This window comes from Allobosea sp. BE125 (genome assembly GCF_031456075.1).
Classification (GTDB): domain Bacteria; phylum Pseudomonadota; class Alphaproteobacteria; order Rhizobiales; family Beijerinckiaceae; genus Allobosea.
In genome coordinates, this window is record NZ_JAVDTY010000010.1 from 167496 (window position 1) to 222470 (window position 54975).

A 54975-nucleotide genomic window follows, 5' to 3' on the forward strand; every position below is an offset into this window, starting at 1 on the left:
CGCCTATACGAATTACCAGGCGAGCAAGTGGGACGATGCGATCACCGCCTCGAAGCGCTTCATCGCGCAGAACCCGGCGAGCCCGGACGCTGCCTATGCGCAGTACCTGATGGCGATGTCCTATTATAATCAGATTCCGGACGCGACGCGCGACCAGGAGCGGACGGAGAAGGCGATCGCCGCCTTCGACGAGCTCATGCAGAAATATCCGAAGTCCGAATATGTCGTCGACGCCAAGGAGAAGGTCCTCGTCGCGCGCGACCAGCTCGCGGGTAAGGAGATGAATGTCGGGCGCTTCTATCTGGAAAAGCGCAACTACACCGGCGCCGTGAACCGCTTCCGCGACGTCATCACCAAGTACCAGACCACGCGCCATGTCGAGGAGGCGCTGATGCGCTTGACCGAGGCTTATATGGCGCTGGGCATCACCAATGAGGCGCAGACGGCGGCGGCCGTGCTCGGGCACAACTTCCCCGACAGCCCCTGGTACAAGGACGCCTATGTGCTGCTCGAGAGCGGCGGGCTGGCTCCGCGCGAAGATCGCGGCTCCTATATCAGCCGCGCCTTCCAGGGTTTCTCACGCGCGGTCGTCAGCCTGAATCCGTTCTAGGCGCGTTTCCGAGCGAAGTGGGTACCGGTTCGCGTGAAGATAGCGCGTCGAAACGAAAAGATAGGGCAATGTCCGGTCCAGTCAGATTGGAAATTGCCTAGACCGAACGCATGAGGGTTTTCCGCGCATGCCCCGCTTTCTGAGCCTGCGCTAAGCGCCATGCTGGCGCAGCTCTCGATACGCGACATCGTCCTGATCGACCGGCTCGATCTGAGCTTCGGCGAAGGCTTGAGCGTGCTGACCGGCGAGACCGGCGCCGGCAAATCGATCGTACTCGATGCCTTTGCGCTCGCTTTGGGCGGCCGCGGCGATGGCGGGCTCGTGCGCCATGGCGAGACGCAAGGACAGGTCGGAGCGGTTTTCGACTTGCCGATGCTGCACCCGGCGCGGCTCCTGGCGCAGGCGCAGGAAATCGACACCGATGGCGACCTGATCCTGCGGCGGGTGCAATATGCAGACGGGCGCACGCGCGCCTTCGTCAACGACCAGCCGGTCAGCGTCCAGATCCTGCGGATGATCGGCGCGGCGATCGTCGAGATCCACGGCCAGCATGACGACCGTGCCTTGACCGACCCGGCGCAGCACCGCCTCATCCTCGACGGGTTCGGCGAGCTGGAAAGCCAGTCCGCTGCGGTGACTGAGGCCAGCGAGACGCTGAAGCGTGCGCGCCAGGCCTTGCAGGCGCAGCGCATCCGCGTCGAGGCGGCGCGCAAGGAGGCGGACTTCCTGCGCCATGCGGTTCAGGAACTCGGCAAGCTCGCGCCACAGCCCGGCGAGGAAGACAGCCTCGCCGCAACCCGGCAAGGCATGATGCAGGCGGAGAAGGTTGCGCGCGACCTCATCGACGCGCATGAGGCCGTGGGCGGGCAGGGCTCTCCGGTGCCGGCGCTCGCCGCCGTGCTGCGCCGGCTGGAGCGCCGTGCCGCTCAGGCGCCGGGCCTGATCGATCCATCGCTCGCCGCGCTCAACACTGCGCTCGTCGCGCTGGAGGAGGCCTCGGAGACGCTGGCAGCGGCGATGCGTGCGGCCGAATACGACCCGCGCGAGCAGGAACGCGTCGAGGAGCGCCTGTTCGCCCTGCGCGCCGCTGCGCGCAAATACGATGTGCCCGTCGACGGCCTGGTCGTACTCGCCGAGAGCATGGCCGCCGATCTCGCGGCGCTCGACGAGAGCGAGACCTCGCTCGGCCGGCTCGAGACGGAATTGCGCGAGGCAGAGGCCGCCTTCGTCAAACTGGCGAAGGCCTTGTCGGCGCAACGCAAGCAGGCTGCGGCCAGGCTCGACGGCGCGGTCAAGGCGGAATTACCGCCATTGAAGCTGGAGCGGGCGCGCTTCATCACCCAGATCGACTCAGACGAGACGGCGCGCGGGCCCGAAGGCTTCGACCGCGTCGAGTTCTGGGTCGAGACCAATCCCGGCACGCGGCCGGGCCCGATGATGAAGGTCGCGTCCGGCGGCGAGCTCTCGCGCTTCATGCTGGCGCTGAAGGTGGTGCTGGCCGAGCGCGGCTCGGCCCCCACACTGGTCTTCGACGAGATCGACACCGGCGTCGGCGGCGCGGTCGCGGATGCGATCGGCGAGCGCCTGGCGCGATTGGCGCAAAAGGTCCAGGTCATCTCGGTGACCCATGCGCCGCAGGTCGCGGCCAAGGCCGGGCAGCATTTCCTGATCGCCAAATCGGCGCTCGACGGGGACAGCGCCTCGCGCACCGTCACCCGCGTCTCGGCGCTGGCCGATCAGGCGCGGCGCGAGGAGATCGCCCGCATGCTGGCAGGCGCGAGCATCACCGAAGAGGCGAGAGCGGCGGCCGGGCGCTTGCTGAACGCCGCGGTCGCTCGGGTCTGATCAGCTCCGCAGGCCCGGCGCCTCCTGGCCCGTGCGCGCGACATACTCCGTATAGCCGCCGCCATAGGCGTGCACGCCCTCGGGCGTCAGCTCGAGCAAACGGTTCGACAGCGCCGCCAGGAAGTGGCGGTCGTGGCTGACGAACAGCATGGTGCCCTCATATTGCGCGAGCGCCGTGATCAGCATCTCCTTGGTGGCGATGTCGAGATGGTTGGTCGGTTCGTCCAATACGAGGAAATTCGGCGGGTCATAGAGCATCTTGGCCATGACGAGGCGCGCCTTCTCGCCGCCCGAGAGCACCCGGCAGCGCTTCTCGACATCGTCGCCGGAGAAGCCGAAGCAGCCGGCGAGCGCCCTGAGCGAGCCCTGTCCGGCCTGGGGAAAGCTGTCCTCCAGCGATTCGAACACGGTCCGGTCGCCGTCCAGCACCTCCATGGCGTGCTGAGCGAAATAGCCCAGCTTGATGCTGCCGCCGAGCGCAACCGTGCCATTGTCCGGTGTGGTGGCGCCCGTCACCAGCTTCAACAGCGTCGATTTGCCGGCGCCGTTGACGCCCATCACACACCAGCGCTCCTTGCGGCGCACCTGGAAGTCGAGCCCCTCATAGATGCTGCGGCTGCCGTAAGCCTTGTGCACGTTCTTCAGGGTGACCACGTCCTCGCCGGAGCGCGGCGCCGGCTGGAACTCGAAGGACACGGTTTGGCGGCGCTTGGGCGGCTCGACCCGGTCGATCTTCTCGAGCTTCTTCACCCGGCTCTGGACCTGGGCCGCGTGCGAGGCGCGCGCCTTGAAGCGCTCGATGAAGTTGATCTCCTTGGCGAGCATCGCCTGCTGGCGCTCGAACTGGGCCTGCTGCTGCTTCTCGGCGAGCGCGCGCTGCTCCTGGTAGAACTCGTAATTGCCGGAATAGGCGGTCAGCGAACCGCCATCGATCTCCACCACCTTGTTGACGATCCGGTTCATGAATTCGCGATCATGCGAGGTCATCAGAAGCGCGCCGTCATAGCCCTTCAGGAATTCCTCCAGCCAGATCAGGCTCTCCAGGTCGAGATGGTTGCTCGGCTCGTCCAGCAGCATGGCGTCGGGCCGCATCAGCAGGATGCGGGCGAGCGCGACGCGCATCTTCCAGCCGCCCGAGAGCGCGCCGACATCGCCGTCCATCATCTCCTGGCTGAAGCCCAGCCCTGCAAGCACCTCGCGCGCCCGGCCGTCGAGCGCATAGCCGTCGAGTTCCTCGAAGCGGCCCTGGACCTCGCCATAGCGCATGATGATCTCGTCCATCTCGTCGACGCGGTCGGGATCGCCCATGGCGGCTTCCAGCTCGCGCAATTCGGCTGCGACGCTGCTCACCGGGCCCGCTCCGTCCATGACGGCGGAGACGGCACTGACGCCCTTCATGTCGCCGACATCCTGGCTGAAATAGCCGATTGTCACGCCGCGATCGACGCCGACCTGCCCCTCATCGGGCTGTTCCTGCCCGGTGATCATCCGGAACAAGGTGGTCTTACCCGCGCCATTGGGGCCGACGAGGCCGACCTTCTCCCCCTTCTGGAGCGCCGCCGAGGCCTCGATGAAGACGATCTGCTGACCGTTCTGCTTGCTGATGTTTTCGAGGCGGATCATGCGGTCATGGAACCTGGGAGTAGGGGGATTTCCCGCGCCCTTACGCCATGGGGGCCGTCTGCGGAAGAGCAGGGGGGCAAATCAGCTGGTGGTGGGCGCGTCATCAGCCCCCTCCATTCCCTTTTGCCGCGATCTGCTTTATGAGCCCATTTCAATCGATGGCTGCGGACTGGCTGCATTTGCGCGCCGCGCCGCTCATCGCCCGAATTCCTGCGCCGTTTCCTGATCTGCGCCGTAACCCTAGGCACGACACCTCATGTCCTTTCTTCCTACGAGCCCGCCGCTCGCGCGTGCGCTCGCTGAGCGCAACTATTCCGATCCGACGCCGGTGCAGAACGCCGTGCTCGAGGACAGCGCCGCCGGGCGCGACCTGCTGGTCTCGTCGCAGACCGGCTCCGGCAAGACGGTCGCCTATGGGCTCGCCATCGCCACGACCCTGCTCGGCGAGGCGGAAGCCTTCGGCCGCGCCGGCAAGCCGCTGGCGCTGATCATCGCGCCGACGCGCGAATTGGCGCTGCAGGTCCAGCGCGAGCTCGCCTGGCTCTACAAATACGCCAATGCCCGCGTCATCGCCTGCGTCGGCGGCATGGACCCGCGCCGCGAGGCCGCGCTGCTGGATGAAGGCGCCCATATCGTCGTCGGCACGCCCGGCCGCCTGCGCGACCATATCGAGCGGCACCGCCTCGACGTTTCCGCGCTCAAGGCCGTCGTGCTCGACGAGGCCGACGAGATGCTCGATCTCGGCTTCCGCGACGATCTCGAATTCATCCTGAAGACGACGCCGGCCGAGCGCCAGAGCCTGCTGTTCTCGGCGACGCTGCCCAAGGCGATCATCCAGCTCGCGACCAACTACCAGCGCAACGCGCTGCGCATCGAGGTCACCGGCGGCTCGCGCGGCCATGCCGATATCGAGTATCGCGCCATCCGGGTCTATCCGAAGGAGGCCGAGCTCGCTGTCGTCAACCTGCTGCGCTTCCATGATTCGCCGTGCTCGCTGGTGTTCTGCAACACCCGCAACGCTGTGCGCCATCTCGAGGCGATCCTGCTGGAGCGCGGCTTCTCGGCGGTGGCGCTCTCGGGTGAGCTCAGCCAGAGCGAGCGCAACTCGGCGCTGCAGGCGCTGCGCGACGGCCGGGCGCGGGTCTGCGTCGCGACCGACGTCGCGGCACGCGGAATCGATCTGCCCGGCCTGACGCTGGTCATCCATGCCGAACTGCCCAACGATCCCGAAGTCATGCAGCATCGCTCCGGCCGCACCGGCCGCGCCGGCAACAAGGGCACGAGCGTCCTGCTGGTGCCGGTGTCGCGCCGCCGCAAGGCCGAGATGCTGATCGCCGAGGCCAAGGTCGAGGCAGTCTGGGCCGGGCCGCCGACGGCTGAGGAAATCCGCGCGCTCGACCAGCAGCGGCTGTTGAGCGATCCGCTGTTGACCGGGGAGGCTGACGAGGACGATGCCGCCATGGTCGAGGCGCTGCTGGCGGGACGTTCGCCGCAGGAGATCGCGGCCGCGCTGGTGCGGGTCTACCGTTCGCGCCTGCCGGGTGCCGAAGAAGTCGGGGATCCGAACTTTCAACGCGATTCGCGGCCGATTCGTTCGCGCGAGGAGTATGCGCCGCGCGAGGGTGGCCGGTTCGGCGAAGGCCGTGAGGACAGTCCGCGCGGCGAGGGGCCGCGCAAGGCCGGCCCGCGCGGCAATACGGTCTGGTTCGTTCTAAATATCGGTCGCAAGGACGGCGCCGATCCGCGCCAATTGCTGCCGATGCTGTGCCGCCGTGGCAAGATCACGCGTGACGAGGTCGGTGCGATCCGGATCTTCGACAAGGAGACCAAGGTCGAGATCGACGCCGATGTCGCCGAGCGCTTCTACGAGCTGGCAAAGGCCGTCGATCGCGACAAGATCGTGATCCAGCCTGTCACCGGCGAGGAGGAACGGCGCCCCGCAAAGCCCTTCGCCGAAAAGGCAAGCCATGCGCCTTCGGCTTATGCGCGCCCTGAGCGCGATGCAGACCGCCCGCCTGCCAGGGCTTATGAGAAGAAGCCCTACGAGAAGAAGCCCTATGAGCGAAAGCCCTATGAGGGCGGCGAGAAGAAGCCCTATGAGGGCAAGAAGAAGGCCTATGAGGGCAAGGGCAAGCCGTTCGGCGCGGCCAAGCCCTATGATCCGGTTCGCAGTGACCGGGACGCGCTGTCCGACCCCAATGTCTCGTTCAGGTCGGGGCCGAAGCCCTATGCCGGCAAGCCTGGCGGAGCGAAGCCCTATGCCGGGAACAAGCCCGGCTTCGGCGGCAAGCCTGCGGGCAAGCCCTTCAAGGGCAAGAAGCCGGGCCGCGACGACCGCGGCTGATCGCTGCCCGGCCTGGCCTCCCCTGGTTTACCTCGGTCCTCAGCGCAGGCCGAGGAAGGACAGGATCGCCAGGACGATCACGATCAGGCCGACGATATAGATGATGTTGTTCATGGTAGCCCCGGTTCCGGGCGGGCTCTGACGGCCCGCGTGAATGGCACGTCACGATTTGCGTGACGCAAAGTGAACCGGGTTCGCTGGCAAAGGTTCCTGGATCTCGGCGCGCTTGCGAGCATCAGCCGCGCGCGCCGGCTTCAAACGCCGAGGGAGCCGGATCTCTCCGGCTCCCTGCATGGCGCGGCATGATCGTGATCAGCGGCAGCGGCTCACGGGCCGCTCGACATAGCCGAGGCCGGGGACGAAGCGGGTCCGCAGCACGGTGTAGCAGCCGCCATAATAGCCGCCGGCATAGATCGGCCGGCCCCAGCCGCGATGGCCCCAACGGCCGTGGCCTCCGCCGAAATGACCGAAATGGCCGTGATGGCCGTGGCCGCCATGCCAGCCGGGCGCGGCCTGGGCGGCGGAGGAGGTGGCGAGCGAGCCGCCGATCAGGGCGCCTGCGCCGAGAACGAAGGCGGTGGCGAGGCCGGCGACGGTGGTGCGAGTGGTCATGATCGTCTCCCTTGGAGTTTTGGAAGGAGCCGCACCATGCAGCTCCATGTCCGTTGGTCGCGGGAGAGGCCAGGCAGGTTCAAAGCGATCGCGGATTTCTTTTTCGGGCGGGCGAGGGTGCGCTTAGCTGGATCATTTTCCGCGCGGCTTGAACCGTCACTGCGTGTACATATACAGACGGTTCGTTTGTATATAGGAGTTGCGCGAAGCGAGAGGCGCATTCCGTGCGAAGAACCAAAGAGCAGGCTGCGGAGACGCGGCAGACGATCCTGCGGGCGGCCGAAGCGCTGTTCCTGCAGCGCGGTTTTGAGGCGTGCTCGCTCGACGAGATCGCCGTCGCCGCCGGCGTCTCGCGCGGAGCCGTCCACTTCCATTTCCACAACAAGCTCGGACTGCTCTTCGCGATGCGGGACGAGATCATCCAGCCGATGCAGCAGCTGGCCCGGAGCCTGACGGCGGATTCGGCGCTCGCGCCGCTCGAGGCGTTCGGCAATCTGGCCACGGCGACCTTCGCCGAGCTTCAAGGCGATGCCGCGAAAAAGCGCCTCCTCGCGCTGCTCAAGGTGATCGATGTCAACGGATCGCCGGACGATGTCGGCAACATGCGCTATTTTCGCCAGCAGATTCGCTCGTCCCTGATGGACATATGCGAGGCTGCGCAGCGCAGCGACGCCCTGGCGCGGCCCTGGACGGCGCGCTCGGCTGCGCTCGCGCTCTACGCGATGTTGGATGGTCTGATCACAGAGTGGTTGATCGACGAGGTCGAGCTCGCGCTCTTCCCGGAAGGAGCGGAGGTCATCCGCGCTTTCCTGACATCCTTGACCAAGCCGGGTCGGGACCTGTCGGCAGCAGAGCGAGCTGCATGATGATGGGCTCTTCCAACCGCCTGGCGCTCGCGCTCTGCCTGCTGCTGGGCGCCTGCGCGACGCAGCCGTCGAAAATCCTCGAGCCGGTCGCAACCTCCGCGCCTGGCGCGAGCCGGGTCGACATGCTCGTCGCCACGACGCGCAAGCCGGCGAGCGACCCGGGCGAGCTCTTCACCGGGGAACGGGCGACGGCGATCTCGTTGACGAATATCGTGGTCTCCATCCCGCCCGACAGCAACCGCAAGGTCGGGGAAATCCAGTGGCCCGGCAGGTCGCCGGGCAATCCGCAGACCGATTTCGTCACGCTCCAGGTCAAGCCGGTGCTGTCGACCAATGCCGCCATGGACTGGTACCGGCGCAATCGCGGCCCGAAGCGCCGGTTGCTCGTCTTCGTACATGGCTTCAACAACACCTATTCCGATGCCGTCTATCGCTTCGCCCAGATCTCCCATGATGCGGGCATCGACGCCACTCCGGTCCTGTTTACCTGGCCCTCGCGCGCCAGCGTATTCGACTATGTCTACGACAAGGAGAGCACGAACTATTCGCGCTTCGCGCTGGAGGAGATGTTGCGGGAGGCTGCCAAGAGCCCCGATGTCGGCGAGGTGACGATCCTGGCGCATTCGATGGGAAGCTGGCTCGCCACCGAAGCGCTGCGCGGCATGGCGCTGCGCGACAAGAGCATTTCGGCGAAGATCCGAAACGTCGTGCTCGCCTCGCCTGATATCGATATCGACGTGTTCCGCCGCCAGATCATCGAAATGGGCCCGAAGCGGCCGCATTTCACGATCTTCTCCTCCCGCAATGATCGCGCGCTGGCCCTGTCGCGTTGGCTCTCGGGAGATGTCGAGCGTGTTGGCGCTGCCGATATGCGGCCCTATACGGCCGAGCTCGCCACGCTCGGCATCTCGATCATCGATACGTCGGACGTGAAGGCCGGCGATCCGCTGGCGCACAACACCTTCGCCGACAGTCCCGAGATGGTGCGGGTGCTGGGGCAGCGCCTGTCCGGCCAGTCGCTGGCGGGCGGCGAGGCCAGCCTGGCCGACCAGGTCGGCATGGCGGCGCTGGGCGGCGCGCGCGTGGCCGGGGCGGCGGTCACCGCCCCTGTCGCCATCCTGGGCCAGGCCAATCGCAGCGAGTTCCTGCAGCGCATCGAGGCGGCCAGCGCGCCAGGTCGAAAGACGCTGGACTATTGAAGCGCGCTCCAGAGGCCGCTCGCGCTGGCAGGCATCGCTGTCAGCGCGCAGCCGGGACGGAAAGCTCGCCGCTCAAGCCTCCACGACCTTGCGGTAGAGGTGCCAGGTCGCGTGGCCGAGCACCGGCATGACCACGATCAGGCCGACGAGCACGGGCAGGCAGCCGAGCACCAGAAGACCGGTGATCATCAAGCCCCAATACATCATCACGCGCGGATTGGCCTCGACGGCGGCGATCGAGGTCTTGATCGCCGTCGGCGCGTCGACCCCCTTGTCGATGATCAGCGGGAAGGACACCACCGAAATCGAGAAGGCGAGGATGGCGAAGAGCAGGCCGAGCGAATTGCCGACGATCATCATCACCCAGCCGTCGAAGGTGGTGAAGACCGCGCGCAGGAAGTCCGGCGTCGAGACGTCGGGCGGCAGGCCGAGCAGGCCACGATAGATGAACCAGGCGGCAAACAGCCAGGCGATGAAGAGCCCGGTCAGCATAGCGCCGAGCAGGAGGATCTGGCCGATCGAGGGCGACCGCAGGATGCCGAAGGCGTGACTCCAGGAGGAATCCAGGCCGAGCTCGCGCCTGCGGCTGACCTCGTAGAGGCCGATCGCGGCGAAGGGGCCGAGCAAGGCGAAGCCGCCCAGCAGCGGGAAGAGCAGGGGGAAGATGTTGTAGGTCACGGTGAGCTGCGCGAGCATCACGCCGGCGATCGGGTAGATCAGCGCGATGAAGACGAGATGGCTCGGCTGCGCCTTGAAATCCTCCCAGCCGCGCAGGAGCGCGTCGCGGAGGTCGCGGGTGGTGATGACGTTGATCTTCGGTTCGGCGTGCTGCGCCGCGAGGCGCGTACCGGCATCGGATATCGTGCCGTCGAGGTTTGCCATGGCGTTTCTCCCGGTTCTGGCCCGGTTCGCCTGCGGCAATCGACGCCATCCTTGGGTCAACGGCCTGCAGGCGTCGAGCTTCCAATTCCCAGCCCTGGCATTATACGCGCGAACGGGCGTTTTGTCGCATGCATGCCGAACACGAAACCGGGACGCGGATGCTGCAGGGTTTTGATCTAGCATCGGCTTGTTCCGAAAACCGGTTCCCACTTTTCGGGCCGATGCTAGGTCGCGTCGGCTCCTGCCCTTTCTCGTCACAGGCATCTCGCTTAATGAAGGGCCATGAGCGAGTCCCAAGCCATTCCCGTCGCGGAGTTGACGCAGCGCCAGGCCCGGGCGGAGCACAAGCTGCTCGCCGCCGAGATCGCGGCTGCCGACAGCGCCTATTTCCAGGACGACCAGCCGATCCTCGACGATGCGAGCTATGACGCCAAGCGCCGCCGGCTCGTCGCACTGGAGGACGCGTTTCCGGTCCTGAAGGACGCCGGGTCCGTCAGCGACAAGGTCGGCGCCAAGCCCTCGGGGAAGTTCGCCAAGATCCGGCACCGCGTGCCGATGCTCTCGCTCGGCAACGCCTTCACCGACGAGGATGTCGCCGATTTCGTGCAGCGCGTGCGCAGCTTCCTTGGCATGAAGGAGGAGGGCGGCATCGCCTTCACGGCGGAGCCCAAGATCGACGGGCTTTCGCTCTCGCTGCGCTACGAGAAGGGCGCGCTGGTCTCCGCCGCGACGCGCGGCGATGGCGAAGAGGGCGAGGACGTCACGCTGAATGCCCGCACGATTTCCGAGATTCCACATGTGCTGTCGGGCGACGATGTGCCGGAGATCGCCGAGGTGCGCGGCGAGGTCTATCTCGGCCATGCCGATTTCGCCGGCATCAACGAACGCCAGCGCGATAAGGGACTCCCTGAATTCGCCAATCCGCGCAATGCGGCAGCAGGCTCGCTGCGCCAGCTCGATGTGTCGATCACCGCGGCGCGGCCCTTGCGCTTCTTCGCCTATGCCTGGGGCGAGATGCCGGTGATGCCGGCTGGAACACAGTTCGGCGTGGTCGAGGCCTTCAAGCGCTGGGGCTTTCGCACCAACCCCCTGATGAAACGCTGCGAGAGCGTCGCCGAATTGCTGGAGCGCTACCGGTTGATCGAGAGCCAGCGAGCCACGCTCGGCTACGATATCGACGGTGTCGTCTACAAGGTCGACGAGCTTGCCCTGCAGACGCGGCTCGGCTTCGTCGCGCGCGCGCCGCGTTGGGCAATCGCGCATAAATTTCCGGCCGAGCTCGCAACCACGGTGCTGGAGGCGATCGAGATCCAGGTCGGGCGCACCGGCGCGCTCAGCCCCGTCGCCAAGCTCAGGCCGGTTACGGTGGGCGGCGTCGTCGTCTCCAATGCGACGCTGCACAATGAGGATTATATCCGGGGCTTCGATTCCAAGGGCCTGCCGATCCGCGACGGCTCGGATATCCGCATCGGCGATACGGTGACGGTGAAGCGGGCGGGCGACGTGATCCCGCGCGTCCAGTCGGTCGATCTCGCCAAGCGGCTAGCGGATTCGCAGCCCTATACCTTCCCGACGCTATGTCCGGCCTGCGGCAGCCATGCGACCCGGGAGATGAACCCGCGCAGCGGCAAGGAGGATGCGGTGCGCCGCTGCACAGGCGGGTTGATCTGCCCGGCGCAGGCGGTGGAGCGCCTGAAGCACTTCGTCTCGCGCGACGCGCTCGACATTGACGGGCTCGGCGACAAGCAGATCGAGTTCTTCCATGCCGATCCCGATCTGCCGGTGAACGAGCCGGCCGACATCTTCACGCTGGCGCAGCGCGACACTGCAAATTTCAAGAAGCTCAAGGACAAGGAGGGCTTCGGCAGCCAGAGCGTCGCCAAGCTGTTCGCGGCGATCGAGGACCGACGCCAGCCACCGCTCAACCGCTTCATTTTCGGACTCGGCATCCGCCATATCGGCGAGACCAATGCCCGGCTTTTGGCGCGGCATTACGGTTCGTTCGGGGCTTTGCGCGCGGCCGGCATCGCGGCGGCCGATCCGGTTTCGCCCGAGCGCCAGGAACTCGACGCGATCGACGGCGTCGGGCCAACCGTGGTCGAGGCGCTGATGCAGTTCTTCGCGGAGGCGCATAATGAGGAGTTGCTTGACCGGCTTTTGGCGCAGGTCGTGCCGCAGCCGCTGGAGGCTGTCGCCTCGGTCAGCCCGGTCGCGGGCAAGATCGTCGTCTTCACCGGCGCGCTGGAGCAGATGACCCGTGACGAGGCCAAGGCGATGGCCGAGCGGCTCGGCGCCAAGGTCGCGGGGTCGGTCTCCTCGAAAACCGATCTTCTGGTCGCCGGGCCTGGCGCCGGCTCGAAGCTCAAGGACGCCGCAAAGCACGGCGTCCAGGTGATCGACGAGGCAGGTTGGTTCACCCTCGTCGGAGGCTAGAGCACGTCACGATCCAGTTGGATCGCGACGTGCTCCAGCTTTTTGTTTTAACGCGTTTTCTTCACGCGAACCGGCGACCACTTCGCTCGAAAATGCGCGAGACCGCCTTCAGTGGCGATGATGGCGCCTGTGGTGGTGGCGATGGCGATGTGAAACGCCGGTCCTTTGCGGAATGCCGACGACGCCCTTGACGCCACCGACCACGCCGCCGGCGACACCGCCAACGACCGCGCCCGCTGCGCCGCCGACCGGGCCGGCCGCCTGGTTGCCGACGCGCGCGCCTTCAGCCGCTCCGCGCGGAATGCCCTGCGCGCTCGCGCTGAAGGGAAGGGCCAGGAGGGCCAGCGCGGCTGCGCCGGCCAAGACGATATGTTTGATTGTCATGATGAATATCCGTTCGCATGGACCGCAGCGCCGGCTTTCGGGCGCTCGGCGGCCTCAAACAGAACCGGCGCAGCGCGTCATTGTTCCGCTCGGGTTGCCGTATCGCTGCGATGCCCGAGATGATGTCGCCGATTATTTTTGCTGAATTCGGATTGGCGCTCCAAGCTCGCAAGCTGATCGCGCGGGGGCGGGTGGTGTCACGCGGTCAGTTGCTCGTGCTCGGCCGCGTCGGCCCGTTCTGTGCGCTGGCACCGTCTGCCCGGATATGGCTCGGCGCCGTGCCGATGACGCGCTTGAAGGCGCGGCTGAAGGAGGCTTCCGATTCATAGCCGAGGCGCCGGGCCACGACCGCGATCTTGAGCTTGTCGCCGGCGAGCCATTGCCGGGCCTGATGCATGCGCATCTGCGCGACATAGCGGGCCGGCGTCTCGCCGACGACGCTGGCGAAGCGCTCGGCGAAGGCTGAGCGCGAGGCGCCCATCAGCCTGGCGAGCGAAGCGACCGTCCAGTCGCGCTCCGGATCGAGATGGATCGCCGCCAGCACCTTGCCGACATCGGGGCAGCGCGCTGCCGCGATCCAGCCCGTGGCGTCGCCGCAGCCGCTCTCGACCCAGGAGCGGATGATGCTGGCGGCCAGCACATCGGCGAGCCGCGCCAGGATGCCGCCGGCGCCGACCCGGTCCATCGCCACTTCGCGGGCCATCGCCTCCAGGAGATGCGGGATGCCCGATTCGCTCGTCGCCAGATCGCACATGCGCATCAGCTCGGGCATCATCCGCAGCAGGGGATGGGCGCTGTCGACATTGAAGGTCATGCTGCCGCTGAAGAGCAGGGTGGCCTCGCCGTCCCCGCCGCCCTTGAGATCGAAGATGTTGCCGCAGACCTTCTCGACCTGGCAGCTTCCCAGCGGAAAGGCCTCGACATCCGGCGCGCTGGCGAGCACATGCTCGGCGCCTCGCGGGAACAGCAGCGCGTCGCCGTCGCGCAATTCGATCCATTCCTTCGCGGGCGTCAGCAGCCAGCAGCCGCGCTTCCCGATGAAGTAGAAGCGCGCGGCCTTCTGGGCTGGAACGGCGATGGCCCAGGGCTCCGCCATCTGACAACGGCCATATTCGACGCCATCGAGCCGCAGACCCCGCAGCATCTCGGTCAGCGGATCGTTCGCAGGCGCAGCAACCTTGGACGAATGGTCAAGCATTATGGAGAAACTAGCATGGAAGCTCCAGGCGGTCACGCCCATCTTGTGGCAACCCTTTGGAGACAGCCATGTCCGAATCCGCAGCCGCAGTGGCACCCCTGCCATTCGATTCCCCTGTCGATGCCGATGAGAAAAGCCCGGCCTGGGCCGCGATTGTCTCGCTCACCCTCGGCGTTTTCGGCCTGGTCACGGCCGAATTCCTGCCTGCCAGCCTGCTGACGCCGATGGCGGCGGATATCGGCGTTTCTGACGGGGCTGCCGGACAGACCGTGACCGCGACCGCCGTGGTCGCCATCTTCGCCGCGCTCTTCACCTCGATCCTGACGCGCGGGCTCGACCGTCGCCTCGTGATCTGGGGCTTCACCGTCCTGCTGGTGCTGTCCAACGTCCTCGCTGCGCTTTCCGATGGCCTCGCCACGCTCTTGGCGGCGCGGGTGCTGCTCGGCATCGGGCTCGGCGGCTTCTGGTCGATGATGGCGGCAACCGCGATGCGATTGGTGCCGGAGCGCGCGCTGCCGCGCGCCATGTCGATCATCTTCACCGGCGTCTCCTTTGCGACGGTCAGCGCCGCGCCGGTCGGCGCCTATCTCGGCGACCTGCTGGGCTGGCGCTCGGTCTTCGCGATCGGGGCTGTGGTCGGCGTGCTGGCCCTCATCGCCCAGCTCATCACCATGCCGCGCCTGCCGCCTTTGGCCGCCGCGCAGCTTGGGACGCTGTTTGCACTGATGCGGCGCGGCAATGTTCGGCTCGTCCTGGCGACGGTGCTCATCGTGATCTCCGGCCATTTCGCCGGTTTCACCTATGTCCGCCCCTTCCTCGAGCAGGTGCCGAGGCTTTCGGTCGAGACGATCTCGCTTGTGCTCCTGGCCTATGGAATCGGCGGCTTTTTCGGCAATTTCGCTGGCGCCGCGATCGTCGAGCGCAGCGCACCGGCGGCCGTGATCTTCGGCGCCCTGCTCGCGGCCGTGACGGCAGCCGTGCTCGTCGCCTTCGGCGGCAGTCTCTGGGTCGCGGCCAGCGCCGTCGCGCTCTGGGGCTTTGCCTTCGGTGCGCTGCCGGTCGGCCTTCAGACCTGGATGGTGCGCGTCGCGCCGGACCAGGCGGAAGCCGTGGGTGGCTTGCTGGTCGCCGCTTTCCAGGTCGCCATCGCCAGCGGGGCCGTCCTCGGCGGCGTGCTGGTCGACCATTTCGGCGCCACCGGCGCGACCGGCTATTGCGCCCTGGCGACCCTGGCGGGGGCGCTGCTCGTCGCCTTCGCCGGGCGTGGCGAGGTGAAGCCGACCTGATCGGCTTCATCACTTTTCTTCAAGACAGGGCGGCGCGGTTCCGGTCTAAACTCGCCCCATGGAACTGATCAGCCAGGGACAGGCCTTGTCGGCATCGCCGCTGCGGGCGGAGGAGAGGGCGCATCTCTTCACCGCTGCGCGCTTTGGCGCGCTCGAATTCCTCGCCGCGACCTTCCGCACCCATGCCTATGCGCCGCATGCGCACGACACCTATGCGATCGGGACGATCGAGACCGGTTGCGAGGTCTGGCATGCGCGCGGCCGCAAGCTCTATGCCGGGGCGGGCGACATCGTGATGAACCACCCGCTCGACGTTCATGACGGCGCACCGAGCGAGGGCGGCTACCGCTACCGGATGAGCTATCCGACGATCGGGCTGATGCAGGAACTGGCCGCTTCGCTGACGGGGCATGACGGCGTCGGGACGCCGTTCTTCCGTGAGCCCGTGGTGCATGACCCCGTCGGGGCGGCGCTGTTCAGCGCGGCGCACCAATTGCTGGAGGAGGGCACGGATGCGCTCGCCGGCGAGGAGCGGTTGGTGCGCGCCTATGCCCATTTCCTCGGTCACCACGCCAATCTCGCCGTGCGCTCCGTCGGGCAGGAGACGGGACCGGTTGCGATCGTCAAGGCGCTGATCGAGGCGCGCCATGGCGAGGATCTCTCGCTCGCGGAGCTCGCCCATGCCGCGCGGCTGCCGCGCCATCACCTGATCCGCGCCTTCCGGCGCGAAACCGGGCTCACCCCCCATGCCTGGCTGATCGATGTCCGCGTCCGGCGCGCCCGCGACCGGTTGCGCCGCGGCGAGACGCCGGGCGATGTCGCGGCGGCAACAGGCTTCTGCGACCAGGCCCATCTGACCCGAGCCTTCAAGGCGCGCTATGGCGTGACGCCCGGCGTCCTGCGCTCCGCCCATCTCTCCTGACCTTCAGCGCCCCATCCTCAGCACCTCATGTCATCAGTTCTCGACGACGCCCGCACGGGCTTTTCCGACATCTGGCCAGCCATGCTGGCGGCTGCGCCCTTCGCACTGCTGTTCGGCGCGCTCGCGGCAGGCAAGGGCCTGTCGCCGCTCGAGGTCTTCCTGATGAGCGCGCTCGTCTTCGCCGGCGGGGCCCAGTTCGCCGCCGTCGAATTATGGGCAACGCCGGCTCCGGTCGCGGCGCTGATCTTCTCGACGCTCCTGATCAATGCCCGCCATGTGCTGATGGGCACCTCGCTGGTGCCGAAGCTTGATGGCTTCGCGCCGTGGCAGAAATGGCTCGGCCTAGCCTATATGGCCGATGAGAACTGGGCCCTGGCCGAGAAGCGGGCGCGCACGCATCCCCTGACGCCGGGCTACTGGTTCGGCATGATCGTGCCCTTCGTCGGCTGCTGGCTGATGATGACGACGCTTGGTGCCGTGGTCGGCCCGGCGCTGGGCGATCCACGACGCTTCGGCGCGGATTTCGCCTTCACCGCCATCTTCATCGCGTTGACCGCCGCGTTCTGGAAGGGGCGCGTGACGGCCTGGACTGTGGCTGCGGCTGGTATCGCCTCGGCTCTGACCTATCGCCTGGCCGGACCGCCCTGGCATGTGCTGGCCGGCGCGCTTTGCGGGCTTGCCGCTGCGTGGCTCTCGGCCGGCGGTGACGCGGAAGTCGCGGCCGAGGAGGCGGCATGATGGCGCTCGACACGCTCAACCTGCTCGCCATCCTCGGAATGGCTGTGGTGACCTATGCGACACGGGTGGCGGGGCTGGCGCTGGCTGGGCGGTTCGACCTGTCGCCGCGCGCCCAGGCCGCTTTCGACGCGATTCCACCGGCCGTCCTGATCGCCGTGATCGCGCCGAGCGCGCTCGCGACCGGCTGGCCCGAGACGGCCGCCGCGGCCGTGACGGCGCTGGCTGCGACGCGGTTGCCCTTCTTGGCCGTGGTGGTGGTCGGGGTGATTGCGGTGGTGGGGCTCAGGGCGCTGGGCTGAAACCTTCCCGTCTCGCATGACACTCGCCGTCATTGCGAGCGCAGCGAAGCAACCCAGGGGCCGTAGCGCTCTACGTTCCCCTGGATCGCTTCGTCGCTTTGCTCCTCGCAATGACGGGGCCTATAGCGGCAAGCACGCCGTTTCCAGCCAGGCCTTCGCCTCGCCCTCGACCAGCGGGGCGAGATTGCTCCAGACTTGGGCGTGATAGGCGTTGATCCAGGCGATCTCGCCGGCGTCGAGCAGCTTCAGCTCGATCAGGGCGCGCTCATAGGGCGCCCAGGTGATGGTCTCGAAGCCATAGATGGTGCGGTCGCCGCCAGGAATGACGCGCTCCTCGACCACGATCAGGTTCTCGATGCGGATGCCGTATTCGCCCTGCTTGTAGTAGCCCGGCTCGTTGGAGAGGATCATGCCCGGCTCCAATGGCGTGGTGCCGAGCTTGGAGAGGCGCTGCGGCCCCTCATGCACTGAGAGATAACTGCCGACGCCATGGCCCGTGCCATGGTCGAAATCCAAACCTGCCTGCCAGAGCGGCAACCGCGCCAGCGCATCGAGCTGCGCGCCCGAGGTGCCCTTGACGAAGACGACGCGCGAAATCGCGAGATGGCCCTTGAGCACGCGGGTGTAGCGGTCGCGCATCTCGTCGGTGGGCTCGCCCACGGCCATGGTGCGGGTGATGTCGGTGGTGCCGTCCTCATATTGCCCGCCTGAATCGACCAGCAGGATGCCGGGCTCGATCTTGCGGTTGCTGGCCTCGCTGACGCGGTAATGCGGCAGGGCGGCATTGGGGCCGGCGCCGGCGATGGTGGTGAAGGAGACATCCTTGAGCAGTCCGGTCTTCATGCGCTCGGCTTCGAGCGCGGCGACGGCGTCGATCTCGGTCAAACCGCCCTTGGGCGCCTCGCGCGCCAGCCATGCGAGGTAGCGCACGATTGCCGCGCCGTCGCGCAGATGGGCCTCGCGCGCGCCTTTCAGCTCCGCCTCGTTCTTGCGCGCCTTCATCAGCGCGATCGGGTCCGCGCCCGCATCGGGCGTGCCGCCGGCCTTGGCGATCAGCGTCGCGAGCGCGGAGGCTGCAGTCGCCGAGTCGAGCCGGACCCTGGCCTTGGCCGCGCCCAGCGCGTTGAGCTGTGTCTCCAACGCTGCGGGAGGAGCGATCTCGCCGACTGCGCCGATGGCGTCGCCGGCCTCGTTCGTCACCTTTTCCGGCGCCAGGAAGACGGTCGGCCGGCCCTCGCGCGGCACGATGGCATAGCCCAGCGGCAATGGGGTGTGCTCGACATCGCCGCCGCGGATGTTGAAGGTCCAGGCCAGCGCATGCGGGTCCGAGACCACGAGTGCATCGACCCTGGCCTTGGCGAGCGCTTCCTGGATGCGGGCGAGCTTGCTTGCCGTGCTCTCCCCGGCGAAATCGGCGCGATGCGCCTTGACCGGAGCAGCGGGCGGGGCAGGGCGGTCGCTCCAGAGCGCGTCGATCGGGTTCGCCTTGAGCGCAACCAGCGCGCCGCCGGCTGCCGCGACCGCCTTCTCCAGCTTGGCGACGCCGTCGACGGTGTGGAGCCAGGGATCGTAGCCGAGCTTGCCGCCTGCCGGGAGGTTCGCCTCGATCCAGCGCTCCAGCGGCATCTCCTCCATCTTCGTGGGCGTGATGATGGCGGTGTCGGTCTGCTCGGCCGACTGGATGGTGTAGCGGCCATCGACGATCAGCGCCGCCTTGTCGGCCAGCACGATGGCGTTGCCGGCCGAGCCGGTGAATCCCGTCAGCCAGGCGAGGCGGGCCATATGCGCCGGGACGTATTCGCCCTGATGCTCGTCGGCGCGCGGGATGATGAAGCCATCCAGCCCTTGCGCCGCGAGCGCGCCGCGCAGAGCGGCGACCCTGGGGGCGACCTGGGAGGGGTCGCTCGGTTCCGAGAAGGATTGGAAGTGGCAGGCGGCGGGCGATTCGGTCATGACGGGTCCGGAAGCGGTGGTTTTGGCCATGGTCGCGGCTCAGGCCTGCGAAAGCCAGCGCAAAAGCGGCTTTCGGCTCTGCTTTCTCCGCAGGCCGCGGCGGCCTCGGGATTGGGCTTGCTGCCTCTTTGTTATGCGAAAAACGCGATCGTTAACGAAACAAGGCCAAGTGCATGCATTCTGTGCATATCTCGCATCTGCGAAATCCTCTTTTCGCAACTGCGAAGAAGGCCCACTTTAGTCGCATAAGAGAACGAGGAAGCGACCGGGACTGTCCTTCGTTTGAATGAGGAGATGGACCTGTGACCTATGTTATGAACAACACTGCCGTTCTGCCCGCTTCCGAGGCCGCCGCTCCGAGCAGCCCGAGCTTCTGGCAGCGGCTCTTCGCGGCGCTGGTCGAGAGCCGCCGCCGTTCCGCCGCCCGAGAGCTGCGTGCGCGTTCCTACCTGATCAACGAGGCCGAGATCGTTTTGGGCGGTTTCCCGCAGACCGCTCTCAGCAACGACGCCAAGCTGCCTTTCAATCGCTGATCCCAGCAATCCTTGATCTCACGCGCCGGCCTCGCGCCGCGCTGCGCAACATTGGACAACGACCATGATCGCCATCGTCAAGCACGTCTATGAGTGGGCCATCGACACGGCCAAGTTCACCGCCGCCGTCTGGCATGATGCCCGCTCGATGCAGGCTGAGGCGGAAGCCAAGTACGGCCATATGGGCTTCTGAACGGGAAGGGCGCTGCTTCTGCTATGCCGGCCGCCTGACGTGGCGCGCTGCGCTTCCGGTGCTCACGGACAAAAGTCCGCTCCGCTCCGGTTCTCGCGCACCGCGCCATGCGACTCGGCCTAGCGAAGGATCGCACCTTCCCTCGCGTTTTAGCATTCTTCTCGCCTATCGAAGGCGGCGTGGCCTGGGGGCTGCGCCGCCTTTTTTCATGACCAGCGTCGCCCAGCCTTCGCGCAGCGACTGGCGGGCGAGATAGAGCCCCTGATGCCGGTAGGTCGAGACGACGCCGGCGACATCCATCGCCAGCAGGCCCGACAGGATCACAGTACCGTCGCCCGAGAGGGCCCGCGCGATCGAGGGTGCCAGGCGCTTCAGCGGCCCGGCCAGGATATTGGCGAAGACGAGATCGAAATGGCCCGCTCGGTTCGCCTTGGCATGGCGCAGGCCCGGAGCGACATAGAGGTCGAGCCCGTGCGGGGCGTGATTGACGCGGGCATTATGCGCGGCGACCTCGACCGCGACGAGGTCGATATCGCCGGCGACGACCTTGCGCTTGATCTGCTTGGCCAGCGCCAGCGCCAGGATCCCGGTGCCGGTGCCGACATCGATGGCGTTGCGCGGCCGGCGCTGCTTCAGTTCAGCGTCGAGCGCCAGGAGGCAGCCCGCCGTAGTGCCGTGATGGCCGGTGCCGAAGGCGAGCGCGGCTGGAATCTCGATGCCGACATCGTTGATGCGCACCGCCTCGCGATCATGCTCGCCATGGACGAGGACGCGGCCCGCGCGCACAGGCTTGAGGCCGTCGAGACTGGCCGCGACCCAATCCTGCTGGTTCACGGTGGTGAAGGGCGTGCTGTCGATGACGTCGCCGACGATCGGCCGCAGCATGTCGCGCACGGCGTCTTCGTCCGGGTGGGTGGCGAAATAGATCTCGACCTTCCAGGGCGCGTTCAGCGAGAGTGTGGTGACGCCGCTCTCGATCTCAAAGGCGGAGATCGCGGTCTCAGTCGGGTCGAAGACCTCGCCCAGGAGTTCCGTCAGCGCGCGCGCCTTCTCGCCTGAGGTGGAGAGTTCGAGGACGGTCGCGACCGTCGATGGCAGGAGACCTTCACGCATGGCAGCGCGATAGCAGCCCGCGCGCCGCTTGTCATGCGGCACGGCGCGCGGAGCTTCTCGTCTCAGTGCAGGCCGTTCAGCATGGCGAATACGCCGGCGAGATTGCCGTTCTCGGCGGCGAAGCGCAGCGGCTTGCAGCGCTCGACGATAACTTCCTGGGCGTCGGCTTGCGTTTCCAGGATCGTCATGACCTCGGCGATGAAATCAGCCAGCGGCATCGCCATCGGATCGACCGCCTGTTCGGGCCCGCGCAGCTCGGTCTGGACGTAAGGCGGGGCAAGCTCGATGACCTGGGTCGAGGTGCCCGCAAGCTGCTCCCGCAGCGCCATCGAATAGGAATGTATCGCGGCCTTGGTGGCGCTGTAGGTCGGCGTTACCACCATGGGCACGAATGCCAATCCCGAGCTCACGGTCATCACGGTCGATTGCGGCTGGCTCAGCAGATGTGGCAGCAGGGCTGCGGTCAGCCGGATCGGCCCGAGCAGGTTGGTGACGATGGTCTCCTCGGCGACGGCGAGGTGGTCTTCCGTCGCGGTGACGTCCTCGTCCTTCATGATGCCGGCATTGTTGATGACGACGTTCAGCGCGGGGAAGCGTTCGACGGCGTCACGAGCGAACGCGGCTATGTCCACCTTGTCCTGGATGTCGAGCACGATCGACTCCATGCCCGGATTGTCCGCAGTAACCTCGTCGAGCAATTGCTCACGACGGCCGGAGATGATGACCTGATTACCTCTGGCGTGGAGAGCCTCGGCGAGCGCCCGGCCGATGCCCGAGCCGCCGCCGGTGATGAGGATAGTGTTGCCTGTGATGTTCATCGCCAAGTCCTTTCGCGATTGCGCCTTTCGTGGTTGCGCGGACAACAGCTAGGCGCGATGCTCTCCAAACGAAAGAAGGCACCCAGAAGTTCTATAGGCACCAAAAGGAGAGCGTCAGATGCAGACGATACGCGACGCGGTCGCGGCCATGCAGGAGCAGGGCCGCCTCTCCCATCCTGAGGTCAGCCCAGCGGTCGAGGCGCTGGTGCGCGACGTGATCGCCCAGGTTGCGGACAAATGGACGATGCTGATCCTGGAGGCGCTGGAGGAGCACGGCACGCTGCGTTTCACCCAGATCGGCCGGATCGTCGGCGGCATCAGCCAGAAGATGCTGACCAAGACGGTGCGCCAGATGGAATGCGACGGGCTGATCACGCGCAAGGTCCATCCGGTGATTCCGCCGCATGTCGACTACACGCAGACCGAGCTCGGCCGCGAGCTGACGGCGGCGTTCTGCGGGGTCTGGGTCTGGGCCGAGACTTATTACGCGCAGGTGGAAGCGGCGCGGGCGGCGTTTCGGGCACGAGAGCGGCGGTGAAGCTGTCTGGGATTGGTTGCAGAACCACCACGTCATTCCGGATCTCCGCTTCGCTGCGTCCGGAATGACGTGGTGGTTCCGAGGATGAATGGCATGCGTTAGGCTGGAAGTCTGAGCCGGTGCAGGAGCGAGGTGGGTCGTGCTGTCGCATATCGTCTTGAGCACGACTGAATTCGAGCGGGGCTTTCGCTTCCATGCGGCGCTGTTCGAGGCGCTCGGCCACAAGCTGTGGTTCTGCGATCGCGACAAGCCACTGGCGGCCTGGCAGCCGCGCGATGCGCCGCGCCCGTACTTCTTCCTCGCCACGCCCTTCAATGGCGCGGCGGCCGATCCGGGCAATGGCCAGATGATCGCCCTGCTGGCGTCAAGCCGCGCGATCGTCGATCGCTGCCATGCCGCGGCCCTGGCGCATGGTGGGACCTGCGAAGGGCAGCCCGGCCTCAGGCCGCATTATCACGCCAATTATTACGGGGCGTATTTTCGCGATCCGGACGGCAACAAGCTTTGCGTCTGCTGCCATGAGGCGGAGGCGTAACCCCGAACAGGCCGGCCGAGCGCCTGCTCACCCCGCCTTCGCACGAAACTATCCAGCAGTATCTTCCGCCCGATCATGCGGTGCTCAGGCGGCGGCCTTGCCGGTTTTGCGCAGGCAGATGATCTGCGCGGCCAATCCGATGACGAGTGCAGCAAGAATGCTGGCCTGGACTCCGAGAAGCAGCGGCGAATGCAGGTCAGTGACGAAAGGGTGTCCGTCGGGGACGCGGCGGAGGATTTCGGTTGCGGTAGGCACCATGAGCAGGAACGCGGTGAGGCTCAGTGCAATGGTCTCGACATAGATCGCAGCGCGCCCCGGAGCCGGCAATCGCCCGATAGCGTAGCCGGTGACGAGCAGCAGCAACGTCACTGCCCCGATGCCGTAGCTGACAGGCGCATGAGCGACGAGGAAGGTCGTCGCGCCACCGATCAGCATCGAGACGAAATACACGGCCCCCGCCTTCGAGCGAGGCTCGATCCGACCATGAATCGCGAACATGTATGCTGCTGCCGGAATGGCTGGCAGGCTGCCCAGCGTATGCACCCAGCCGAGGGGAGAAATGCCAAACATGAGAAAGTGTCCTTTCATCGGGAGTGAGGTTGCCCGTGCGCTGCAACGGGACGGCGTCGGGTTATCGGGGATTGGCTATCTACTAGTTGGTAGGCCATCGTGACCTGGCTCGCAGCCTTCCGGGGAGGCCGCTTCAATGTCGGGTGGCGAGGCGCTCCAGGAGCGGGTGGGTGATGACCCCGAAGATCTTGGGATCGCCATAGGCGCGGGCCGATAGCATCGCGCCGTGGACGCTGGCCATGAAAGCCTCCGCTTCGGCCTTGGCCGTGCCGGTGAAACGCAACTCGCCTTGCCGCGCGCCGCGTTCGAGAACCGAGGTCAACCACGCGGAGAGCGTCCTGAAATGGGTGCGCACCTCCAGGATGACCTCCGCCGGAAGGACCGGGATCTGGCTTGCCAGCAGAGCGCAGACGCAGAACGGGGCGCTGGCGTCGGCGATGCAGGTTTGCCAATAGCTCACATAGGCGCGCAGCTGATCGGCAGAATTGGCGAACTGGCGCTCCAGATGGGCAATTCCCGCCTCGGCCTCTTCTCGATATCGGGCAATCAGCGTGCGCACGAGGTCGGACTTGCTGGGAAAATGGTGGTGAATGCTCGCGTTTCTAATGCCGACGACCTTTGCGATGTCGGCGTAGCTGAAGCCGTTATAGCCTCCCTCGATCAAGAGCGAGCGAGCGCAACGCAGGATTTCATCAGAAGTTGTCGAAGGACCAGCCATGCCTGTTCATACCTACTAGTAGGTAGGTCGTCAAGGCGGCGACATTCGTCGCACAGGGCTTCACCCCGCCTTCTGCACAAAGCTATCCAGCACCATCTTCCGGCCGGCCTTGTCGAAATCCACCGTCAGCTTGTTGCCGTCGACGCTGGCGACGGAGCCGGGGCCGAATTTGACGTGGAAGACGCGGGCGCCCACGTCATAGGCCGATGAGCCGGTCGATTTGGCGGTGAGCTCGCCTTCGATCAGCATCGGGCCGCGCTGCCGGCTGCCGCCGAAACCGCCCGAGCCGAAGCCGCGTCCGCCGCTGTCGGAGAAGCCCGAGCCACCGCCCGAGCCGGCCTTGGCCTTGTTCTCCTGGGCGCGTTGCCAGCCCGGCGTGCTGTAGCTGGAGCCGAAGCTCTCCATCCGGTCGAAGCGCGAGGCGCCGTAGCCGCCCTGGCTGTAATTGGAGGCAGCCTGGACGACCTCGACATGCTCTTCCGGCAATTCGTCGATGAAGCGGCTGGGCAGGCTCGACTGCCAGAGGCCGTGGATGCGGCGGTTCGAGGCGAAATAGAGTTTGAGCCGCTTGCGGGCCCGGGTCAGGCCGACATGGGCGAGGCGACGCTCTTCCTCCAGGCCGGCGCGACCGCTCTCATCAAGCGCGCGCTGGTTGGGGAAGAGGCCTTCCTCCCAGCCGGGCAGGAAGACCGTGTCGAATTCGAGCCCCTTGGCGCCGTGCAGCGTCATGATCGAGACGCGCTCGGCAGTTTCGCCGGAATCGGCGTCCATCACCAGCGAGACATGCTCGAGGAAGGCCGGCAGATCGGGGAATTCGTCGAGCGAGCGCACGAGTTCCTTGAGGTTTTCGAGCCGGCCGGCGGCATCGGCCGAGCGGTCCTTCTGCCACATCTCGGTATAGCCTGCCTCCTCCAGCACGAGCTCGGCGAGCTCGCCCTGCGGCATGTGCTCGGCCCTGGCCGACCAGCGGCCGAAGGCCTCGACCAGCTCGCGCAAGGCGGTTCTGGCCTTGGGCTTCAATTCGTCGCTCTCGACCACCATGCGGGCCGATTGCAGCAGCGAGACCTGGGATGCGCGGGCGTGGTTGTGCAGGATCTGGATGGTGGCGTCACCGAGCCCGCGCTTGGGCACATTGACGATGCGCTCGAAGGCAAGGTCGTCGGTCGGCGAGACGACGCAGCGCAGATAGGCCATGGCGTCGCGGATTTCGGCGCGCTCGTAGAAGCGCGGGCCGCCGATGACGCGATAGGGCAGGCCGAGATGGACGAAGCGGTCCTCGATCTCGCGCATCTGCGCCGAGATGCGCACCAGGATCGCGATCTCGGAGAGGTTATGGCCGTTGCGCTGCAGGCTCTCGATCTCGTCGCCGATCAGCCTGGCCTCTTCCTGGCTGTCCCAGGCGCCGGTAATGGTGACCTTCTCGCCCTCGACATCTTCGGTGCGCAGCGTCTTGCCGAGCCGGCCTTCATTGCGGGCGATCAGTTTTGAGGCGGTGGCGAGGATATGCCCGGTCGAGCGGTAATTGCGCTCCAGCCGGACCACGGTCGCACCGGGGAAATCGTGCTCGAAGCGCAGGATGTTGTCGACCTCGGCGCCGCGCCAGCCATAGATCGACTGGTCGTCGTCGCCGACGCAGGCGATGTTGCGCCGGCCCTGGGCGAGCAGCCGCAGCCAGAGATATTGGGCCGTGTTGGTGTCCTGATACTCGTCGACCAGGATGTAGCGGAAGCGCTCGTGATAGGTTGCGAGCACGTCGGGATTGTCGCGGAACAGCGTCAGGCAGTGCAGCAAGAGGTCGCCGAAATCGACGGCATTCAGCGTCTTCAAGCGCTCCTGATAGGCGAGGTAGAGCGCGCCGCCCTTGCCATTGGCGAAGACGGCGGCCTCGCCGGGCGGGACATCCTTCGGAGCAAGGCCGCGGTTCTTCCAGCTATCGATGAAGCCTGCCAGCATGCGGCCCGGCCAACGCTTCTCGTCGATATCGGCGGCCGCGATCACCTGCTTCATCAGGCGGATCTGGTCGTCAGTGTCGAGGATGGTGAAATCCGAGCGCAGGCCGAGCAGCTCGGCATGGCGGCGCAGGAGTTTCGCCGAGATCGAGTGGAAGGTGCCGAGCCAAGGCATGCCTTCGGCGACCGGGCCGACGAGATGGGCGATGCGCTCCTTCATCTCGCGCGCCGCCTTGTTGGTGAAGGTCACCGACAGGATCTGCGAGGGGTAGGCGCGGTTGGTCGCGATGAGATGGGCGATGCGGGTCGTCAGCACGCGCGTCTTGCCAGTGCCGGCGCCGGCCAGCACGAGTACGGGGCCGTCCGTCGCCTCGACGGCGAGGCGCTGCTCCGGGTTCAGGCCGGCGAGATAACCGGCGGCGGGAGCCGCCGCAGCGCGCGCGGCGAGGCCGCCGGGGCGAGGCAAGGGGGCGGAAGTGGCGTTGTGGTCGGACAAGGTGCGCGGCGCTCGATCGTGATTCGTTCTGGCGTCAATATAGGGTGTTGTGCGGCGGATTGCTGGACAAGACGGATGGGCGTTGAATGCACCGTCGAATCCGTTGTCAGGATGCGTGCCGATGACCATGGACACCGCCCCCCGCTATTCCACCTATGAGGTCACGAACCAGGCCCCGCCATTGGCCGATTATGACGCCTTCGCGGCCGACCCGGTGCTGCAGGCGGCGATATCGGCTTTTTCAGCGGATTGGGCGAGGGACCGCCTGCATGAGACCGGGCGCTGCGTCGGTTCTGCCCAGGTGCAGGAGCTGGCGCGGCTCGCCAACCGCTTCACGCCGGAGGCGCGCACGCATGACCGCTTCGGCAATCGCATCGACCAGATCGCCTTCCATCCGGCCTGGCACGAGTTGATGGGCATGACCATCGGCCAGGAGACGCATGCCTTGTGCTGGAACCGGCCGGGGCCGGGCGCGCAGGTCGCGCGCGCAGCGCTGCAATATCTCTGGTACGGCGCGGAAAGCGGGGTCTGCTGCCCGATCAGCATGACCTATTCGGCAATCCCGATCCTGAAGCAGGATGCGGCGCGCTGGGCGGAATGGGGCGCGCTCATCACCTCCAACGCCTATGACGGCCGGCAGGGGCCGGCCGCGACCAAGACTGGCGCGACCAAGACCGGGGCGACCGTCGGCATGGCGATGACGGAGACGCAAGGCGGCTCGGATCTGCGCCAGACGCAGACGGTTGCCAGGGACAATGGCGACGGCACGCATTCGCTGTTCGGACAGAAATGGTTCTTCTCCGTGCCGCATTCCGACGTCTTCCTGACGTTGGCGCGCACGGAGGAGGGCGTCTCCTGTTTTGTCGTGGCGGGCTGGTTGCCATCGGGCGAGCGCAACGGCATCGCGATCCAGCGCCTCAAGGAGAAATGCGGCAACCGCTCCAATGCCTCTTCGGAAATCGAGTTTCGCGGCGCGATCGGGCACCTGCTCGGCGAGCCGGGGCGGGGCCTGCGGACCGGCCTTGCGATGAACCACAACACGCGGCTCGACATCGCCGCCGCCTCCGCCGGGCTGATGCGGCAGGCCGTGGCGCAGGCCGCGCATCACTGCGCGCATCGGCACGCTTTCCAGCGGGCGCTGATCGCCCAGCCGATCATGCAGAACGTCCTCGCCGATCTCGCCATCGAGGCCGAGGCCGCGGCCTGGCTCGCCTTTCGGCTGTTTGCGGCGGTGGATCGGCAGGAGAACTCGCAGAGCGAGCGCTTGCTCGCGCGGATCGGCGCGCCGATCGCGAAATACTGGGTTGCGAAGCGTACGCCGGCCGTCCTCGCCGAGGCGCTGGAATGCCATGGCGGCAATGGCTTCATCGAGGAGCATCCGATGGCGCGGCACTATCGCGAGGCGCCGTTGAACTCGATCTGGGAGGGTTCGGGCAACGTCATCTGCTTGGATGTGCTGCGCTCATTGGAACGGGAGCCAGGTGCGCTGCCGGCACTGCAGGACGAATTGCGCGCCGCCAAGGGCGCTGACCGGCGCTATGACGCGGCGCTCGCCGCGCTGGACAGCGCGCTGCCCGAACTCGTCCGGCACGAAGGCCAGGCGCGGCGGCTTGTCGAGCGATTGGCGCTGTTGCTGCAAGCCTCGCTGCTGCTGCGCCATGCCGCGCCCTCTGTCGCCGACGCCTTCATCGCCAGCCGGCTGGATGGCGGCTGGTCGGGGCATTTCGGTGATCTGCCGACCGGCGTGGATTCGGGGAGCCTGGCGCGGCGGGCGGTGCCGGTTCTCAGTTGAGGCGCGGGTAGCGCGGGGAACCCTCTCCCGTAGGGAGAGGGCAGGGTGAGGGGTCGGCCGTTTGACGATTTGACCGTAATCTGACCGCTGCCTCGCTGTGAGTTCGGAGCTCGACTGGTCAGGGGGCCTACACCTCACCCCTGCCCCTCTCACTGATCTCGGGCTTGCCCGAGATCAGCACTTGGAGTGTCGAAGTCGGGTAGACCCGACTTCGATGCAGGAGAGGGGTTCCCCGCGCCCTTTTGGTTTGCGTCTCAGCCTTCCGCCGGCACGAAATCCATCGCGACGCCGTTCATGCAGTAGCGCAAGCCTGTCGGGGGCGGGCCGTCGGGGAAGACATGGCCGAGATGGCCGCCGCAGCGGGCGCAATGCACCTCGGTGCGCGACATCATGAAGCTGCCGTCCTGGCTCGTGCCGACCGCGCCTTCAAGCGGCTGGTCGAAGCTCGGCCAGCCCGTGCCGCTCTCGAATTTGGTGCCGGCCTTGAACAGCGGATTGCCGCAACCGGCGCAGACGAAGGTCCCGGCGCGCTTCTCGTAGTTCAGGGCGCAGGAGCCGGCGCGCTCTGTGCCATGGCCGCGCAGCACGCGGTACTGTTCGGGGCTGAGCTTAGCCCGCCATTCAGCGTCGGTCAGCGTGACCTCGAAGGTCTCGGCTTGCGTCGTCTCGCTGCCGAACATGCTCATCAGGCCCATATCCGTCTTCCTTTCGTCGCGAGGCTCGATCCATCGCCCCTACTCGTTCGACGAGCAATATGGCGATTATGGCGCGGAATTCAGCCCGGCGCGATCTCAAACATGGTCACGATGTCGTCGTTCCCCGCCGTCGGTTCCTGGCTGCGGCCTTGGCGTCAGGCGTTGTCGCCGGCAATCGCGGCGATGACCGCGTCGGTGACCTGCCGCGTCGTCGCTTTGCCCCCGAGATCTGGCGTGTGGAAGCTCGCATCGGCCGTGACGCGTTCGATCGCGCGCATCAGCCTCGCCGAGGCGGCCGGCTCGCCGAGATGGTCGAGCATCATCGTCGCGGTCCAGAAGGTGCCGATCGGATTGGCGATCCCCTGGCCGGCAATATCGAAGGCCGAACCATGGATCGGCTCGAACATCGAGGGGAAGGCCCGCTCGGGGTTGAGGTTGGCGGTCGGTGCGATGCCGAGAGAGCCGGCGAGCGCGGCGGCCAGATCCGACAGGATATCGGCGTGCAGGTTGGTCGCGACGATGGTGTCGATGCTCTGCGGCTTGATCACCATGCGCATGGTCATGGCGTCGACCAGCATCTTGTCCCAGGTTACATCGGGAAACTCGGCCGCGACCTCGGCGGCGATCTCGTCCCACATCACCATGGCGTGGCGCTGGGCGTTCGATTTGGTGACGACGGTCAGCAGCTTGCGCGGCCGCGACCGGGCGAGGCGAAAGGCATAGCGGATGATGCGGGCGACGCCCGAGCGCGTCATCATCGAGACATCGGTCGCGACCTCCTCCGGGAAGCCCTTGTGCACGCGCCCGCCGACGCCGGCATATTCGCCCTCCGAATTTTCGCGCACGATCACCCAGTCGAGCTCCGGGCCGGATACCGAGCGCAGCGGCGAGGTGATGCCGGGCAGCACGCGGGTCGGCCGGACATTGGCGTATTGGTCGAAGGGTTGGCAGATCGCGAGCCTCAGCCCCCAGAGCGTGACATGGTCAGGCACGTCGGGCGCGCCGACCGCGCCGAAGAAGATCGCGTCATGGCCCTTGATCTGCTCGCGGCCATCCTCGGGCATCATCAGCCCGGTGCGCTTGTAGTAATCCGAGCCCCAGTCGAAATGGTCGAAGGCGAAATCGAAGGAGCCGTCGCGTCCGGCGAGCGCCTGCAGTACCTCGATGCCGGCTGCGATGACCTCGACGCCGATGCCGTCTCCGGGGATCGCCGCGATCCTGTAGGTCTTCATGATGCCGCCTCCGATCCGATGTGAGCCGCATGTCATTGCCGCTCAAGCAGTGTTTGCGGCTCAACCGGTCTTGGAGTCAACATTGCATTGCAGCTTCCATGGAAGATGTTACGCTACCGAGAGCGGAGGGCGGAATGCAGGCTGGCTTGAAGACGATCGATCAGGCGAATGACCGGGCGCCGAGCCTCGTCGACAGCGCTTATGCCGCGCTGAAACACGCCATTCGCGAGAGCGTTTTTGCGCCGGGCTACCAGGCTTCGGCCGGCGAGCTGGCCTTGCGCCTCGGCGTCAGCCGCACGCCGGTGCATGAGGCGGCGCTCAGACTCCAGGAGGAAGGGCTCGTCCGCATCGTCCCGAAGCGCGGCATCCTGATCTGCGCGCTGGCGCCCGACGATATCCGCGAGATCTACGAGGTGCTGATCGCGATCGAGGCGAGCGCGGCCGAGCTCGCGGCTGGGCTTCCGGAGGCCGAGCGGCTGCTGATGGCGCAGGATCTGGCGCGCGAGACCGACGCCATGGCGCGCGCACTGGACGCAGGCGATCTCGCCGATTGGGGGCGAGCCGATGAGGCCTTCCACCGCATCCTGGTCGAGCGCTGCGGCAACAGCCGGTTCGTCCGCATCATCCAGACCGTGAACGACCAGTCGCATCGTGCCCGCATGCTGACTTTGCGCTTGCGTCCGCGCCTGCCGATTTCGACTGAGGAGCATCGCACCACCATCGACGCTATTCGCGACGGCGCGTCTGAGGCCGCCCGCGAGGCGGCCCGCCAACACCGAGTCAGGGCGCGCGACGAATTGCTGCCGCTGATCGAAAGCATCGGCCTGCGCCATCTCTAGCAGGTTGCTCGGCCATCGCATCAGACCTGAAGACCGCGACCAACGCGGCTATCAACCTGGGAGGACATCCATGCGACGCCTGCTCCTGGCCGCCTTGGCCGCATTCTCGCTTGCCGCTGCGCCCGCGCTTAGCCAAGCCTATCCCTCGCGTCCGATCGCCATGATCGTGCCCTTCGCGGCAGGTGGCCCGACCGACATCATCGCCCGTATCGTCGGCGAGCATATGGGCCGCACGCTGGGGCAATCGGTCATCGTCGAGAATGTCGCGGGCGCCGGCGGCACGACCGGCTCGCTGCGCGTCGCGAGAGCCTCGCCCGATGGCTACACCATCATGATGGGCAATCTCGGCACGCATTCGGCCTCGGTCGGGCTCTATCCCAATCTCGCCTATGATCCGCGCACCGATTTCGCTCCGGTGATCAACACGGCCGGCACGCCGATGTTGGTCGCGGCGCATAAGGATTTTCCGGCCAATACGCTGCAGGAGTTCGTCGCGCTGCTGAAGGCCAATCCGGACAAGTACAATTACGGCCATGGCGGTATTGGCTCGACCTCGCATCTGACCTGCGTCTATTTCCATCATCTGATCAAGGCGCCGGTGCAGCAGGTGCCGTTCCGCGGTTCCGGCCCGGCGATGAACGCGCTGATCGCAAAACAGCTCGACTATGTCTGCGACCAGACCGTCGGGATCGTGCCGCAGCTCACCAATCTCAAGGCCTATGTGGTGGCGACGCCGAAGCGGCTGGAAGTCGCCAAGGACGTACCGACGAGCGCGGAGGCCGGTCTGCCCGAATTCCAGGCCGTCGGCTGGAACGCGATCTTCGCGCCGAAGGAAACGCCGCGCGAGATCGTCGACAAGCTCAACGCCGCCGGCCGCGCGGCGCTGGCGGACGCAGGCGTGCGCGCCCGGCTGCTCGAGCTCGGCTGCGAGATTCCCGACGAGGCGGGGCAGAGCGCGGCTGCGCTCGGCGCCCATGTCCGCGCCGAGGTCGACAAATGGACGCCTGTGATCAAGGCGGCCGGCGTCACCGCTCAGTAGGTACTCGTCACCCAACCGTCACGCGACTCCTCTAGTCGGCTCGCCATCACCATGGGCCGACCAAGGGGCTTCAGACGATGCAGACGGCGCGCGCGGTTCGGCGGGAGACGGCATCGGGGCTGACCTCGGCGGTCCATCGCAACAAGCCGCTTTCAAAGGCGGGCGTGCTCGAGCGCATGTTCACGCTCGCCTTTTCCGGCCTGGTCTATCCGCAGATCTGGGAAGACCCGGTCGTCGACATGGCGGCACTGCAGCTCAAGCCCAGCGACCATGTCGTCGCCATCGCCTCGGGCTCCTGCAACATCCTGTCCTATCTCGCCGACGACCCCGGCCGGATCAGCGCGATCGATCTCAACGGCGCCCATATCGCGCTCGGCAAGCTCAAGCTCGCGGCCTTCGCGCGGATGCAGGGCCATGACGAGGTGCTGCGCTTCTTCGGGCAGGCGCAGTCGCGCAGCAATGTCGCGTTCTACGACAGCGAGATCGCGCCGCATCTTGATCCGGTCTCGCGCGCCTATTGGGAGGGGCGCGGCCTGAACGGACGGCGCCGGATCAATCTCTTCGCGCGCAATTTCTATCGCTACGGCCTGCTCGGCCGCTTCATCGGGGCGGGCCATCTGCTGGGCCGCACGCTCGGCTGCGATCCGCGCGTGATGCTCAAGGCGCGCAGCATGGACGAGCAGCGCGTGCTGTTCGACAGGCATCTCGCGCCGGTCTTCGACAAGCGGCTGGTACGCTGGCTGGTGCGCCAGCCGGCCTCGCTCTACGGGCTCGGCATCCCGCCTGCGCAATACAAGGCGCTTGCGGCCGATGGCGATGACGGCATTCGCAGCGTGCTGCGCCACCGGCTGGAGCGGCTCGCCTGCAGCTTCGATCTCAAGACCAACTACTTCGCCCGCCAGGCCTTCGGGCGCGGCTATGAGCCCGGGCCGGATGCGGCCCTGCCGCCTTATCTGCAGCGCGGGAATTTCGCCGCCGTGAAGGCGCGGGCGGACCGCGTCGCCTATCACCAGAGCGCGATCACCGCCTTCCTGGAGCGCCAGCCGGCCGAGAGCTGTGACGCCTATGTGCTGCTCGACGCCCAGGACTGGATGAACGACGCCGATCTCACCGCGCTCTGGTCCCAGATCACGCGTACGGCGAAGCCTGGCGCACGGGTGATCTTCCGCACGGCCGCCGATGAACGCCTGCTGCCGGGCCGCGTGCCGGAGGCTATCCTCGGGCACTGGCACTATCAGGAGGCGCGCAGCCGTGAGCTCGGCGCGCAGGACCGCTCCTCGATCTATGGCGCGTTCCACCTCTATGTTCTGCCGGAGCGCGCCGCGTGAGCCTCGACCTGCCGCGCGGCGAGGCGGCCGGGCTGATGGACGCGATGTATCGGCATCAGCGCCATATCTACGATGCCAGCCGGAAATTCTATCTGCTCGGCCGCGACGAGCTCATCGCCGGGCTGGCGCCGCCCGCAGGCGGCAGCATCCTGGAAGTCGGCTGCGGCACCGGGCGCAACCTGATCAAGATCGCGCAGGCCTATCCCGGTCGGCCCTGTTACGGGCTCGATGTCTCCTCCGAGATGCTGGCGACGGCGCGGCAGGCCGTGGCGCGGGCAGGGCTCTCCGAGCGCATCCATCTGGCGCAGGCGGATGCGACGGCGTTCGACGCGCAGGCCTTGTTCGGGCAGGCGGGTTTTGACCGGATCGTGATCTCCTATGCGCTCTCGATGATCCCGCCCTGGAGGGAGGTCATCGAAGCGGCGCTGCAGCGGCTTTCATCGGGCGGGGCGCTGCATATCGTCGATTTCGGTGACCAGTCTGGGCTTCCAGCGCCGTTCAGGGCGCTGCTCAATCGCTGGCTGGCGCTGTTTCATGTCACGCCGCGCCGCGACATGCCGGCCGTCATCGCCGCCCTGGCGGAGGCAGAGGGATTTCAGGGGCGGACCATTCCGCTCTTTCGCGGTTATGCGATCAAGGCCGTGGTCGAACGCGCCGCTCATTGAGCTGCATGCTGTGGTCCACCTGCCGGCGTGGTATATGGCGTGGCAATGGATCAGAAGCTCTCCGAGATGCACAGTCAGGGCGGGCTCGATCGCCTGTGCGGCCGTCTGCGCCAACTCTATCACGGGCGCTCTCCGGTGGCGGTGCGCTTCCAGTTCGCGATCATCGTCGTCGATCTGCTGATCGTCGCCTTCTTCATCGCGACGCCCCTGATCCGCGACAGACCGGTTTTTCTCTGGATCGACTATGCGATCGCCGCCATCGTCGCGGTCGAGATCACGGCGCGGCTGCTGGCCGCGTCCAGTGCTCTGCGGCTTCTGCGCCAGCCCAGCATGGTGCTCGATCTGTTCATCCTGGCGACGCTGCTGGCGCCGCAATGGCTCGAAAATTTCGGCTTCCTGCGAATCTTGAGGCTGTGGTCTTTCTCCCAGCGCGGGCTGGTCTGGGAGCAGTTGCGCGCCACACGCTACCGCAGCTGGGAGGATGTCGCTCGGGCGCTGATCAACCTGACGACCTTCCTCTTCGTGGTGACGGGCTTCGTCTACACCTTCTTCTTTCGTAGCGCGGCGGGGCTCGCGGGCTATGTTGAGGCGCTGTATTTCACTGTCGCGACCGTTACCACCACGGGTTTCGGCGATGTCATCCTGCCGGGCATGGCCGGGAAGCTGACCTCGATCTGCGTCATGATCGTCGGCATCTCGCTGTTCGTGCGCCTGGCGCAAGCCGTGGTCCGGCCGGACAAGGTCACGTTTTCCTGCCCGGAATGCGCATTGCAGCGCCATGATCCCGATGCCGTGCATTGCAAGGCTTGCGGCCACAAGCTCAAGATTCCAGACCGCGACGACTGATGCCGCGCGCCGGGCGCGGGCTCAATGCCGGGTTTCGGTCTCGCGTTCGCCGGTCATGCCCTCGACAGTGATCGCGGTGCGCTTGGGCATGCCGATGATCCGGCCGATTGTGGCGGGCAGCGGCATCATGCTGTGGGAGGCCTTCATCAGCGCGAGATTTGCCAGGATGTCGGGCGGGAAGGGCGTGACCTTGCGGCTCGCCATGTCGACATGGAGCGAGAGGTTCTCGCTGGTGGCGGCGAGCCAGCCTTCATGGGCGTGGCGCATTTCGAGATAGTAGTGCAGCCGCTTGTCGTCGAAGGCGATGAGTTGCGCCGTGACGCGGACCTGGTCGCCCTCAGTCAGTTCGCGCTTGTAGAGGACATGGCATTCGGCCGTGAAGCAGGAGGCGTGGCGCGTCTCGAGATAGTTCTGGTTCAGCCCGACGAGCGAGAACACCTCGTCGACAGCCCTGTCGAACAGCACATGATAATAGGCCATGTTGAGATGGCCGTTATAGTCGATCCATTGCGGCTCGACCCGCATGGCCGACGAGACGAAGGGTGCGAAGAACAGCGCGGGAGCGCGGATATCGTCTTTCACGGTCGCCTCCCTACTCAACGCCACACCGACGGGGCAGCCCGTCTGCGACACGTAGATGATGATCACTCCGCAACCGCGTCATTGCGGCTGCCCATTCCGTGTCGGCATGGTCTACTATGCACCAATCCTGTTTGCCGTCAGCCCGGCGGTGGGGCAAGAGAGCATTCTTCGCCATGCTGGTGTCGAGATCGTGACCATCTGCGAAACCGAATAGTTCCAAGTCTAAGCGCTAGAACCGGATGTTGACAATGAGCTTGCCCGCCGCTGCCCTTCATGACGCCCCCGCTTCAGCCGCAACGCTGCCGCCTTCGCCCGAGGCCATCGCGGCCGTGACGCGCGCTCTGGCGGCCTCTTTCGGCAACCGGCTCGTCACCAGCCTGGCCGTGCGCCAGCAGCATGGTCATACGTTGACCTGGATCCCGAACCAGCCGCCCGATGCCGTCATGTTCCCGCAGAGCACGGACGAGGTGGCCGAGATCGTCAAGCTCTGCGGCGCCCATGGCGTGCCCGTCATCGCGTTTGGCACCGGCACCTCGCTGGAAGGCCATGTCAACGCGCCCTTTGGCGGCGTCTGCATCGATATGAGCCAGATGAAGCGGATCATCGCCGTCCATGGCGAGGATCTCGACTGCGTGGTCGAGGCCGGCGTGACCCGCAAGGAATTGAACGAGAACCTGCGTGATCAGGGCCTGTTCTTCCCGATCGACCCCGGCGCCGACGCCTCGATCGGCGGCATGGCGGCGACGCGCGCCTCGGGCACCAATGCCGTGCGCTACGGCACGATGAAGGACAATGTCCTGGCGCTGACCGCTGTGATGGCCGACGGCTCGATCGTGAAGACCTCGACGCGGGCGCGGAAAACCTCGGCCGGCTACGACCTCACCCGCCTGCTCGTCGGTTCCGAAGGCACGCTCGGCATCATCACCGAGGTCACGCTGAAGCTGCACGGCATTCCCGAGGCGATCTCGGCCGGCGTCTGCCCGTTTCCCTCGGTCAAGGCGGCTTGCGACGCGACCATCGTCACGATCCAGTCCGGCCTGCCGGTGGCGCGCATCGAATTGCTCGACGATGTGATGATCCGCGGCGTCAACCTGCACTCCAAGCTCGGCCTGCCCGAAACCACCATGCTCTTCGTCGAGTTCCACGGTTCGGAAGCCGGCGTGAAGGAGCAGGCTGAGCGTTTCGGCGAGATCGCGGCCGAATATGGCGGCGGCCCGTTCGACTGGGCGACCAAGGCCGAGGACCGCTCGAAACTCTGGCAGGCGCGGCACGATGCCTATTGGGCTGCCAAGGCGTTGCGGCCGGGCTTCGATTCCGTTGCCACCGATGTCTGCGTGCCGATCTCGCGACTGGCTGAATGCGTCGAGGAGACGAAGCGCGACATCGACGCCATGGGCCTGATCGCGCCGATCGCCGGCCATGTCGGCGACGGCAATTTCCACACTCAGCCGATCGTCGATCTGAACGATCCCGACGAGGTCGCTCGTAGCCAAGGCTTCATCGACCGCCTGGTCAAGCGCGCGCTCGCCATGGGCGGCACCTGCACCGGCGAGCATGGCGTCGGCCAGAAGAAGATCAAATATCTCGAGGCCGAGCATGGCGCGCCGGCGCTTGCGGTGATGCGGACGCTGAAGCGCTCGCTCGACCCGCAGAACATCCTCAACCCGGGCAAGATCATCGCGCTGTGAGACGCCGTGGCCGTGCAGGCCTGCTGCCCGGGAACGAAATGTCGTGATCTTGCCGCGACGTGGCGGCATGATCGCAAGGCCTGACATGCCTGGACCCGAAACGACGAGGACACAGCCCGCCGTTGCGTGAGACTCTGACAGTCCTGGCCGGCCTGCTCGTGCTGGCGCTGCTTGCCGCCTTGATCGGACCGGGCTTCGTCGACTGGCGAGGCTACCGGCCGCAGATCGAGGCGCGGCTCAGCTCTGTGCTCGGCGTCGAGACGCGCGTCGCCGGCGGCATCGGCTTGCGCCTGTTGCCGTCGCCGCGCCTGAGCTTGAGCGATGTCCGGGTCGGCGGCGCGGCGGAGGCGGCGAGCTCGGTCGCCGTCGAGCAGTTGACCGTCGAGCTGGCGCTGTCGGCCCTGGCGCGCGGCGAATTCCGCTTCGCCGACGCGCAGGCCGAAGGCGCGACGCTCTCCATCGTCGTCGACGAGGCGGGAGCTATCCGTCTCCCGGCAAGCGTTGGCGGTGGCCTGCCGGCGCATACCAGCCTCGACAGGCTCAGCATCCGGCGCTCGGCGTTGATCTGGCGCGATGCCGGCAAGGCGCCGGTGACGCTGATGCCCGTCGCGGCCGAAGTCTCCGCCGTCAGTCTCGGCGGGCCCTGGCGGATCGAGGGCGAAGTCGCGGGTTCGTCGCTGCGCATCACCACTGGCGCGATCGAGCCCGATGGCCGGTTGCGCGCCAAGGCCTCGATCACGGGCGACGCCATCCAGATCGGCTTCGACGGCAATTTCCTGCTGCCGGCCGTTCAGGACGGCGTCAACGCCGGGCTGGAGGGAGCCTTTACGCTGTCGCCTGGCGGCGCGCTCAGCCTGGCCGGACGCGTCAGCGGCGGCAGCAAGCAGCTCGACCTCGCCGGCCTGGTGCTCGACATTGGCGGCGGCGCGGCGCGGCTCGAAGGCGAGGGCCAGTTTCTGCCAGCGGGCGGGACAGGTTCGCTGGCGCTCCGGGCACGCCGGCTCGATCTCGATGCGCTGACGAAGGCGCTCTCCGAACGCGCCGGCTTCGAGCACTCGCTCCACGCGCTGCCCGGCCCGTTCGACATCAGCCTCGACCTCGACCAGCTGATCTGGCGCGGCGAGGATTTCTCGGCTTTCGGGCTGCGTGGGCGGCTCGACGAAGGTGGCTTGAGCAGCGCTGCTGCCTCCGTCCGGGTCGCGGGTGCGCTGGTCGGGGCGACCGGGGCGGCGGATGCGAAGGGTATCGCCGGCCGCCTCAACCTCAAGGCCGAGGATTCCCGCCGTGTTGCGCTCGTGCTCGCACGGGCCGGGCTCGACCCGGCCTTGGCCGACCTGGTCGCGGGGCTGGGCCAGATCGACGCGGAGGCGGTGGGCGCCTGGGATGGCGGGCGGGCCGCCTTCGAGAGGCTATTGGTGACGGGCTCGTCGGGCCTCAGGCTGGAGGGCTCCGGCGATATCGTGGCCGAGCGCCTGGCGGCGAAGCTCGCGCTCAATGGTCTCGACCTCAACATGCTGCCTCCGGCCGAGAGTTTGGCGGGGCTCGTCGGCGGGCGCGATCTCGCGCTCGATCTCGCCTTGACCAATGCCCGCTTCCGCAATGCGCCTGCAGGCTCGGCCAGCCTCGATCTTCGCCGCGAGGGCGCGGTCTGGCGGCTCAGCCGGCTCGCGATCGAGGGCTTCGGCGGCGTCGCGGTCACGGGCTCGGGCGCGTTGCTGGCCGAGGGCGGCGAGATCTCCGGCCGCATCCGCGCTCCGCGCTTCGAGACATTGGCCGCGCTGGCTGGTCCGTTGCTGCCGGAACTGACCCGACAGGCGCTGGCGCGCGCAGGCGACGCGCTCTCCCGGCTGGATGCGAGCTTTCGCCTGACACGCTCAGTCGGAGGCGAGACCGGGGTTGCGGCTGAAGGCACGGCGCAGGCCGGCACGCTTGCGCTCAATGGCCGGCTAGACCCTTCCGGTGCATGGCGCAATGCCGGTTTGCGCTTCGACATGAGCGATCGGCGCCAGGTCTTTGCGGCGCTGGGTTTGCCCGCACCGCAGCTCGGCGGTTCCGGCCGTTTCACCCTGGAGCAGCTGCCCGGCCGCTTGATGGGTTCGCTCGCGGGGCCCGGCCTTTCGCTGGCGCTGGAAGGCGAGGGGAACAATTCCGCGCGGTTGAGCCTGCAGGCCGATCGTCCCGGCCAGATCCTGCCCGAAGGGCCGGCGCGATTGATGCCGGACGGGCTGTTCGATGCGAGCGGCCGCGTCGGCTTCAACCCCGATGGCGTCATGCTCGACGATCTCGTCGCCAATCTCGGCGGCGTCAGCGCGAAGGGGGCTGTCGTCCTGGCGCGCGATGGCGGGTTGTCGGGCCGGCTGTCGCTGCCGGGCCTGGACCTGCGTGCGCTGCTCGGCGGCGCGCTCGGTGCAAGCCCGGCTGCGCCTGGCTCGACCTGGTCGACCGCCCGTTTTGGACCTGTCGTCGGGCTTGGCGATCTCAAGCTCGCGATCGAGGCCGCCTCGCTCATCGCAAGCGACGACGTCACGCTGCGCGACGCCCGCTTCACGCTCCAGGCCGACCGTGACGGGGCGAGCATCGAGGATCTGACGGGAGCCTATGGCGGCGGCACCCTATCGGGCCGCGTCGCGTTGCGCCGCGAGGGCGGGCTGGCGCAGCTTTCGGGACGTGTCGGAGTGACGCAGCTTAATCTCGCGGCGCTGACAAATGGCGCGCTCGGCGGCAAGCTGTCCGGCCAGGTCGAGGCCGGCGGCTCCGGCGAAAGCCCGGCGCGGTTGATCGCCGGGCTCGGAGGAGCCGGCTCCGTGACGTTGACCGGCGCCAGCCTGTCGCGCTTCGACCCGGCAGCCTATTCGCGCGTCATTGCCGGAACGGGCGAGGACGCCTCCGAGAGCGAGACGGCGCGGCTGCAGGGCCGTCTCGGCGAGGCGCTCGACGGTGGCGCCTGGGCGCTCGGGGACGTGACCTTGCCTTTCACGCTGGCCGGTGGGCTCGCTCGGCTGCAGCCCTTCAACTTCGAGCGCAGCGGCTTGCGCGCGGAGACGACCGGCCTCATCGACCTGCGCGCCCTGACTGCCGATCTGCGCTTGGGCCTGCGGCCGCTTGGAGGCTTGCCGAAGGGCTGGCCGACCGACGCGCCGCAGATCGGCGTTGCCTGGCGCGGGCCGCTCTCGGCGCCACAGCGCGAGACCGATGTCGGGGCGCTGTCCAATGCGGTCGCCGCCCGTGCCCTGGCGCGCGAGATCGAGCGCGTCGAGGCCTTCGAGGCCGATGCGCGCGAGAGGGCGGCGAACTCGCGGCGGCTCCGGGCGGAGCGCGAGATGCGCGAGAATGAGCGCAAGCTCGCCGAGTTCATCAAAGCCGAGGAAGAGCGCAGGCTCGCCGAGGAGAAGCGGGCGGAGGAGGCAAAGCGCTTGGAGGAGCTGCGTCGCATCGCCGAAGAGAAGAAGGCCGAGGACAGCAAGCGCGCCGAACAGGCCCGGCAGGAGCAGGAGGCGCGCGGCCGGTCCGAGGCGGAGGAGCGCGCCCGAGCGGCGGCGGCTCGCGGGGCGGCTCAACCGCAACCGCAACAGCCCGGCCCGCTGGTGCTGCCAGGTGCGCCGCGCGCCAATTTTCCGGAGCCCGATCTTCAGCCGGCGAGGCCGGGCGGCGCAGTGCCGCCCCTGCCGCCTCCGATGGCGATTGAATCCGTGCCGCGGCCGCTTTCGCGCAGCGTCCAGCCAAACTGATTCAAGTTCTTCGCAGCAAGTTCTTGGCAGAATGATTCAAGTCGTTGGCGGCTTGATTCAATATGGCGCTGCAAGTTGCGGGGATTACGCCACTTTTGCTTGTCACGGCGCTCACGCCCCGGAGGCGAGCCGGCGGTAATGTGCGAGCACATGCAGGCGCAGCGCCGAAGAGAGGTTGTTGCCCGCACGCCGGGAATCGATCTCGCCGATAAGGGCTGCCATCGTGCGCCCCTCGGCTGCCGCGATCTCCTTCAGGGCGGTCCAGAACGGATCCTCGAGCGAGACGCTCGTACGGTGGCCGGCGATGGAGAGCGAGTGCTTGCGCTCGCGGCTCATTGCTTTGGGGCGTCGCCGTCGAGCCGGTGGCCGTCGAGTTCCCGGGCGGCCTTGTCGCGCTCGGCCTCGCTCAGGCTGCGTTCGGCCTTGCTACGGCCGAAGGCGATGCGGTTCTGCTGCGCCTGGTCCTCGGCGTCCTGCCGGGCGCGCTGCTTGCGGGCGCGGCGGAGATTGATGATCTCGGCCATGGCGCGCTCCGTGCTCAGGCGGGCCCGAGCATCAGCTCGGGCTTGACCGTGGCGTCGAACAATTCGCCCGACACGCCGGCGCGCAGGGCCTCCTCGCGCAGGGTCGTGCCGTTGTGATGGGCGGCCTTGGCGATGCCGGCGGCCTGGTCGTAGCCGATGGCCGGCGCCAGCGCCGTGACCAGCATCAGCGAGCGCGAAAGCAGCTCCGTCAGGCGGTCCTCATTGGCGACGATGCCTTCAACGCAATGGGCCTGGAAGCTTGCGGCCGCGTCCGCCAGCAGCCGGACCGATTGCAGGAAGGCGCTGGCGATCACCGGCTTGAATACGTTGAGCTCGAAATGGCCCTGGCTCGCAGCAAAGCCGATCGTCGCCTGATTGCCATGGACTTGCGTCGCCACCATGGTCAGCGCCTCGGCTTGGGTCGGGTTGACCTTGCCGGGCATGATCGAGGAGCCGGGCTCGTTCTCCGGCAGGCTGATCTCGCCAAGCCCCGAGCGCGGACCGGAGCCCATCAGGCGGATGTCGTTGCCGATCTTGAACAGGTCCGACGCGAGCGCCGCGAGCGCGCCATGCGCCGCGGTCAGCGCGCCATGGCTCGCCAAGGCTTCGAACTTGTTGTCGGCCGTGCGGAAGGGCAGGCCGGTCAAGGCGGTGACTTCCTTGGCGAAGAGCACGGCGAAATCGTGATGGGTGTTGAGGCCAGTGCCGACCGCCGTGCCACCCTGCGCCAACGCGTAGAGGCCACCGAGCGAGGCCTCGATGCGGCCGATGCCGAGATGGATCTGCGCGGCGTAGCCTGAGAATTCCTGGCCGAGCGTGACCGGCGTCGCATCCTGGAGATGGGTGCGGCCGATCTTGATCAGGTCCTTGAAGGCTTCGGCCTTGGCCTGCAGCGCCTTTTCGAGGTTGCGCAGCGCCGGCAGCAGCAGCCGCGAGAGTTCGAGCGCGGCAGCGATATGCATCGCCGTGGGGAAGCAGTCGTTGGAGGATTGGCCGCGATTGACGTGGTCATTGGGGTGGACCGGGCTCTTGGCGCCGAGGCCGACGCCGAGAAGCTCGTTGGCGCGGTTTGCCAGCACCTCGTTGACGTTCATATTGGTCTGCGTGCCCGAGCCCGTCTGCCAGACGACCAGCGGGAAATGCCCGTCGAACTTGCCACTGAGCGCCTCGTCGGCCGCCTGGCCGATCGCGCCCGCGACACGCTGCTCGACCAGGCCGAGGCGCGCATTGACATGGGCGGCGGCCTTCTTGACCAGCACGAGCGCGTGGATGAGCGGCAGGGGCATGCGCTCGCGCTCGCCGCCGATGCGGAAATTCTCGAGCGAGCGCTGTGTCTGAGCACCCCAGTAACGATCGGCAGGCACGGCGATCGGCCCGAAGGAATCGGTTTCGGTGCGGGTCTCGGACATGGGGCCGCCGTCAGGTTCTCGGGTGGGTCAGGGCTTCTTGTGCGTCAGGTCTTCTTGCGGAAGGCATCGAGGCTGACGACCTGCGCGCTGCCGGCCTCTTCACCCTCGTCCGTCTCGGCCTTCTTGGCGCTCGCCTTGCCGGAGGTCTTGGCTGCCGGTTCGGCATCCCGCTCCGCGGGCTTGAGCTTGAGGGCGGGGACGCCGGCGGGCGTCACCTTGGCGGGCAGGGCGATGGGGGCGGGCGGGGAGACGCTCGGCTCGGAGCCGGCGCCGCGCGGCGCCTTGCCCGGACCTGGCGCATCGTCCTCGACAGCTGCGCCTTCGACGGCGTCCTGCGCCTCGAATTTCAGGCCAAACTGCACGGACGGGTCGAAGAATGTCGTGATCGCGTCGAAGGGGACCAGCAGACGCTCGGGCACGCCGGAGAAGGACAACCCGACCTCGAAGGAATGTTCGCTGACGTTCAGATCCCAGAACTGGTGCTGGAGGACGATCGTCATTTCCTCAGGATGCTTGTCGCGCAGGCGCTGCGACAGCCGCACGCCGGGCGCGGTGGAACGGAAGGTGACGTAAAAATGATGGTCGCCGGGCAGGCCGTCGCGGCCGGCCTCGGTCAGAATCTTGCGCACGACGCCCTTGAGTGCCTCCTGCACCATGAGATCGTAGCGAAGAATATCCTTTGCCATCGTGTCGAGAATCCGTTTCCGCTTCGCGCTTCCGGCGGGAACAGCCGGCAGGCCTGCATAAAAAAGTGGAGGCTTCTGTTGCCAGGCGCCTCCGAGCCCCGCCTTACGTCGCTAAACGGAAGGACTTAGGTTTGGGAACCAGCACCGCTTACGCGGCGACAGCGACCCGAGCATTGTTGTCGTTGGCAACTATGCGTTAGCCCTATAACGGCGGAACCATACCGAGCAAAAGAACGGCCTTTACACCCTCGTCGATCCTATTTCGCCCCCGCCGCAACCCTGCCACCTGAGTGACCTGGCGAGCCCGCGGTCCAAGATCCCGCAAGCCGCCCCAAAGCTTGCGCCGCAGGGCTGTGGTGGAGGCGCCGGGTACCGCCCCCGGGTCCGAAAAGCTTATTACGACGTCCGTTTATCGCCATAGCCGGTCTTGCGAACGGCAAAGCGAATATAGGGACTGCAAGCGTGCGGGGAAAGAGAGGAACGTGAGCCATGCCGGCTTAATTTCCCAAGCCTTCGTTTCAGTCGAGAATCCCTCGTTTCAGTCGAGAATCCGGCCGTCATAAGCGCTGATATCGAGCATCGCTTCATTCCCGTCACGGTCGCGCCCGGCGATTTCCCAGCGACCGCCCGACCGCGCGATCTCCTCGACATGGGTGATGCCGAAATGCCAGGCGATCTGGCGCGCGCCATGCTCGGAGAGCAGCGCCGGCTTGGCCGGAGGGGGCTGATTCGACGTCATGGACAAAGCTGGCCCCGCGATCATCATAGCCGCGCTCAGCAGCGCCAATCCGGTCATCCGGACACGGAAATTCATCATCTGCCTCCAACACAGGCCTCCGGCGGCGCCCCATTGATCGAGGCGGATAAATCCCTGGAATTGTGGCCGGTCTGGAGGCGGCTGGGGCGTTCATGGTTCACGTCGTTTCCCGATCTCGTGAGCGGGAACACCGCGCGGAGGCCATTCCGCTCAAGGAGGCCTATCCGCTCAAGGAGGCCTTGCCGATCAAGGCGGCGCGGCGGCGGAGAGCGGGTCGTCGCGCTCGATCTTGACGACCTTGCCGTCGCTGGCGCGCAGATCGATCTCGATGTCGGCGCCGGTATTATCGCTGCCGTTGAGCTGCCAGAGGCAGTCCTCGAGCTCGATCTCCTCGATCCGCACCATGCCGTTGTCGATGGCGATGCGGCGGGCCTCGCTCATCGAGATACCCGGCTCACCGGGTTGATTCGGGGCAGCCGGTTGGGCCGCGGCGATGCCCGCTTGCAATATCAGCGTGCCTGCGAGCGCCCAGGCGGACGCAGCGCGATAAAGCGGCATTGCTTTCTCCCTAATGCTGTTTTGCGGGAGAGAAACACGGCTTCATGGCTTTGTTCCGGCATAGCGATGGCGAAGCGGGTTCGCCGGGAGGGCTGGGTGGAGAAGGCTGCAGCCAGACACCGCAAGAATGCATGGGATAGCTTGCGACGACGGGGCGGCGCGTCCGAGACAAAGTGGCTAAACTGGCTGGCCTCACGAGATTCGCCATGCGCCAATATCACGACCTCCTCAATCGCGTCCTGACCGAAGGCGTCCGCAAGGACGACCGCACCGGCACCGGCACCTTTGCGGTGTTCGGGCATCAGATGCGCTTCGACCTTGCGGAGGGCTTTCCGCTCGTCACGACCAAGAAGCTGCATCTGAAATCGATCATCCACGAATTGATCTGGTTCCTGCGCGGCGACACCAATGTGCGCTACCTGCAGGAAAACGGCGTCACGATCTGGGACGAATGGGCCGATGAGAACGGCGATCTCGGCCCGGTCTATGGAAGGCAATGGCGCTCATGGCCTGCGCCCGACGGCACGACGATCGACCAGATCGCCTGGCTGGTCAGCGAGATCCGGCGCAACCCGGATTCGCGCCGATTGATCATCTCGGCCTGGAACCCGGTCGACATCCCGAAGATGGCGCTGGCGCCCTGCCACTGCCTGTTCCAGTTCTTCGTCCTGAACGGCAAGCTCTCCTGCCAGCTCTACCAGCGCTCGGCCGATGTCCTGCTTGGTGTGCCCTTCAACATCGCGAGTTACGCGCTGTTGACGCATATGGTGGCGCAGGTGACAGGGCTGGAGGTGGGCGACTTCGTTCATTCCTTCGGTGACACCCACCTTTATGTGAACCATGTCGACCAGGCCCGGCTGCAATTGACGCGCGAGCTGCGCGCCTTGCCGAAGCTGACGCTCAACCCGGATGTGAAGCGGCTTGAGGATTTCACCTTCGCGGATGTGCGCATCGAAGGCTACGATCCGCATCCGGCCATCAAGGCGCCGATCGCGGTCTGATCCGCCATCATCGGCATTGCCTTTTGGCAAGGTTCTGGCCGCGGTTGCCGCCGGTTATGCTGGTGTGGCGGCATTTGTCTTTCTGGCAACGATATCCACCGACCGCGTCGTTGGCTTTGACGCCCGCGAGGCAGCCTTCTTCCTGGCGACCGGGATTGCGACGCTGGTCCTAAGCCGGATCGCCGGCGACCGGCCCTGGCGCGAGGAGCTTGCCGTCTCATGGCCACGGGACCGGCGTATGCCGCTTGCGTTCCTGGCTGCCCTTGTTGCGGTCCTGTTTGTCGAGGCGGCGCTGGCTGTTTCGGGAATCCTTGGTTCGCTTGATGAACTCAAGGCCATGTCGCCCTCGGAGCGGTCGCTATTGGGGCTTGCGAACGCCGTCCTGCTCGCGCCCGTCGTCGAAGAATTGCTGTTTCGTGGTTTGCTGTTCACGGCGTTGCGCAAGTGGCTCTCTGCTTTTCCCACGCTCGCGGCGACGACACTGGCTTTCGGCCTGCTGCATATCGAGAACGGTCTTCTGCATGTCGCGTCGGTTTTCCCAGCCGGCGCTTTTCTTGGCTATGCGCGAGAAAAATCGGGTGGCGTCGGCTTGCCGATCCTCCTTCATGCTTCCATGAACGCGGCCGTCGTCGTGGCGGGGCTTTTGCCATGAGCTTGACCATCCGCCCCGCCCGTCCGGAGGCAATGCCCGGCCTTCGCGATGGGCGCCATGATCAGGGTCTCACCCTTGCGCCGGCGCCGGCACGATCGTTCTCGGGCGTGGGAATGACGGCAGGGCCGCTTCGGGAATGCCGAGATTGTTCGCCAGCAGGTGCCGCGGCGCCTTGGTGACCCAATCGGTCAGGGTGTTCTCGCGATAGGTTCCGCTGTCGAGCACGCCGACCATCTCGGCATCCTCGGAGCCGATATTCTTGATCGAGTGGCCGCAATTGCGCGGGATATAGGCGCACTCGCCTGGCGACAACTCGGCGGTGGCGACGCGCTTGTCGGTTCCAAAGAGCGTGACCCGGGTGCGCCCCTTCAAGACGTAGTGCCATTCATTGGCGTCGGGGTGCCAATGCGGCTCGTGCATCGCTCCGGCCCTGAGCCTCAGCACCATCCCCGTCAGCGTCGTCGAGAGCGGGAATTCCTTTTCGGACGCGATGTAGAGCTCGCCGCCGGCGGTCGCCACTTTGGGCTTATGGGCCATCAAGGCATAGCGGTGGCTGCGATCGCGCGCGAGCGGCCGGGCCATGCGCGCATGTGGCCCATCGAGCGCCAGCACCCCGCCTTGCATGATGTAGGTCTCGGCCTTCGGAATCGTCGTGAATGCGTTCGCCGATACGCCCAGGGCCTGCGAGAGCGAGGCCGCATCGTAACGGCTCATCCAATCGCTGATCCCGAAGGTGCCATGCTCGGAATACAGGCCGTCATCGAAGGCGAGGATAGCGTGGCAGGGCTTTGCGCCGAGCGTCTGGATGGCGTGGCTGTGACCTTGCGGGAAATACCAGAGATCGCCCGGTGCGAGATTGACGACCTCGCTTACGCCCTCCGGATCCAGGACGGTGACCTGGCAATATCCGTCGACGATATAGGCCCACTCGGCTGAGTCATGCCAATGCATCTCGCGGGCGCCGCCCGGGTTGAGAAAGAGATGCGCTCCGGCGATATCGGTCGCGATCGGCAGCCCGCGCGTCGTGATCTCGCGCGCCCAGCCGCCGGATGTCGCCTTGATCGGAGCCTTGTCGAGAGAGGCGGTGAAGACCACGGGGTCACCGGGCTTGCGCGGAATCGTGGGCAGGAAGTCTGAGGCGGGGGCGACATCATAGCCGGCCGCATGCCCATCGCCGGGCGCGGCCATGGCGCGGCCGGCAGCGACGGCCGTGGCTCCGAATGCGAAGGCTCTGATGAAAAGACGCCGGCTTGCATTGAGCATGGATGCCTCTCGTCGATGGTCAGGTTTGATTCGTGCTGTCGGCGCCTAGGATGCTCGTCCTGTCTGGTTTTCGTGATTTTCAGCGGTGTATCGCGTGCTGCCTTGAAATATATTCCTACCGAAATTTGGTGTTGTTCGATCTATTGTGCCGGTTCTGTCTAAAAACCTGATTCATCAGGTTATTCAGCAGGGCTGATCTGTTGCGAAGTCCGTTTCATGCGCCAGTTTGGTAGCCAGATCTGCAACTTCCGACGCAGTGCCGCCGAGCCTGGCTCAAATCCGAGCTGCGTCTGGCAGAAATCGAGCAGGGCTTCTTCCAGCCTGGTTCGGGTGTTCCAGCCGCGTTTCCTGGAATCGAAGTCGCCACGCTCGTCGAGAAGCCGGTAGACCTCCGGCTCGATCAGCGTCCAGTCATGCTGGGATTTTCGGCCTGGCTTGGCCCCAGAGATATCGCTCACCTTTCTCCTCCGGCGTTCAGTCATGTGGTTCAGCTCGTCGGGCTCGGCCACCTCGCGTAGCGGTCCCGACTATGTCCATTAAGCATCCAAACCAATGCCAAGACAAGCCATGCCTGCCAAATTTCCGGTGCCGGAGAGAAAGCGAAGAATGGGCTCGATCTGATCGAGCCAAAGACGCCTTGGCGGGCATTCGCCGCGAGGCCCTTGCGGCCTCGGCTCACAGGGATGCAAGCCGATCAGATGGGCAGTGGCCGGATTCACGCGACGTGATGGTCATGGCCGGCGCGATCGTCATGGCCGACGTGATGATTGTGGCGCGGCGGAGCCCGGCGGCGCTGGCGCCGGCCTAGTCAACCATGGCTGAGCAGGAAAGCTTCGACGGCCGCCCGGTCCGGAAAAGCCTCGAAAACACCCCAGGTGCTGGCGAGAACGGCGCCGCAAGCGCTCGCAAAGGCCATGGCCTTTTCCGGCGGCCACCCCTCGGCCAGGCTGACCGCGAGCCCTGCGGCGAAGGCATCGCCGGCTCCCAATGTATCGATGGCGGCGACCGGGAAGCTCGGCTGGTGGAGCGGCGGATGCTCGCCGCGGCACAGGACGGCGCCGCTCTGGCCGAGCGTCACGACGACGATCCTGGGCCCCGTGGCGATGACGGCTTCGGCAAAGGCCTGGATCTCGGCAAGCCCCGGGGCATCGAAAGCCGGCCTGCTTACGCCCGTCAGCTCCGAAGCCATGGCTGCAGCCTCATGCGCGTTGAGGATGAGGATGGTCGTCAATGCGAGAAGCCGCCGATCCAGCCTGCGAAACGGGGAGGGGTTGAGAAGCGTCGTCCTGCCCGCCTCGCGCGCGATCTCGAAAGCCGCGATGATCGGCTCGTCGCCAATCTCGAACTGGGCCAGGGTGATATCCGCCTTTGCGATAGCGCTTCGCTTTTCCTGCACATCGCTCGCTCCGAGACGGGAATTCGCGCCCGGAAAGACGGCCAGGCAATTTTCTCCGCGAGCGTCGATGAAGCCGATGCCCGCGCCCGTCGAACCCGGAAGGCGGTGGAGCATCTCGCCAGGGAGCAAGGCGCGTTCCAACGCAGGCGCGGCAAGCCCTGACAGCATATCGTCGCCAACCGGCAGGATGCCCTCTACTGCAGCGCCCAATCGTCTGCAGGCGACGGCAAGGTTGAACCCCTTGCCACCGGGTTCCAGCGCAAAAGCATGGGCCGTCAGAGATTCGCCGGGCTTGGGAAGTGTCTCGACCTTGGCGGCGTTTGCTGCGACGAAGCTGCCGACGACGAAGAGATGAACATCGTTTCGCATGAGCCGCCCGTAGATTGATTTGACGATGATAATCGGGATAAGTCTCGATGCGAGGTCAATTTTTAATCAATTTCACAGCGGATAAGTAGAGAGTTGAGCGACGCCGAAATGCCCAAGCCAGGGCCCAAGAGCTTTATCGATGTTCTCGAGCTCCGCGAAGACACGGCCATGCCGCTCTATCGTCAGCTCGAAGAACAGCTTGCGTCGATGATCGAGAAAGGCAGCCTTGCCCCTGGGGCAACGATGCCGGCAGAGCGTCACCTTGCGGCTGAGTTGGGCTTGAGTCGGACGACAGTACAACATTGTTACGATGCGCTGCGGAAACGGCGGCTGCTCGCAGCCCATGGCCGCCTTGGCTACATCGTCCAGAAACCTGACACCGTGCTTGAGCCGGGCATGAATCGCCTGAAGGGCTTCACTCAGGAGATGGAAGAACTCGGCCGCACGCCCTCGTCAAAAATATTGGAGCGACAGGCCCTCAGCGATCGGTTGATCGCCTCCATCTTCGGCCTGCCGTCGACCGCGCGGTTTCTGAAGCTCATACGCGTGCGCCTGGGAGATGGCATCCCGCTGTCGCGCGAAGTGGCGTGGTACAGCCTCGATGCCTGTCAAAGCCTTGAGCACGCAGACTTATCGGGCTCCGTTTACGCCTACCTTGCCGACCATGGCGCTCCGCCCGATCATTGCGAGCAGACGATTGAAGCAACCTCGCCCGATATGGAGGAATGCTCGATATTCGGCTTCACCGAGCCGCTGCCGTCACTCTTGATCAAGCGCCGGACCTATGACCAGACTGGCCGGATGCTGGAATATGTCGAGGGCCTGTTCCGCGGCGACAGCTATGCGTATCGGCTGAAGATGAAGATCTAGAGCGTTTTCGGGCGAAGTGGATATCGGTTCGCCTGAAGAAACGCGTTAAAACAAAGATCTTGAGCGGTTGAACGGTCCAACTGGATCGGACATTGGCCTAGGGATCGTTCCGGCCTCGCTCTCTCAGGCCCGTGCCTGCCGATTCCTGCATGAATTCCAGCTGGTGTTGGATGTGATGAAAGGCTTGGTGCGATGAAAGGCCTGGTGCGATGAAAGGCCTGGAATGACGACGACAAGCTCGGCCCTTTCACGTCGCCCACGTGACGAAATCCGCGATGGCCTGCGCGATATTTTTCCAGCCGCGGTCGCCGCCATTCCGATTGGCCTGTTGTTCGGCGCGCTGTGCGTGGGAAAGGGCCTTTCACCCATCGAGGTCGCATTGATGTCGGCCACGGTCTGTGCCGGCGCCGCGCAGTTTGCCGCGATCGAGATCTGGGGGCAGCCGGTTCCCGTCGTGGCGATCGTGCTGTCCACCCTCCTGGTCAATCTCCGTAACCTGCTGATGAGCGCATCCCTCGCGCCAAAGACCGCCGCTTTCACAACCTTGCAGCGATTGCTCGGATTCTACGTCCTGTCCGATGAGAACTGGGCCTTGAGCGAACGGCGCGTCCGGGCGAAGCCGCTGACCTCGGCCTATTTTCTGACGATGGGCGGGGTCCTCTACACGAACTGGGTCTTCTGGACCACGCTTGGCGCCTTTGCAGGTGCCTTCCTCGGGGACCCGCGGCGCCTCGGCGCCGATTTCGCGTTCACGGCGCTTTTCATCGGCCTTATCGCGGGCTTCTGGAGGGGACGGAGTACCGCGAGCGCGGTGGCCGCCAGTGCCATCGCCTCGGCGATCGCTTTCGTGACCCTCGGCGCGCCATGGCACGTCCTGATCGGGACGCTGGCCGGCATCGCGGCGGTTTATGCCACGGCTCCCGAGGAGGCGGCATGACCCTTTCCATCCCGACCATTCTCGCCATCATCGGCATGGCCATCGTGACATATGCCACGCGGATCGGCGGCCTGTTCTTTGCCGACAAGCTTCAATTCAAGGGCAAGGCCAAGGCCAAGGCGGCGTTCGACGAGATTCCCGCTGCCGTGCTCGTATCCGTCATCGCCCCGGTGGTTCTCACGACCGGGCCGGCCGAAACGATCGCCGCCCTGATCACGATACTCGCCGCGCGGCGATTGCCTTTGATCGCCATCGTCATCGTCGGGGTGATCGCGGTGGTCGTATTGCGGCTCTTCATGAGCTAGAGCATTTTCTTCACGCGAACCGGTGTCCACTTCGCTCGAAAATGCGTTAGGCGGCGTCGGTTGCGGGAATTTGGTAATCGGCGAGTGCGGCTGGCCGGCGCTCCGTCATTGCGGCGTTGCCGAGGATGAGCTGGACCGTCTTGAGCACGGCGACGAGCTGGCTCTGCTGGTGTGCGCCGGTCTTCTGGAAAATGCCTTCGAGATAGGAACGCGCTGTCTTGAAGCGGATGCCCTGTCGCTGCGCGGCGTCCTTGAGCGAGAGCCCTTCTGCCAGGGAGCACGCCAATCGCGCTTCCTTCGGCGTCAGGCCGAAGACGCTTTGCACCTGTTCGACGAAGCCAAAGGGCAAGCTGAGTGAAAGCCTCTGGGCAAAGACCACGGCATAGCTGCCCTCGCTGGCGGCCAGCCGCTCGGTCTGCGGCAAGGGGCAAATCGAGATCGCAAGCGCATCGCCATCGCTCGCATGGGACCGGGAATGGATGAACGCATCGCAGCCCGCCTGAGCGCTTCCGCGCTCCTGCAGTCGGCAGGCGGCCGACACTGCCTGCTGGAGTTTGTCGACGTCGAGGCCGCTGCGCGCAGTCAGAACGCCCCTGCGAACCTTGATCCCGGACCGGGATTGCCTGGTGAGTTCCGTGGCGGCATGATTGGCCGCGATGACCCGCTTCTGCGCATCGACAACGAGAACGCCGAAGGGCAATTGCCCGATGATCGCCGCCGCCATTCGCGCCTGGCTGACGCTCTGGGAGAGCTCGGTCGCGCGTTGCACGTGCGAAGCCATGCGCATGAACCACGCCATGTCCTCGATACTGAAGAGCGGCTGCTCCCGGCCTCGCTCGACATGGACGCAAAAGCCACGGCTTTCGGGCGAGCATGACGTCTCGGCGATGTCGTCATCCTGAAGAAACGCCGCCGGCCGCTTGAGGCGGAAGCGGCACAGCAGCAGCCTGCCGCCTCTCGAAAATGACGGGCTGCCCGATTGGCTGGAAAAGGCTCGGTCGACCGCGTCGAGGTCGCCCGTCCCGATCAAAACCTCGTGCAGATCGTTCTGGGGCAGATCTCTCGCGGTGGCGATGCAAGACTTGGGCGCCATCTCCTCGCTGAAAATATCGAAAGAGGCTTCAGAGCCGTCGAAGGCGACGCGCAGGCTTTCTATCGCAGCCGGCCACTGCCGGGGATCGCGAGCCGCCGCGTATATGCTTCCGACAAGCGATGAGAATAGCTCAGACCTGAACGCCAAAATCGCTCCTCCGATCCGTCAGAAAGCCTTTTGGACTCTAAAAATCGAGACCAACTAATATCCAAAAGAATTCCAATGCAAGCCCGAGATTTGGGCAATGGCTGGCGACTGCGAGGTCACCAGACACAGCGATGCCGCCATCTTCGCCATGGTGCAGGTGTCGCCGAAGCGCATGGGGGAAGTGTTCGATTGCTATCGCCAGCCAGGTGCTCGCGCAGGAGGCAAGACAGCAAAGCGGGACAGCAAAGGCGAGACAGGCAGGAGCCGAAACTCCAAAACTGGGATCCGGCTTCAGCCGATCAGCGGCGCCGCGACATGCGACATGCCGACAAAGATCAGGTAGATGCCCAAGCCCGCATCCAGCGGGCGTCGCAACAGCTGAAATGCTTTCTGGACCGGGGTAAAACAAAACATCAGGCTGACGAAACCGAACCAGCTGAGTGCAATGACGAAGACCGACATCGCCATGAGCGCCGGCCTTGCCTGAAGCTCGGTCAAACCGAGCTCAAGCATTGATGTTGCGAAGAAAACAGCTGTCAAAGGATTGGCCACGGCCGTTACCAACGCCGTGACGAAGCTTCTCGAGGCGCGGCTTGCCTTCCAGGATAGACTTGCCTCCGAGGAAAGCGGGGTGGCCAATCCACGCATTGAACGCCGTAGCGCCCTTATGCCGATCATGACCAGCGTCAGAGCGAATGCCGCATGAGCCAGGCCCTGCCAGGCTTCGCTGCGCCCGACCGATAGAAGGCCGGCAAAGGCCAGCGCCGCTAGCAAGCTCGCTCCCGTTGCGAGGCCGGCTGCTGTCGACAGGGCGCCTCGCAAGGAGCCGTGCACGCTCGACTGGACGAGCATGGCGAAGTTCGGCCCCGGGACGGCCATGATGACCAGATAGGCGGAGGCGAAGCTGCCAAGCTCCCGAAAGACGCCGAGGTCCTGCACGATTCCAGCCCATGCTCTCGCCGCAGCGGTTTTCCGCTAGCTTCAGCGCGGCGGCACGATGCGGCTGCGCTTGGCCTGCGGAAACGGGCATATGCCGGTAGGCAATGCGTCACGATCCGAGTTTTGCCGGGATCTCCTATCGGGCGGCCAAAGGTGGTGGTCGATGAGAAGCTGAGGAGCCAGAGGTTCTCTCGGGAGAGCCTAGTCGCAATTTGCTAGTCCCACTCGCCCAGCGGGCTTAAGCTCCAAGGGGCGCACTGCACGCAAGCCAGAAAATTTTGCTCTGGGTCTGCGCTAAACTTGTGGTTACGCCATCATTTTATTTCGGATCTGCAGCCTTGCTCTCTCTCTCGTTGCCGCTTCCAGCTCCGGATTTTTGCAAATAGGAAAATTCTCACGTCAATCATAAGATAAAATACAGAGACGCAAGCCAATAGAATCTACGGTGCGTTTTTCCTTAATATATCTTTCGTCGCGTTTCCATTCTTGTTGTCTATTTCTATAGTTTGCAGGCGCGCTTGACAAATGCCGCCACCAAGGGCGGGCATTTCGGATGCTTGTCAATCCGTGGAAACACGTCAGGTGCAACGTCACTCATGTTGTTATTCAGTGCTAACATCATGAAGGTGTGCTTTCCTCCATCATAGCTAGTTCCTCCCTTGATTGGGCTGACATGGCCATCTTGCGGACCGCCTCTTACCTTTTGGTGCGCTCGAATGGCCGCGACGAGTGGGTCGCTGGCTGTCCCATTACATGGCTGACCCAGTACAATTTTGCTATACAGATCTTGTTGTTCAGCGGTTAGCTTTGTATTTGGGTTGATGAGCGTCGCATAGTATCCAAATTGGACCAGTTGTACGTCGTCAGCCTGGTTGGGTGAGGCAAGCCCTACATTTGCGGAGATGTTCCAGATTGGTGTGCCGAATCCATTTTTTTTCATGACTATGAGGTCCATCGGGCGCTCCAGATATGACTGAA

General features: G+C 65.9%; 53 protein-coding genes, 1 other RNA gene and 1 pseudogene (1 of these 55 cut by a window edge). 27 read left to right on the top strand and 28 right to left on the bottom strand.

Going from position 1 to position 54975, the window contains the following annotated elements:
- Both J2Y55_RS21590 and recN read left to right on the top strand, forming a co-directional pair.
- Window positions 1-610, top strand: partial view of an outer membrane protein assembly factor BamD gene (locus tag J2Y55_RS21590; RefSeq protein ID WP_310158048.1) — the 3' portion only. Its footprint begins 257 nt before the window's first position; only the last 610 of its 867 coding nucleotides appear in the window; its start codon lies off the left edge, out of view; the stop codon is at window positions 608-610.
- A 159-nt stretch (window positions 611-769) separates the two neighbouring features.
- Window positions 770-2455 (top strand): DNA repair protein RecN, encoded by a 1686-nt coding sequence (gene recN, locus J2Y55_RS21595; RefSeq protein WP_310157855.1) that lies wholly within the window; start codon window positions 770-772, stop codon window positions 2453-2455.
- On the opposite strand, the gene J2Y55_RS21600 is transcribed toward recN, so the two are convergent.
- Entirely contained in the window at window positions 2456-4078 is a 1623-nt protein-coding gene (locus J2Y55_RS21600; RefSeq protein ID WP_310157857.1) for an ABC-F family ATP-binding cassette domain-containing protein, read from the bottom strand.
- Between the two features lie 256 nt (window positions 4079-4334).
- Between J2Y55_RS21600 and J2Y55_RS21605 the strand changes: the two genes are divergently transcribed.
- Window positions 4335-6422, top strand: coding sequence for a DEAD/DEAH box helicase (locus J2Y55_RS21605; RefSeq protein ID WP_310157858.1), 2088 nt, complete (start codon window positions 4335-4337; stop codon window positions 6420-6422).
- 312 nt (window positions 6423-6734) lie between these two features.
- Here the strand turns inward: J2Y55_RS21605 and J2Y55_RS21610 are convergent, their stop codons facing one another.
- Window positions 6735-7034 (bottom strand): sulfur globule protein precursor, encoded by a 300-nt coding sequence (locus J2Y55_RS21610; protein ID WP_310157860.1) that lies wholly within the window; start codon window positions 7032-7034, stop codon window positions 6735-6737.
- 224 nt (window positions 7035-7258) lie between these two features.
- On the opposite strand from J2Y55_RS21610, the gene J2Y55_RS21615 reads away from it, so the two are divergent.
- Entirely contained in the window at window positions 7259-7900 is a 642-nt protein-coding gene (locus J2Y55_RS21615) for a TetR family transcriptional regulator (RefSeq protein WP_310157862.1), read from the top strand.
- The gene (locus J2Y55_RS21620) at window positions 7897-9099 is read left to right on the top strand and encodes an alpha/beta hydrolase (RefSeq protein ID WP_310157864.1); all 1203 of its coding nucleotides are present in this window, start codon (window positions 7897-7899) and stop codon (window positions 9097-9099) included. Before J2Y55_RS21615 ends, J2Y55_RS21620 begins: the two co-directional genes overlap by 4 nt.
- 72 nt (window positions 9100-9171) lie before the next feature.
- Here the strand turns inward: J2Y55_RS21620 and J2Y55_RS21625 are convergent, their stop codons facing one another.
- Entirely contained in the window at window positions 9172-9981 is an 810-nt protein-coding gene (locus J2Y55_RS21625) for a DUF2189 domain-containing protein (protein ID WP_310157866.1), read from the bottom strand.
- A 282-nt stretch (window positions 9982-10263) separates the two neighbouring features.
- On the opposite strand from J2Y55_RS21625, the gene ligA reads away from it, so the two are divergent.
- A complete protein-coding gene (gene ligA, locus J2Y55_RS21630; protein ID WP_310157868.1) occupies window positions 10264-12414 on the top strand; it encodes an NAD-dependent DNA ligase LigA in 2151 nt (716 codons plus the stop codon).
- A 108-nt stretch (window positions 12415-12522) separates the two neighbouring features.
- Here the strand turns inward: ligA and J2Y55_RS21635 are convergent, their stop codons facing one another.
- A complete protein-coding gene (locus J2Y55_RS21635) occupies window positions 12523-12798 on the bottom strand; it encodes a hypothetical protein (RefSeq protein ID WP_310157869.1) in 276 nt (91 codons plus the stop codon).
- Window positions 12799-13003: 205 nt separating this feature from the next.
- Window positions 13004-13996: an AraC family transcriptional regulator gene (locus tag J2Y55_RS21640; RefSeq protein ID WP_310157872.1), complete on the bottom strand. Its 993-nt coding sequence runs from the start codon at window positions 13994-13996 to the stop codon at window positions 13004-13006.
- Window positions 13997-14064: 68 nt separating this feature from the next.
- Between J2Y55_RS21640 and J2Y55_RS21645 the strand changes: the two genes are divergently transcribed.
- Genes J2Y55_RS21645 through J2Y55_RS21660 form a run of 4 tightly spaced genes read left to right on the top strand, consistent with a single transcriptional unit; the run spans window position 14065 to window position 17241 of the window.
- On the top strand, window positions 14065-15282 hold the full coding sequence (locus J2Y55_RS21645) for an MFS transporter (protein WP_310157874.1): 1218 nt from the start codon (window positions 14065-14067) through the stop codon (window positions 15280-15282).
- Between the two features lie 58 nt (window positions 15283-15340).
- Window positions 15341-16204 carry an AraC family transcriptional regulator gene (locus J2Y55_RS21650; RefSeq protein ID WP_310157877.1) on the top strand — a complete coding sequence of 288 codons (864 nt, stop codon included), beginning with the start codon at window positions 15341-15343 and terminating at the stop codon, window positions 16202-16204.
- A 27-nt stretch (window positions 16205-16231) separates the two neighbouring features.
- Window positions 16232-16942 (top strand): AzlC family ABC transporter permease, encoded by a 711-nt coding sequence (locus tag J2Y55_RS21655; RefSeq protein WP_310157879.1) that lies wholly within the window; start codon window positions 16232-16234, stop codon window positions 16940-16942.
- On the top strand, window positions 16942-17241 hold the full coding sequence (locus J2Y55_RS21660) for an AzlD family protein (protein ID WP_310158050.1): 300 nt from the start codon (window positions 16942-16944) through the stop codon (window positions 17239-17241). The genes J2Y55_RS21655 and J2Y55_RS21660 overlap by 1 nt, the downstream gene beginning before the upstream one ends.
- A gap of 120 nt (window positions 17242-17361) precedes the next feature.
- Here the strand turns inward: J2Y55_RS21660 and J2Y55_RS21665 are convergent, their stop codons facing one another.
- Complete coding sequence (locus J2Y55_RS21665) at window positions 17362-19194, bottom strand: aminopeptidase P family protein (protein WP_310157882.1); 1833 nt, start codon at window positions 19192-19194, stop codon at window positions 17362-17364.
- Window positions 19195-19496: 302 nt separating this feature from the next.
- On the opposite strand from J2Y55_RS21665, the gene J2Y55_RS21670 reads away from it, so the two are divergent.
- Together J2Y55_RS21670 and J2Y55_RS21675 are read left to right on the top strand one after the other, a co-directional pair.
- A complete protein-coding gene (locus J2Y55_RS21670; RefSeq protein ID WP_310157885.1) occupies window positions 19497-19727 on the top strand; it encodes a hypothetical protein in 231 nt (76 codons plus the stop codon).
- A 64-nt stretch (window positions 19728-19791) separates the two neighbouring features.
- The gene (locus tag J2Y55_RS21675; RefSeq protein ID WP_280141727.1) at window positions 19792-19920 is read left to right on the top strand and encodes a hypothetical protein; all 129 of its coding nucleotides are present in this window, start codon (window positions 19792-19794) and stop codon (window positions 19918-19920) included.
- Between the two features lie 165 nt (window positions 19921-20085).
- On the opposite strand, the gene J2Y55_RS21680 is transcribed toward J2Y55_RS21675, so the two are convergent.
- Window positions 20086-21033, bottom strand: coding sequence for a 50S ribosomal protein L11 methyltransferase (locus J2Y55_RS21680; RefSeq protein ID WP_310157888.1), 948 nt, complete (start codon window positions 21031-21033; stop codon window positions 20086-20088).
- 62 nt (window positions 21034-21095) lie between these two features.
- Window positions 21096-21851 (bottom strand): SDR family oxidoreductase, encoded by a 756-nt coding sequence (locus J2Y55_RS21685; protein WP_310157891.1) that lies wholly within the window; start codon window positions 21849-21851, stop codon window positions 21096-21098.
- A 148-nt stretch (window positions 21852-21999) separates the two neighbouring features.
- Here J2Y55_RS21685 and J2Y55_RS21690 point away from each other — a divergent pair, with 148 nt between their 5' ends.
- On the top strand, window positions 22000-22389 hold the full coding sequence (locus J2Y55_RS21690) for a winged helix-turn-helix transcriptional regulator (RefSeq protein ID WP_310158052.1): 390 nt from the start codon (window positions 22000-22002) through the stop codon (window positions 22387-22389).
- A gap of 139 nt (window positions 22390-22528) precedes the next feature.
- Window positions 22529-22924, top strand: a complete 396-nt coding sequence (locus J2Y55_RS21695) for a VOC family protein (protein WP_310157893.1) — start codon at window positions 22529-22531, stop codon at window positions 22922-22924.
- Between the two features lie 84 nt (window positions 22925-23008).
- Here J2Y55_RS21695 and J2Y55_RS21700 read toward each other — a convergent pair whose 3' ends face one another.
- The 3 genes from J2Y55_RS21700 to J2Y55_RS21710 all read right to left on the bottom strand — a co-directional run bounded on the left by J2Y55_RS21700 (window position 23009) and on the right by J2Y55_RS21710 (window position 26786).
- Window positions 23009-23494: a hypothetical protein gene (locus J2Y55_RS21700; protein ID WP_310157895.1), complete on the bottom strand. Its 486-nt coding sequence runs from the start codon at window positions 23492-23494 to the stop codon at window positions 23009-23011.
- A 133-nt stretch (window positions 23495-23627) separates the two neighbouring features.
- Window positions 23628-24212 carry a TetR/AcrR family transcriptional regulator gene (locus J2Y55_RS21705; RefSeq protein ID WP_310157897.1) on the bottom strand — a complete coding sequence of 195 codons (585 nt, stop codon included), beginning with the start codon at window positions 24210-24212 and terminating at the stop codon, window positions 23628-23630.
- A gap of 60 nt (window positions 24213-24272) precedes the next feature.
- Window positions 24273-26786, bottom strand: a complete 2514-nt coding sequence (locus J2Y55_RS21710; RefSeq protein ID WP_404978999.1) for an ATP-dependent helicase — start codon at window positions 26784-26786, stop codon at window positions 24273-24275.
- Between J2Y55_RS21710 and J2Y55_RS21715 the strand changes: the two genes are divergently transcribed.
- Entirely contained in the window at window positions 26779-28449 is a 1671-nt protein-coding gene (locus J2Y55_RS21715; protein ID WP_310157902.1) for an acyl-CoA dehydrogenase family protein, read from the top strand. The two genes, J2Y55_RS21710 and J2Y55_RS21715, sit on opposite strands and share 8 nt — an antisense overlap.
- A gap of 254 nt (window positions 28450-28703) precedes the next feature.
- Here the strand turns inward: J2Y55_RS21715 and msrB are convergent, their stop codons facing one another.
- Window positions 28704-29135, bottom strand: coding sequence for a peptide-methionine (R)-S-oxide reductase MsrB (msrB, locus tag J2Y55_RS21720; protein ID WP_404979000.1), 432 nt, complete (start codon window positions 29133-29135; stop codon window positions 28704-28706).
- A gap of 164 nt (window positions 29136-29299) precedes the next feature.
- A complete protein-coding gene (locus J2Y55_RS21725) occupies window positions 29300-30376 on the bottom strand; it encodes a tartrate dehydrogenase (protein WP_310157904.1) in 1077 nt (358 codons plus the stop codon).
- Between the two features lie 134 nt (window positions 30377-30510).
- Between J2Y55_RS21725 and J2Y55_RS21730 the strand changes: the two genes are divergently transcribed.
- From J2Y55_RS21730 to J2Y55_RS21750, 5 genes are all read left to right on the top strand, one after another.
- Window positions 30511-31215, top strand: coding sequence for a GntR family transcriptional regulator (locus J2Y55_RS21730; RefSeq protein ID WP_310157908.1), 705 nt, complete (start codon window positions 30511-30513; stop codon window positions 31213-31215).
- A 70-nt stretch (window positions 31216-31285) separates the two neighbouring features.
- Window positions 31286-32254: a tripartite tricarboxylate transporter substrate-binding protein gene (locus tag J2Y55_RS21735; RefSeq protein ID WP_310157910.1), complete on the top strand. Its 969-nt coding sequence runs from the start codon at window positions 31286-31288 to the stop codon at window positions 32252-32254.
- Between the two features lie 77 nt (window positions 32255-32331).
- On the top strand, window positions 32332-33582 hold the full coding sequence (locus J2Y55_RS21740) for a BtaA family protein (protein WP_310157913.1): 1251 nt from the start codon (window positions 32332-32334) through the stop codon (window positions 33580-33582).
- A gap of 44 nt (window positions 33583-33626) precedes the next feature.
- Complete coding sequence (locus J2Y55_RS21745) at window positions 33627-34247, top strand: class I SAM-dependent methyltransferase (RefSeq protein WP_310158055.1); 621 nt, start codon at window positions 33627-33629, stop codon at window positions 34245-34247.
- Window positions 34248-34292: 45 nt separating this feature from the next.
- Window positions 34293-35093 (top strand): potassium channel family protein, encoded by an 801-nt coding sequence (locus tag J2Y55_RS21750; RefSeq protein ID WP_310157918.1) that lies wholly within the window; start codon window positions 34293-34295, stop codon window positions 35091-35093.
- Window positions 35094-35114: 21 nt separating this feature from the next.
- Here J2Y55_RS21750 and J2Y55_RS21755 read toward each other — a convergent pair whose 3' ends face one another.
- A complete protein-coding gene (locus J2Y55_RS21755; RefSeq protein WP_404979001.1) occupies window positions 35115-35675 on the bottom strand; it encodes a thioesterase family protein in 561 nt (186 codons plus the stop codon).
- A gap of 248 nt (window positions 35676-35923) precedes the next feature.
- Between J2Y55_RS21755 and J2Y55_RS21760 the strand changes: the two genes are divergently transcribed.
- Window positions 35924-37363, top strand: coding sequence for an FAD-binding oxidoreductase (locus J2Y55_RS21760; protein ID WP_310157921.1), 1440 nt, complete (start codon window positions 35924-35926; stop codon window positions 37361-37363).
- A gap of 122 nt (window positions 37364-37485) precedes the next feature.
- Window positions 37486-41091: an AsmA family protein gene (locus tag J2Y55_RS21765; RefSeq protein ID WP_310157923.1), complete on the top strand. Its 3606-nt coding sequence runs from the start codon at window positions 37486-37488 to the stop codon at window positions 41089-41091.
- Window positions 41092-41202: 111 nt separating this feature from the next.
- Here J2Y55_RS21765 and J2Y55_RS21770 read toward each other — a convergent pair whose 3' ends face one another.
- The 7 genes from J2Y55_RS21770 to J2Y55_RS21800 form a co-directional block, all read right to left on the bottom strand.
- Entirely contained in the window at window positions 41203-41427 is a 225-nt protein-coding gene (locus J2Y55_RS21770) for a ribbon-helix-helix domain-containing protein (RefSeq protein WP_310157927.1), read from the bottom strand.
- On the bottom strand, window positions 41424-41615 hold the full coding sequence (locus J2Y55_RS21775; protein ID WP_310157928.1) for a DUF4169 family protein: 192 nt from the start codon (window positions 41613-41615) through the stop codon (window positions 41424-41426). The genes J2Y55_RS21770 and J2Y55_RS21775 overlap by 4 nt, the downstream gene beginning before the upstream one ends.
- A gap of 14 nt (window positions 41616-41629) precedes the next feature.
- Window positions 41630-43024 carry a class II fumarate hydratase gene (gene fumC, locus J2Y55_RS21780; RefSeq protein WP_310157930.1) on the bottom strand — a complete coding sequence of 465 codons (1395 nt, stop codon included), beginning with the start codon at window positions 43022-43024 and terminating at the stop codon, window positions 41630-41632.
- Between the two features lie 44 nt (window positions 43025-43068).
- On the bottom strand, window positions 43069-43710 hold the full coding sequence (locus tag J2Y55_RS21785; protein ID WP_310157932.1) for an SspB family protein: 642 nt from the start codon (window positions 43708-43710) through the stop codon (window positions 43069-43071).
- 64 nt (window positions 43711-43774) lie between these two features.
- Window positions 43775-44187, bottom strand: a transfer-messenger RNA (tmRNA) gene (gene ssrA / locus J2Y55_RS21790).
- A 61-nt stretch (window positions 44188-44248) separates the two neighbouring features.
- Window positions 44249-44524, bottom strand: coding sequence for a hypothetical protein (locus tag J2Y55_RS21795; protein WP_310157934.1), 276 nt, complete (start codon window positions 44522-44524; stop codon window positions 44249-44251).
- Window positions 44525-44713: 189 nt separating this feature from the next.
- On the bottom strand, window positions 44714-45025 hold the full coding sequence (locus tag J2Y55_RS21800) for a PepSY domain-containing protein (protein ID WP_310157937.1): 312 nt from the start codon (window positions 45023-45025) through the stop codon (window positions 44714-44716).
- 206 nt (window positions 45026-45231) lie between these two features.
- On the opposite strand from J2Y55_RS21800, the gene J2Y55_RS21805 reads away from it, so the two are divergent.
- Together J2Y55_RS21805 and J2Y55_RS21810 are read left to right on the top strand one after the other, a co-directional pair.
- Window positions 45232-46026, top strand: a complete 795-nt coding sequence (locus tag J2Y55_RS21805; RefSeq protein ID WP_310157939.1) for a thymidylate synthase — start codon at window positions 45232-45234, stop codon at window positions 46024-46026.
- A gap of 16 nt (window positions 46027-46042) precedes the next feature.
- Complete coding sequence (locus tag J2Y55_RS21810; RefSeq protein WP_310157942.1) at window positions 46043-46678, top strand: CPBP family intramembrane glutamic endopeptidase; 636 nt, start codon at window positions 46043-46045, stop codon at window positions 46676-46678.
- A gap of 69 nt (window positions 46679-46747) precedes the next feature.
- Here the strand turns inward: J2Y55_RS21810 and J2Y55_RS21815 are convergent, their stop codons facing one another.
- The 3 genes from J2Y55_RS21815 to J2Y55_RS21825 form a co-directional block, all read right to left on the bottom strand.
- On the bottom strand, window positions 46748-47941 hold the full coding sequence (locus J2Y55_RS21815; protein WP_310157944.1) for a cupin domain-containing protein: 1194 nt from the start codon (window positions 47939-47941) through the stop codon (window positions 46748-46750).
- A gap of 179 nt (window positions 47942-48120) precedes the next feature.
- Window positions 48121-48450 carry a hypothetical protein gene (locus tag J2Y55_RS21820; protein ID WP_310157946.1) on the bottom strand — a complete coding sequence of 110 codons (330 nt, stop codon included), beginning with the start codon at window positions 48448-48450 and terminating at the stop codon, window positions 48121-48123.
- A 299-nt stretch (window positions 48451-48749) separates the two neighbouring features.
- Complete coding sequence (locus tag J2Y55_RS21825) at window positions 48750-49706, bottom strand: ribokinase (protein ID WP_310157949.1); 957 nt, start codon at window positions 49704-49706, stop codon at window positions 48750-48752.
- A gap of 93 nt (window positions 49707-49799) precedes the next feature.
- Here J2Y55_RS21825 and J2Y55_RS21830 point away from each other — a divergent pair, with 93 nt between their 5' ends.
- The 3 genes from J2Y55_RS21830 (at window position 49800) to J2Y55_RS21840 (ending at window position 51818) form a co-directional block, all read left to right on the top strand.
- Complete coding sequence (locus J2Y55_RS21830) at window positions 49800-50576, top strand: GntR family transcriptional regulator (RefSeq protein WP_310157952.1); 777 nt, start codon at window positions 49800-49802, stop codon at window positions 50574-50576.
- Between the two features lie 223 nt (window positions 50577-50799).
- Entirely contained in the window at window positions 50800-51513 is a 714-nt protein-coding gene (locus J2Y55_RS21835) for an AzlC family ABC transporter permease (RefSeq protein ID WP_310157954.1), read from the top strand.
- Window positions 51510-51818: an AzlD family protein gene (locus tag J2Y55_RS21840; RefSeq protein WP_310157956.1), complete on the top strand. Its 309-nt coding sequence runs from the start codon at window positions 51510-51512 to the stop codon at window positions 51816-51818. The genes J2Y55_RS21835 and J2Y55_RS21840 overlap by 4 nt, the downstream gene beginning before the upstream one ends.
- Window positions 51819-51864: 46 nt before the next feature.
- Here J2Y55_RS21840 and J2Y55_RS21845 read toward each other — a convergent pair whose 3' ends face one another.
- The 4 genes and pseudogenes from J2Y55_RS21845 to J2Y55_RS21860 all read right to left on the bottom strand — a co-directional run bounded on the left by J2Y55_RS21845 (window position 51865) and on the right by J2Y55_RS21860 (window position 54952).
- Window positions 51865-52242, bottom strand: coding sequence for a helix-turn-helix transcriptional regulator (locus J2Y55_RS21845; RefSeq protein ID WP_310157958.1), 378 nt, complete (start codon window positions 52240-52242; stop codon window positions 51865-51867).
- A 228-nt stretch (window positions 52243-52470) separates the two neighbouring features.
- Window positions 52471-52911, bottom strand: a pseudogene (locus J2Y55_RS30130) (hypothetical protein); the annotation flags it as partial.
- Window positions 52912-53349: 438 nt separating this feature from the next.
- Complete coding sequence (locus J2Y55_RS21855; protein ID WP_310157960.1) at window positions 53350-53997, bottom strand: LysE family transporter; 648 nt, start codon at window positions 53995-53997, stop codon at window positions 53350-53352.
- A gap of 499 nt (window positions 53998-54496) precedes the next feature.
- Entirely contained in the window at window positions 54497-54952 is a 456-nt protein-coding gene (locus J2Y55_RS21860; protein ID WP_310157961.1) for a hypothetical protein, read from the bottom strand.
- Between the last annotated feature and the right edge of the window lie 23 nt (window positions 54953-54975).

Excerpts from the sequence above, each read along its gene's own strand:
- msrB (WP_404979000.1), bottom strand. The coding sequence starts at position 29,135 with ATGAGCATGTTCGGCAGCGAGACGACGCAAGCCGAGACCTTCGAGGTC.
- fumC (WP_310157930.1), bottom strand. The coding sequence starts at position 43,024 with ATGTCCGAGACCCGCACCGAAACCGATTCCTTCGGGCCGATCGCCGTG.
- J2Y55_RS21725 (WP_310157904.1), bottom strand. The coding sequence starts at position 30,376 with ATGAAGACCTACAGGATCGCGGCGATCCCCGGAGACGGCATCGGCGTC.
- J2Y55_RS21795 (WP_310157934.1), bottom strand. The coding sequence starts at position 44,524 with ATGAATTTCCGTGTCCGGATGACCGGATTGGCGCTGCTGAGCGCGGCT.
- J2Y55_RS21825 (WP_310157949.1), bottom strand. The coding sequence starts at position 49,706 with ATGCGAAACGATGTTCATCTCTTCGTCGTCGGCAGCTTCGTCGCAGCA.
- J2Y55_RS21655 (WP_310157879.1), top strand. The coding sequence starts at position 16,232 with ATGTCATCAGTTCTCGACGACGCCCGCACGGGCTTTTCCGACATCTGG.
- J2Y55_RS21675 (WP_280141727.1), top strand. The coding sequence starts at position 19,792 with ATGATCGCCATCGTCAAGCACGTCTATGAGTGGGCCATCGACACGGCC.
- J2Y55_RS21605 (WP_310157858.1), top strand. The coding sequence starts at position 4,335 with ATGTCCTTTCTTCCTACGAGCCCGCCGCTCGCGCGTGCGCTCGCTGAG.
- J2Y55_RS21620 (WP_310157864.1), top strand. The coding sequence starts at position 7,897 with ATGATGATGGGCTCTTCCAACCGCCTGGCGCTCGCGCTCTGCCTGCTG.
- J2Y55_RS21710 (WP_404978999.1), bottom strand. The coding sequence starts at position 26,786 with ATGGTCATCGGCACGCATCCTGACAACGGATTCGACGGTGCATTCAAC.
- recN (WP_310157855.1), top strand. The coding sequence starts at position 770 with ATGCTGGCGCAGCTCTCGATACGCGACATCGTCCTGATCGACCGGCTC.
- J2Y55_RS21860 (WP_310157961.1), bottom strand. The coding sequence starts at position 54,952 with ATGGACCTCATAGTCATGAAAAAAAATGGATTCGGCACACCAATCTGG.
- J2Y55_RS21740 (WP_310157913.1), top strand. The coding sequence starts at position 32,332 with ATGCAGACGGCGCGCGCGGTTCGGCGGGAGACGGCATCGGGGCTGACC.
- J2Y55_RS21775 (WP_310157928.1), bottom strand. The coding sequence starts at position 41,615 with ATGGCCGAGATCATCAATCTCCGCCGCGCCCGCAAGCAGCGCGCCCGG.
- J2Y55_RS21805 (WP_310157939.1), top strand. The coding sequence starts at position 45,232 with ATGCGCCAATATCACGACCTCCTCAATCGCGTCCTGACCGAAGGCGTC.
- J2Y55_RS21835 (WP_310157954.1), top strand. The coding sequence starts at position 50,800 with ATGACGACGACAAGCTCGGCCCTTTCACGTCGCCCACGTGACGAAATC.
- J2Y55_RS21610 (WP_310157860.1), bottom strand. The coding sequence starts at position 7,034 with ATGACCACTCGCACCACCGTCGCCGGCCTCGCCACCGCCTTCGTTCTC.
- J2Y55_RS21685 (WP_310157891.1), bottom strand. The coding sequence starts at position 21,851 with ATGAACATCACAGGCAACACTATCCTCATCACCGGCGGCGGCTCGGGC.
- J2Y55_RS21760 (WP_310157921.1), top strand. The coding sequence starts at position 35,924 with ATGAGCTTGCCCGCCGCTGCCCTTCATGACGCCCCCGCTTCAGCCGCA.
- J2Y55_RS21700 (WP_310157895.1), bottom strand. The coding sequence starts at position 23,494 with ATGTTTGGCATTTCTCCCCTCGGCTGGGTGCATACGCTGGGCAGCCTG.
- J2Y55_RS21715 (WP_310157902.1), top strand. The coding sequence starts at position 26,779 with ATGACCATGGACACCGCCCCCCGCTATTCCACCTATGAGGTCACGAAC.
- J2Y55_RS21600 (WP_310157857.1), bottom strand. The coding sequence starts at position 4,078 with ATGATCCGCCTCGAAAACATCAGCAAGCAGAACGGTCAGCAGATCGTC.
- J2Y55_RS21665 (WP_310157882.1), bottom strand. The coding sequence starts at position 19,194 with ATGACCGAATCGCCCGCCGCCTGCCACTTCCAATCCTTCTCGGAACCG.
- J2Y55_RS21635 (WP_310157869.1), bottom strand. The coding sequence starts at position 12,798 with ATGACAATCAAACATATCGTCTTGGCCGGCGCAGCCGCGCTGGCCCTC.
- J2Y55_RS21735 (WP_310157910.1), top strand. The coding sequence starts at position 31,286 with ATGCGACGCCTGCTCCTGGCCGCCTTGGCCGCATTCTCGCTTGCCGCT.
- J2Y55_RS21800 (WP_310157937.1), bottom strand. The coding sequence starts at position 45,025 with ATGCCGCTTTATCGCGCTGCGTCCGCCTGGGCGCTCGCAGGCACGCTG.
- J2Y55_RS21745 (WP_310158055.1), top strand. The coding sequence starts at position 33,627 with ATGTATCGGCATCAGCGCCATATCTACGATGCCAGCCGGAAATTCTAT.
- J2Y55_RS21705 (WP_310157897.1), bottom strand. The coding sequence starts at position 24,212 with ATGGCTGGTCCTTCGACAACTTCTGATGAAATCCTGCGTTGCGCTCGC.
- J2Y55_RS21640 (WP_310157872.1), bottom strand. The coding sequence starts at position 13,996 with ATGCTTGACCATTCGTCCAAGGTTGCTGCGCCTGCGAACGATCCGCTG.
- J2Y55_RS21770 (WP_310157927.1), bottom strand. The coding sequence starts at position 41,427 with ATGAGCCGCGAGCGCAAGCACTCGCTCTCCATCGCCGGCCACCGTACG.
- J2Y55_RS21660 (WP_310158050.1), top strand. The coding sequence starts at position 16,942 with ATGGCGCTCGACACGCTCAACCTGCTCGCCATCCTCGGAATGGCTGTG.
- J2Y55_RS21625 (WP_310157866.1), bottom strand. The coding sequence starts at position 9,981 with ATGGCAAACCTCGACGGCACGATATCCGATGCCGGTACGCGCCTCGCG.
- J2Y55_RS21680 (WP_310157888.1), bottom strand. The coding sequence starts at position 21,033 with ATGCGTGAAGGTCTCCTGCCATCGACGGTCGCGACCGTCCTCGAACTC.
- ligA (WP_310157868.1), top strand. The coding sequence starts at position 10,264 with ATGAGCGAGTCCCAAGCCATTCCCGTCGCGGAGTTGACGCAGCGCCAG.
- J2Y55_RS21750 (WP_310157918.1), top strand. The coding sequence starts at position 34,293 with ATGGATCAGAAGCTCTCCGAGATGCACAGTCAGGGCGGGCTCGATCGC.
- J2Y55_RS21840 (WP_310157956.1), top strand. The coding sequence starts at position 51,510 with ATGACCCTTTCCATCCCGACCATTCTCGCCATCATCGGCATGGCCATC.
- J2Y55_RS21815 (WP_310157944.1), bottom strand. The coding sequence starts at position 47,941 with ATGCTCAATGCAAGCCGGCGTCTTTTCATCAGAGCCTTCGCATTCGGA.
- J2Y55_RS21650 (WP_310157877.1), top strand. The coding sequence starts at position 15,341 with ATGGAACTGATCAGCCAGGGACAGGCCTTGTCGGCATCGCCGCTGCGG.
- J2Y55_RS21645 (WP_310157874.1), top strand. The coding sequence starts at position 14,065 with ATGTCCGAATCCGCAGCCGCAGTGGCACCCCTGCCATTCGATTCCCCT.
- J2Y55_RS21690 (WP_310158052.1), top strand. The coding sequence starts at position 22,000 with ATGCAGGAGCAGGGCCGCCTCTCCCATCCTGAGGTCAGCCCAGCGGTC.
- J2Y55_RS21785 (WP_310157932.1), bottom strand. The coding sequence starts at position 43,710 with ATGGCAAAGGATATTCTTCGCTACGATCTCATGGTGCAGGAGGCACTC.
- J2Y55_RS21730 (WP_310157908.1), top strand. The coding sequence starts at position 30,511 with ATGCAGGCTGGCTTGAAGACGATCGATCAGGCGAATGACCGGGCGCCG.